Genomic DNA, 57,671 nt, shown 5'->3' with positions numbered 1-57,671 from the left:
CTGTATGTAAAAAACGAGCAATCGTTCGATAGCTTCCACGCCTCTAACGACAGGTTGTTCCGGCTGGAGCAAACCAATGTGTTTAGTGCTTTTGATAAGGAAAAGCCTAAGAAAAGTTTCTTCTCTTTATTAATGAAGAATGAAGAACAAAAAAACATGATAATTACACCGGTGGCTTTTGCCCCGGATATCAAGTCGAATTTTCCAGAGGTTGAAAATGCCATTCGCATAGCAGAGTTACAGGATCCTGTGATCCGGATAGATAACCAAAGTTTTAAAGAGAAAAATGAAAATGTTGTTTATGCCGATGCCGATTTTTTCAGTGCATTCAGTTTTCCACTGATTTCAGGAGAGCCCGCAAATGTACTGAGGGGACAAAAACAGGTTGTAATAAGCGAAAAGCTGGCTAAGAAATATTTTGGCAGCACAAATGTGGTTGGTAAAACTTTAAATATTACCAGCGACAAACTATTGCTGACCATTAGCGGGGTGGCAAAGGATTTTCCAGCAAATTCCAGCTTTAAATTTGACATTGTTATCCCCCGCATGGCCGACCCATATTATAATGATGAGTTAAAACGCGGCACCAACAGCTTTAACGACCTGCTGATGATCAGGCTGGCAAAGGGGACTAACGTTAACACGTTTCAAAAAAAACTGGATGCATTTTCGACGCGGTATTTTAAAACACTTACTGAATCGATGGCTCAACAAGACCCTAAAAACAAGCCTGAAAATTTTCATGTGTATCTAAGGCCCTTTGCCGAAGCCCACTATAACCAAAGCCAGAACTGGTACCATTACACCGACTTAAAAAACATTTACCAGTTGGTTTGCCTGGCCATAATTATTTTATTTATAGCCTGTTTAAACTATATACTGCTTACACTAACCAATGCTATTTCCCGGTCGCAGGATGTAGGGGTTCGCAAAACGATCGGAGCGGGGAGAAGGCAGATCATCCTTCAATATTATACCGAAACACAATTGCTGGCTTTTATAGCAATTATAGTGGGTTTGCTGGTTTCATTTATATGCCTGCCTTTCTTTAGCAGCCTCACCGGCTCAGCATTTAACCTGTCAAACTTTTCTGTTATAGATATAGCAGTATTATTGTTTACGCTTGCAATCATACTTGGTTTACTTGCAGGTGTTTACCCTGCGTTGGCTATGTCAGGCCTTCGTCCGTTAAATATTATGAGGGGATTTTCAGCGTATAAGATCAACCCTGTTTTATCAAAAAGCCTTATCGTTGTTCAATTTTCTATTTGTGTTATTCTTGTTATTTCGACATTGGCCATCAACAAGCAAATGCATTTTATCAGCAACGCTGATATGGGTTTTGATAAAGACCAGGTGGTAGTGTTGGCGAATCCATACGGATGGGATGAAGGCCAGAAAGCTGCGGCTTTCAAAAATCAAATGTATCATTTTGTAGCTACCGAACCCAATTTGCAGGATGTTACCTCAACGACGTTTGGATTTGAGCAGTACGGTCAAAACGGGCACCTAATCAATGGTAAACCAGTGCCAATTCAGTCGATAGGAGCTGATTATAACTATTTTGCATTTAATAAGATCCCGATTATAAAAGGCAGGGCATTTTCACATGACATTGTTAGCGATACGGCACGTCTTCAGCTTACTGCAGAACAAAAGACACCACACAGTTCATCGGTTGGACGGAGCGTTGTGGTGAACGAAACCTTGTATAATATGTTGGGTAAACCCGAAATGGGGCAGGTGAACCCGTCATTAGGCGCACTTATTATCGGGGTATGTAAAGACTTCCACAACGATGATCTGACAAAAGCAATAGCGCCGGTATACATCAAAGCATATCCTAATGTTTATAAGTACTTCAGGGTGAAAATAAAGGCTGGGCACAGCATCCCTAATGCTATGGCTAATATTAAAAGCAACTGGAATAAATTAACGGGAAACCTGCCTTTCAGCTACACTTTTTTGGACGAGGATGTAGCCAAAAGCTATGATGCCTATATGCGCTGGATGACCACTATTACCGTATCATGTATCCTGGCAATAATTATAGCCTGCCTGGGCTTGTTTGGTTTATCGGGGCTTACTACGCTTAACCGTACAAAGGAGATTGGTATCCGCAAGGTATTAGGAGCATCAGTGTCAAATTTATTCCTGTTGCTAAACCGTGGGACGATCCTGCTGGCATGCGGATCATTCGTTATTGCGGCGCCTTTAGCATATTATCTTGTGCACCAATGGCTTGATAATTTTACCTATCACATAACGCCCGACTGGACATTGTTTGTTGTGGCTGGTATAATTGCTATGCTAACGGCTATTATAGCGGTGAGTTATCATACCATAAAGGCTGCTATTGGTAACCCGGTGAAAAGTTTGCGATCAGAATAATAATGAACAAACCAGAGATTAGTTCCATTTCAACTAATCTCTGGTCTCTACTCTCTAATCTCTAATCTCCGGCCTCTAACCTCTAATCAACTAAACTTCACTGTATCAAAACCGTACACCCGTTGTTACACTTACGAACACATTCGTACATTGATGTTATTTATAAGTATCTGATTATTAATGTATTGTTTGTTTGGTATGAGTTTTAACTATAATATGCCAACAACTTATCAATATGCTGAAAAACTATTTCAAAATCGCCTGGCGTAATATTGTACACCATAAAGGCTATACAGCCATTAATGTTTCGGGATTAACCGTTGGTATAGCAGCCTGCCTGCTGTTATTCGTAGTGATCCAGTATGAATTGAGCTTTGACACCTTCAGGCCCAATTTTAAAAATATCTACCATGTGGTAACTGCTGAAAAGCACGAGGGCGGAATTGCTTACAATCCGGGAGTTCCAATCCCTACAACCGAAGCATTGCGGCTTGATTTTCCGCAAGCAAAAGTAGCCGCAATAAATGCCAGCTATGGCAGCCAGATCACCGTGACTCAAAATGGTTCATCGCAGGGTGTTGCTGACAAAAAGTTTACGGAAGACATTGGTGTAATGTTTATGGAACCACAGTTCTTCGACATATTTAGCGCAACCTGGCTGGCGGGTGATAAAAAGGCATTAGCTGCTCCGAACATGGTAATCATAGACAAAAGCAGCGCCACAAAATATTTCGGCGATTGGAAGAATGCAATGGGCAAATCGCTAAAAATGGACAATTTAATTAATTTGACGGTAGCAGGCGTTATAGAAGATGCCCAGCCAAATAGCGACCTGCCATTGAAGATCCTGGTATCTTATCCCACTTATAAACAACATCCCAATGAGTATGGCTATTCAACCGAATGGCATTCGGTAGGCAGCAATTACCAGGTATTTATGCAGTTACCTGCTAATGAATCGGTAGACCGGATAAATAACCAACTTAGAACTTTCAACTTTAAACACTCCGGCGATAAGGGCAGGGTGAGCAGGTCGAATTTTTTACAACCATTAGGCGAGCTTCATTTTGATACCCGCTTTGGAAATACCCTCGGCGATCACATGACCACCAAATCGACTTTACGTATCCTGACATTTATTGCCTTGTTGATGATAGTAATGGCATCAATCAATTTCATCAACTTATCAACTGCACAGTCGGTAGGCAGGTCAAAAGAAGTTGGCATCCGCAAGGTGCTGGGCAGCAGCCGTGGGCAGTTGATTGGCCAGGTAATGGGCGAGACCACTATCATTGTGGTAAGTTCCGTAATATTGGCCATAGCAATAGCAAAGATCGCCTTGCCTTATCTGAAAAACATAGCCAGCGTTCCCGATAGTATCAGTTTGTTAAGCGTAGGTAGTGCGTTATTTTTGCTTTTAGTTACCCTTGTAGTGATCTCGCTATCAGGCATATATCCGGCGTTGGTTGTATCTGGATTTAAGCCTGTTTTAGCACTAAAGAACAAGATCACCGCAGCTTCAATTGGCGGCATCCCGCTTCGTCGCGGGCTGGTGGTATTGCAATTTGCCATTTCGCAATTACTCATCATTGGTACCATTATCGCCATAAAACAAATGAATTATGTTAACGAGGCTGATTTGGGTTTCAACAAAAGCGCGGTACTTATAATTCCTGGGTATACCGATAGCTTAAGTTTACGTAAAATAGATGCATTTAAACAGCAACTATTGCAAAACCCGGAAGTAAAGGCTGTAAGCTTTTCATCTGATGCACCGTCGTCAGAAAACAATTGGGGCACAAACTTTTATTTTGATCATAACGGTAAGGAAAACGGGATCACTACATTTTTAAAGTATGGCGATGCTGACTATTTTAAAACCTTCGGGATGCATTTTGTGGCCGGCAGAGGTTACGACCAAAGCGATACAGCAAAACAGGTAGTAGTTAACGAAACGTTTCTGGCTAAACTGGGGATAACAAAGCCTGAATTGGCCATAGGCAAAACAGTTAGACTAGGTGGTGGCCCGAAAGCCATATGGGCGCCTATTACCGGTGTAGTTAAGGATTTCAAAACCAATTCGTTACGAGATGCTGTTAAACCAATAGTTATTTCTCCCGTAAAAAAATTCCTATCGCAGATCGCTATCAAGATAGAAACGAAAAACTTAAGCAGGACCGTTTCAAAACTGCAAACGCAATGGGAACACATGTACCCGGAATACGCCTACAGTGGCTATTTCCTGGATGACAATATAGCTAAGTTTTACAAACAGGAAAATCAGCTGGCGCTTGTTTACAAGCTCTTTGCTGGCATAGCCATCTTTATTTCATGTCTTGGTTTGTACGGACTGGTGTCCTTCATGGTGGTGCAGCGTACTAAAGAGGTTGGTGTGCGCAAGGTGCTTGGCGCTTCGTTGGGAAATATTTTGTTCCTGTTTTCTAAAGAGTTCATGATGCTGATCGGGATCTCATTTTTAATAGCGGTGCCGGTATCGTGGTACATGATGTCAGGTTATCTGCAAACATTTGCATACCGGATAAATATAACTCTGGACGTGTTTTTACTGGCGATCGTATCGTCGATCATACTTGCCTGGATGACCGTTGGCTATAAAGCATTGAAAGCGGCGCTGGCAAACCCGGTAAAGAGTATGCGTTCCGAGTGATCAGTGACTGGAGATTAGAGATTAGTAAAAACGCTTTGGAAATGTTGTTTACAAAAATAACGACTGACTGCGTAGCGAATGACACAATGACTAATGACCAAATAAAATGATAAAGAACTATTTAAAGATCGCATGGCGCAATATTGTAAACAATAAGGTTTACAGCGCGATTAACATTCTAGGTCTTGCTGCCGGTATGGCTGTCGCATTGCTTATTGCGTTATGGGTAGTTAATGAATACTCGTACGATAAGTTTCTGCCTAACTACAAGCAGCTATACCAGGTTGAGTTGAATTTTACAAGTCAGCATGATGGTGAGCACACACAAACGGCGCTGGCAATCCCGTTAGCGGATGTGCTGCGCAAGGAAGTTCCCGGCATCGCTCATGTAGCCGAAACTGATTGGGTCGGCATGCAATGGCATGACCTGCTGGTGGGAGACAAAAAGTTGTACATAAACGGCGGAGCCGTTCATCCTGATTTTTTAAAAATCTTTCAATATCCATTTTTAAAGGGCAACGGCAAACTTGCTTTAAATGAAACTTACTCCATCGTACTAACGGAGTCGACCGCCAAAGCGTTGTTTGGTAGTATTGATCCGGTGAATAAATATGTACGTTTTGATAATAAGCAGAATTTAAAGGTTACAGGCGTCGTGAAAGATCTCCCTCAAAACGCTTCCTTACAATTTGGCTTTATCACTCCGTTCAGCTTCAAAGAGCAGACAGAAGGATGGATGAAGAGTGCACGCACTACTTGGACAAATAACTCATTCAATGCTTACGTTGAATTGCAGCCCGGTGTAACAGCAGAACAAATTGCGCCGAAGATCAGGAACCTGGTTTATCAAAAAAGTGTACAGATGCGGCCCGCTAAACCTAAAGTGGTTCTGCATGCCGTAAAATACTGGCACCTATATTCTGATTTTAAGAACGGAAAGGAAGTTGGTGGTTTTATTGATTATGTGCGGATGTTCAGCATTATCGGCATCCTGGTGTTGGTGATTGCCTGTATTAACTTTATGAATCTTTCAACTGCCCGCTCGGAAAAGCGCGCGAGGGAGGTGGGCGTAAGAAAAGCTATAGGCTCACAACGCAAAGACCTGATATACCAGTTTTTAACGGAATCAATATTGATCACCTTTGTCGCATTCTTATTCTCACTGTTATTCACGCAATTGGCATTACCTGCCTTTAATACCCTTATTGGTAGTTCCATCAGCATCCCGTATGCCAATCCGCTATTCTGGGTCATAATGATCCTATATGTATTGATTACTGGTTTGTTGGCTGGTAGCAGGCCGGCATTTTACCTTTCATCGTTCAACCCGGTAAAGGTTTTAAAGGGGGCCATCCAGGTTGGAAAAGCCGCTGCGCTGCCGAGAAAGATCTTAGTAGTGGTTCAATTCAGCTGCTCTATCGCACTAATAATCAGCACAGTTATAGTCTATCAGCAAATTCAGTATGCTAAAAGCAGGCCCACGGGTTATAATGCTGACAGGTTGATGATGACAGACATGAGCGGCGATCTTAACACGCATTATGATGCGCTAAAAAATGATTTACTGGCTTCAGGAGTTGTAGAAAGCGTGGCAGCCGCATCAAGTCCGGTTACCAATATCTACAGTCACATGTCGCTTAACAATTGGCCCGGTAAAGCCGCCGGGGAGGAATCGGTAAATATCGGCGCCATCTTCGTATCTGACGGTTATTTTAAAACATTAGGGATGGCCCTGAAAGAGGGTCACGACTTTTCAAACACCGTAAGTGTCGATACAACAAATGTTATCCTGAACGAATCCGCTATTAAGCGGATCGGCCTTAAAAACCCAATAAACCAGTTAATATCCTGGAACGGGACCGCGACACCATGCAAAATCATCGGCGTGGTAAAGGACGCTTTAATGGAATCGCCCTTTACACCTGTAGCCCCGGCGATTTTTTACCATAATCCAGGTGGTAATACCATTATGTACCGTGTATCAAAAAATGTGGATACACATACTGCTGTGGAAAAACTCACTAAGATATTCGATACCTATAACCCTGCATATCCGTATATCTACCAGTTTATAGATGATGAATATAATCACAAATTTCACCTTGAACTACTCGTAGGCAAATTGGCCGGTGTGTTCGCAGGCCTGGCCATATTTATCTCTTGCCTTGGCTTGTTCGGGCTTGCCGCTTACGTTGCAGAACAGCGTACCAAAGAGATTGGCATTCGCAAGGTGCTTGGCGCGTCTATCTCGCAAGTGTGGCTTTTATTATCGCGCGATTTTATATTGTTGGTAATGATAAGCTGTGTAATTGCCTCGCCTATAGCGCTTTATTTTTTACGTAACTGGCTGCAAAAATATGATTACCGGATAACAATAGGCCCAGGCGTATTCGTGCTGTCGGCGGTAATGGCGCTGTTGATCACTTTAATAACAATAAGTTTCCAGGCCATAAAGGCGGCGTTAACAAATCCGGTGAAAAGCTTGCGTTCCGAGTGATTACCGACTGGAGATAGAAATTAGTTATAAAACTTAACAAGTACCAATGAACTAATGAGCAATTAAACCAATGAACCAACCATGATAAAAAGCTATTTTAAAATTGCCTGGCGCAGTATGATGAAGAATAAGTTTTTCTCCATCGTAAATATTTTTGGTTTATCGGTAGGGCTTACCTGTTGTATGCTGATTGCGTTGTACCTGCATTATGAAACCAGCTATGACAGCTATCAAAAGAATATAGCAAACCTGTACCAGGTAGGAACGGTCAATATTAAAAAGGGTGAAAAGAATGATAAGTCTCCGTTCACTGCACCGCCGGTTGCAGGGGCATTAAAGCAGGAGTTCCCGGAGATAGCGGAATGCACCAGGTTGCTTAATTTGTTTACTGATGATGTAAACCTGGTGCAATATGCGCCGGCGAATGGTGATAAAAAATCATTTCTTGAGGGACATGGTTTCCTTGCTGATTCCTCCTTCTTTAAAATGTTTACTTACAATTTCATCGAGGGAAATGCCAGTATCGCGTTAGCAAATCCTAACTCCGCTGTAATATCCGAAGCGATGGCCAGGAAAATTTTTGGTAATCAGACGGCTATTAATAAAATGCTGCACATCAGCAGTAATATGAATGGAGATAACGATTACAGGATAACAGGGGTTTTCAGACCGGTTGATAATCCCACACATATCGACGCTAATTTCTTTTTGTCATTTGCAGGCGGTGGAATGGATAAGTACCTGCAGAAACAGGGAAATGATTTTGCCCGTAACAATATGTTTTATACTTATATCTTGTTAAAACCAGGTGCTAATGCAGCCCGGCTTGAAAGCAAATTCTCATATTTTGTCAAGAAATACGAAGCTGTTGATTTGAACCGTATGGGGCGCGATAAAAAACAATTTCTGACCCCGGTTAGAGCCATTCATTTAAGCAAGGATTTTACTTCAAACGTTACCGCACCGGCAAGTCGCACCTATTTATTTGTATTAACATCAATTGCAATATTCACTTTACTTATCGCGTGTATAAATTTTATGAATTTGTCCACTGCGCGTTCATCAAAACGATCATCAGAGGTTGGGGTAAGGAAAGTTTTAGGAGCGGAAAAAGGCTCACTCATCCGCCAGTTTTTGGGTGAATCTGTTTTGATAACCTTTATCGCCTTTCTTATTGCGGTAGTGTTTACCATATTGCTGCTGCCTGTATTTAACCAACTGGCGGCAAAACATATTGTATTGTCATTTGCGGCAGATAAAACTATGTTGCTATACTTTTTATTGATGGCATTGCTTACCGGCTTGATAGCTGGAAGTTACCCGGCATTCTACCTGTCATCGTTTAACCCTGTTAAAGTTTTAAAGGGGAAGTTGACTAATTCGCTTGCCGTGGTGTCAATTCGTAAGGGGTTAGTTGTTTTCCAGTTCATCATCTCGGTGGTTCTTATTATTGCGTCTGTTGTTATCGCCAGGCAAATGAACTATATGCGTAATGCTGACCTGGGTTTTGCGAAGGATCAGCAGATAGTTATTCCACTTCGTACAAATAACTCTAAGGCTGTTTATAGCGCGCTCAGGAATGAAACAAAAACAAACCCGCGAATCATTTCGGTAGGCGCTTCGGCCTATTACCCCGGAATTGCCAACCCCAGCGACGGCGTTTTTTATAAAGATGGTCAATCAATGAACGATGCCAGGCGTACCCGAATGAATTATGTGGATGCGGATTTCCTGCAAACACTGGATATCAGGGCAGTTTCCGGCAGGTTATTCTCGGCTGAATTTAAATCAGATACAGGTCTTATCGTTAATGAAACAGCCATAAAAGAACTCGGTTTTGCAAGTCCGCAAAAAGCTGTCGGTCAAAACATTCACTACGATGTTCGCGGGAAACAATACAATGTGCAGATAGTAGGAGTAGTTAAGGATTTTCATTATGAGGACTTGCATTCGCCTGTTACCCCATACGCATTTCAACTGGAGAATGATAAGAGTCAATATAATTACATGATAGTTCATACGAAGGCCGGCAACATGACACCTGTTTTAAAGATGATTGAAAATGCATGGCATAAATATGATCAGAGCGATCCGTTTGAATATAATTTCCTGGATGAACAATTTCAAAAGAATTATGAGACGGATAACAGGCTAGCCGCTATCGTTGGCTATTTTACCGTAATAGCCATATTGATATCATGCCTTGGCCTTTTTGGTCTTGCTGCATTCAGTGCCGAACAGCGGACCCGGGAAATTGGTGTTCGCAAGGTATTGGGCGCTAGTGTGAGTACCATCGTTTCATTGTTGTCTGTCGACTTTTTAAAGCTGATCATCATATCGGTTATCATCGCATCGCCAATTGCCTGGTGGGCCATGAACAAATGGCTGCAGGGATTTGCCTATCGTCAACCAATCGACTGGACAATTTTTGCTTATACAACAATAATAGCCGTAATGATAGGAATTTTCACCATCGGATCGCAAGCCCTAAAAGCGGCGTTAATGAACCCGGTGAAGAGCTTGCGTTCCGAGTGATTTAAGACTAGAGCTTAGTTGAAAAATTCAGACCAACACCAATGAATAATTGAACCAACGAACATTTAATCATGATAAAAAATTATCTCAAAATCGCATGGCGAAATATCTGGAAAAACAAGGTTTTTTCGGCCATTAACATTATTGGCTTGTCTGTGGGGATGGCCGCATGTATTGTTATCATGCTGTTTGTTTCGTATGAGAAGAGCTTCGATAACTTCCATGCAAAGAACATTTACAAACTGGACGAGGTGCAAAAGTTTCCGGGCATGGTATCATCACAAAAGGTAGGCTTATCCATGTTTCCAATGGGTCCGTCGCTGCAGGCTGATTTTCCGGAAGTTAAAAACTTTACCCGCATCCGCTGGCAAGAGAAATTTCAGCTTACTTATGGTGAGAAAAAGGTTTTTATACCATGGGCATTCTTAGTTGATACTACGTTTTTAAATATTTTCGACTTTAAGTTGGTAAGAGGCGACAGGAACACTGCCCTGCTAAAACAGCATAGCGTTGTAATTACCGAGGAAACCGCTCAAAAAATGTTTGGCAATGCCGACCCAATGGGTAAAACCATAACCCACTACGGCGGTGATACTACAGCATATTCGGTTACAGGGATAGCCGCAAATCCACCCAAAAACTCTCATTTACAATTTGATGCTTTGTTTTCATTTAATACCACCTTTAAGCCGTGGATGATTAATAACTGGGGTGGCAACTGGCTGGATACTTACCTAGTATTAGCCCCAAACACCAACATTAAGGCTTTTGAAGCCAAGATGCCTGCCTATCTTAAAAAACACATGAAAGGAGATGGCTATAAATATTACGAACTGTTTTATCTACCGCTCAAAGACATTCACGCCAACTCTGCCGATATCGGGCTCGATTACCTCAACTTCCAAAAGTTTGATAAAAACTTAACCAATTTATTCCTGGCAATTGCATTGATTGTTTTGGTGATTGCCTGTATCAATTTTATTAACCTGTCAACCGCCCGTTCGGCAGAAAGAGCCAAGGAGGTCGGTATTCGCAAATCAATCGGGGCCTATCGTTTTCAACTGGCTATCCAGTTTTTGGGCGAAACGGTAATCCTTGCCTTAATGGCGCTCGTATTTGCAATTGTGCTTGTACAGTTAGCGTTGCCTTATATTAACAACATTAGTCAACGCCAGTTAACCTTACCGGTTTTTAGTAACCCCGGTACTGTGCTCATCATACTTGCCTGCACCGTAGTGGTAGGCCTGATTTCAGGAATTTACCCGGCTGTTTATCTATCTGGTTTTCAACCGGTGAAAGTACTAAAAGGCTCGATCGAAACAGGAAAAAACAAAGGTTTACTAAGAAATATATTAGTAATAGGACAATTTACAAGTGCTATATTCCTGATGATAGCCACGGTATTGGTAGTAAAGCAATTGAACTTTATGCAGCATAAAGATCCGGGGTTTAACCGTGAACAAATTGTTACCGTACCGCTAAATGGTATTACACCAGCCAAATACGACCTGTTAAAACAGCAGATCTCAGCGCTTTCAGCAGTTAGCGGAGTAACTGCCTCCCAGGATAATTTAGGAAGTCACCTCGATCAGTCGGGCGTTGAATTCAGACCTTCAGACGGCCCTAAGCGCAGCCTGGCAGTTACCCAGTTGGTTGTTGATGCCAACTACTTAAGCCTTTATAAAATTAAATTAGCAGCGGGTAAGAATTTCTCTGGCGAAAAAACCCAGGAGGGAAGAGAGTACATAGTTAACGAAAGTCTCGCGAGGGAGCTATTGAAAGATCATCCTAAACGCCCGTTGTCGTCACTCATCGGCCAAACTTTTGGTTATGACTCGTTGGGCACGATCAAGGCAATTGTGAAAGATTTTAACTTCAATTCGCTACATTATAAAATTGAAACGCTGTTTATTGTAAGCGATAAACGAGGCGGTTTCAATACCATGTCGATAAAAATCAATCCCGGTAAAGCAAGCAATGCCGTTGCACAAATACAAGCGGTTTGGAAAAGCATAGAACCCGATCTGCCTTTTGAATACCAATTTTTAGATGACCACTTCAATGAGGTTTACCATGTGGATGATCAGGTAAGCAAAACCGTAGGCATACTTGCTGGGCTTATAATCATTATATCATGCCTGGGTTTATTTGGCCTTGCCTCTTACTCTGCAGAAAAACGGGTTAAGGAAATAGGCGTACGCAAGGTGTTAGGGGCATCTGTACAAAATATCACTTTATTACTTTCGAAAAACTTCTTAAAGCTGGTAATTATTGCAAACCTACTGGCGTGGCCAATTGCCTGGCTTACCATGAACTGGTGGCTGGGTGATTTCGCCTATCGCATTAGTATTCAATGGTGGATCTTTGTTTTGGCGGGGATAATATCCATTTTGATCGCTTTTTTTACTGTCAGTTTCCAGTCAATCAAAGCGGCATTGACAAACCCTGTAAAAAGTTTACGATCAGAATAAAAAACTAAGTCTGCATTTTGAAACAGGCCGGAAATTAGTGCAGAAGCTAATCTTCGGCCTGTTTTACTATTCGCTTTCCCAGCTAATCTCTAGCCTCTAGTCACTAATCAACTAACCCCACCTGTATCATAACCGTACGCCCCATGTTACATAAGCGTACAGTCTTTATATAAAGTTTAATATATAAGGTGCTGATATTTAATAATTTAAAAGTTTGGTATGTTATTGATACCTATGTGCCAGAATGTGGGAAAGCTGTGATTAATTCAAATACTTATTTAATAAATTAGCAGCTAAATCACTAATTCAAAAATTTACTAATTCACTAATTAAAACACATGTTATCACTTCAGCATATTTCGAAATACTACCAGGTAGGCGGCAACAAGAATTTTGTACTTAACGATATTAACCTTGAGGTAGACGAAGGCGAATTTATCTCTATCATGGGCCCGTCTGGCTCCGGTAAATCAACTTTGCTGAACGTGATCGGCATGCTCGATGAACCATCAGAAGGTTACCATTATTTCGTTGGCAATGCTGTTCACCAATTAAAGGACAAACAACGTTCGGCATTATATAAGCAATACATTGGTTTTGTTTTCCAGGCTTACCACCTTATTGATGAGCTTACCGTTTACGAAAACATTGAAACACCATTAATTTACCAGGACTTTAAAGGAACAGAGCGCAGGGCCATGGTTGCCGATATGCTGGATCGTTTTCAAATAGTTGGCAAAAAAGACCTGTTTCCGGCGCAGTTATCCGGTGGCCAACAGCAATTGGTAGGCATTGCCCGTGCACTTATTGCCAAACCAAAACTATTACTCGCTGATGAGCCAACAGGAAACTTAAACTCCAAACAAGGTGAGGAGATAATGGAGTTGTTCCGGAAATTGAATAAAGAGGATGGTGTTACTATTATACAGGTAACGCACTCCGAAAAAAATGCCGAGTATGGCTCACGAATAATTAACCTTTTAGACGGCAGGGTAGAATCATCAAGAAAATTCTAAACCTGCAATAAATATTACAGATCATGTTTTTTAAAAAAATTCCATTACTCCTTTTATTTTTATCGATAACTGTTTTTGCAAAGGCCCAGCAGCAATTGGATAGCGTTTTAACTTTACAACAATGTGTTGATTTAGCCATAAAGAATAACCTCTTAGTAAAAAACAGTGGAACAACAATGGAGAGAGATCGCATAAACTTGCAACAAGCCCGCGAAAATCTCTTGCCTACTTTAAATGGTAATGCGTCGCAATCATTAAGCTTTGGCCGCAGCCAGGACCCTACAACTTATAACTATGTGAACCAGAAAATTAATTACGGCCAATATGGATTAAGCACCAATCTTTTATTGTCAAATGGTTTTAGTTATATAAATGCTATAAAGCAAAATGCGCTTGCCTACCAGGCTGGTAAGATGGATTTTCAACAGGTAAAGGATGTTACTACCTTAAATATAATACAATTGTATTTGCAGGTGTTAAATAGTGAAGATCAGCTTACACAAGCAAATTCTCAGTTCGATGCATCCAAAGTAACACTTGATCGTGAAACGATTTTAAATACTGCGGGCAGTGTAGCCCCTGCTGACTTCTATAATATAAAAGGTGCGCACGCTAACGACGCTGCAAATGTTGTGAATGCTAAAAATAACCTGGTTGCTGCAAAGCTCAATTTGTTGGAAGCAATGAGCGTGCCTTATACCAAGGATATAAAACTGGTAAGGCTTCCCGCAGACAAATCACCTACGAGTTATGGCCAAACCCCCGATCAGATCTACTCAACTGCATTAGGGAGCCTGGCACAGGTTAAAGCGGCCGATTTTCGTGTTCAAGCAGCAGAAAAAGAAGTTCAGTCTTATAAAGGAAAGCTATACCCGACATTGTCTTTTGGCGCTTCGATCAATACGAATTATTCAAGTACCGGAACAACAAGTTTCTTTGATCAGTTCAGAAATAACTATAGCTACGGGCCGGGATTGAGTTTACAGATCCCTATTTTAAACTATTTCCAAAACAGGAATAATGTAAAGCGGGCAAAACTTGATTTAATAGATGCGCAAAACGTAAATACAGATACCAGGGTGCAGCTTAAACAGCAAATTGAACTATCATATGCAAATATGACAGCGGCAAATGATCGTTTTAATGCAGTAACAGACCAGGTTGCAGCGTACCAGGAAGCCTTTAATGCAACCCAAACTAAATTTAATGCAGGTGTTATTACAGCAGACATTTTTGTAATCGCAAAAAATAACCTTGATGTTGCCAATACCAATTTAATTAACGCGCGTTATGACTATCTGATCCGTATAAAGATCCTGGATTACTATAGGGGACAGCTCACTTTCTAAATTTTTATAATTCTTTTTGGATTAGTAAAATTTATCCTACTTTTATTTCAGATTCTATCAAATATCCGGCTTACATTAATCGTTTTTAATGTAAGCCGGATATTGCTAATTATAGGGCATCCCCTTTAATTATTTCCCTGGAACACAATAAATGATTTTAATTTTCATCTCCTTATTAAATTACTTATGAAAAAACTTATCCTCACATTAACAATTATTACATCTGCGTTTACATTTACTTCGGCGCAGATTCTTCCCTCATTCCAGTTGGGTATTAAAGGTGGCGTAAACCTGTCTTCTCTTGATCACTCGTCGTCAGCTTTCAGCACAGGTAACAGGGCAGGTTATTTAGGCGGCCTTTGGGCAAGAGTTGGCGCATTAGGCTTCAATTTTCAACCGGAGCTTTATGTTACGGCTAAAAATGTAACCGTAACCGATGGCGGCACAGAGGTGAAGGCGAAATTTACAAGCATTGATGTCCCGCTTTTGGTTGGCGGAAAAATTGGCGCATTCGGTTTAGGTGCCCGTTTTTACACAGGGCCACTGGTTTCATTCGCTATAAACAAGGATCAAAATTTTGGCAGCGCCGCGGGCAAGGTAACCTCACTTGATTATAAAGACCAGAACTTTGCCTGGGTGCTTGGGGCAGGAGTAGATATCAGGAGTATCTCGGTCGATCTGCGTTACGAAGCAGGTATAACAAAACAAACCTTTGGTTATTCGCACACAAGGGTTAGTCTTTTTAACCTTAGTTTGGCTGTACCCTTGTTGAAATTATAGTAAGCCCACTCTGATTTTAAGTTAGATATTTTATATGCTAAAGGTCTGCCCATTTTGAGGCAGGCCTTTTTTGTTTCCTGTATTAATCAGGTCCATTGCCGATTTAGTATTATATTTTGTAGGGGTTGCTGTCAATTTAGTATTATACTTATTGTACATGTTACACATACCTTTATAAACCAGTTAAACCGGGTAATTATAATACGTAGCATTAATGAACACTGAATATTTATGCAAACGCCTCTTATGCCGCATTTGCATATTGATGGCCATAGTTGCCATAACTTCTCAAAACAGTTATTCGCAACCGGCAACCGGGAGCGCTGGCTCAAATATTCGGTTAAACCAACTCGGCTTTTATCCGCAAGGTCCCAAAATCGCAATTGTGTTAAACAGCAAAAGCGAGGAGTTTTATCTCCAGACCTTAGATAAGAAAAATGTGCTTGTTGGAAAATTAAAAAAATCGGTTAGGCCGGGTTTAAACAGATCATTTACGGATATAGCTGATTTTGGGATATATAATACACCCGGGAAATATCAGCTTTATGTGCCAGGTTCAGGATATTCATATCCATTCGAAATAAAAAAGTCAGTTCACCATAATGTGGCTGCGGGAGCAATAAAGGCTTATTATTTTATGCGGGCATCTATCCCCTTAAAGGGAAAATATGCAGGCAAATGGAGCAGGGCAGAGGGACACCCGGACACAAATGTGCTCATCCATCCATCAGCCGTAAGCGACAAACGCCCGGCAGGTACTTCAATTTCAGCGCCACGCGGCTGGTACGATGCCGGCGATTATAACAAATACATAGTTAACAGTGGGATCAGTACCAGTACGTTGCTTTCGTTATATGAGGATTTTCCGGCTTACATGAAAACTGTAAACTTAAACATCCCCGAAAGTGGTAATAAAATTCCGGATGTGCTGAATGAGGTTTTATGGAATTTACGCTGGATGCTTGCTATGCAGGACCCTGAAGACGGCGGTGTTTATAACAAGCTCACCAATGCCGAATTTGATAAAATGGAAATGCCGGATAAGGGTACCCAGCCGCGTTATGTGGTTCAAAAGGGAACTGCCGCAACGTTAGATTTTGCCGCAGTTATGGCGCAGGCCAGCCGCATTTTAAAAAAATTTCCGAAGCAGTTACCAGGCTTGGCAGATTCATGCCTGGCACAAGCAAACAAAGCGTGGGCCTGGGCAATGAAAAACCCGGGTGTTGTTTACAACCAGGATGCAATGAATCAAAAATTCAATCCTAAAGTAATAACCGGAGGTTATGGCGACTGGAATTTTAAGGATGAATTTATATGGGCGGCATCTGAACTTTTTGTAACCACATTAAACCCAGGGTTTTTAAAGCAGGTTAACCTATTGCCCGACACCAATATGCCGCTGCCGACATGGAGCCAGGTAAGATTATTGGGGTATTATACCCTTGTAAAAAACAGTAGCGCTTTCGGCGCAAAGGCTCCGGCGGAATTACCTGAGATAAAAAGGCGGCTGCTGGCTTTTGCAGATAAACTTGTTAACGGCGCTGATGAGACAGCATATCAAACAGTAATGACAAAATCGGCCCGAAATTTTGGGTGGGGAAGTAACTCTGTTGCCGCAAACCAGGGGGTAGCATTAATTCAGGCGTATAAATTATCCCCAGATAAAAAATACTTGAATTACGCGCTTGCCAACCTTGACTATATTTTGGGCAGAAATGCCGCTGGCTATTCTTATGTAACTGGCTTTGGTAGTAAAACCCCAATGCATCCCCATCACAGGCCGTCCGTTGCCGACGGCGTTGTTGACCCAATCCCCGGCTTACTGGCCGGCGGCCCGAACCCGGGCATGCAGGATAAGATCCGCGTCCCGTCAACAGTCCCTGATGAGGCCTATATTGATGATGACCGGGCTTACGCAGCAAACGAGATCGCGATCAACTGGAACGCTCCATTTGCTTATTTAGCTAATGCTATTGAAGCGCTCCAAAATCAATTAAATACGTCAAAATAAACATCAAATATATAATCAATATTAAATGAAAAGGATCTTTATAGTTGCAGGCATAGTGTGCTTGAATGCGATGCTGCTATCTGCTCAATCGAAAAAAAGCCAGTTGCTGGTAAGCGAGCTAGATAAAAAAGTTGATGCGCTGATCGCTAAAATGACGCTGGAGGAAAAGGTGGGGCAGATGACAGAAGTTACTTCCGACGTAGTTTCGACAACAACCAACGGAGTACACCAAATCGATGACGCAAAAATAAAGGAAGCTATTTTAAAATATCATGTCGGATCGATCCTGAATGTAAGTGGTCATGCTTATGATCGTAAGCATTGGTTCGATGTTATTTCAACTATCCAAAAGGAAGCAGCCCAAGACCGACTGAAGATCCCGGTAATCTATGGAATCGATGCCATTCACGGCGTTACCTACACAACAGGCAGCACTTTGTTCCCGCATGAAATTGCTATGGCCGCTACCTTTAATAAAGAACTAGCCTACAAAGCAGGCGAGATAACTGCTTACGAAACCCGTGCCAGCTATATCCCATGGAATTATTCGCCTGTGCTTGATTTGGGCAAATCGCCGTTATGGCCCAGGATCTATGAAACCTTTGGAGAGGATCCATTCCTTATAAAAACCATGGGAGCCTCCATAATAAAAGGTTACCAGGGCAATGATGTAGGCGATAAATATCATGTTGCCGCTTGTATGAAACACTACCTTGGTTACGGTGATCCGATCGACGGAAAAGACCGCACCCCGGCCTGGATCCCTGATCGCTACATGCGCGAATACTTTTTACCGCCATTTGCAGAAGCGGTAAAGGCCGGAGCGAAAACGTTGATGATAAATTCGGGTGAGATCAATGGCGTACCTATCCACGCCAGTAAATATATGCTGACTGATGTGCTTCGTGGTGAGTTACATTTTGACGGTATTGCTGTTACAGATTGGAGAGACATCGAATATTTGCACGACCGCCATCACATTGCTGCCACCCAAAAAGATGCGGTAATGATAGCAGTAAATGCAGGTGTTGACATGAGTATGGTGCCTTATGAATATAGTTTTTATAATTATTTGGTAGAGTTGGTACATGAGGGCAAGGTATCGATGGCGAGGATAAATGAAGCGGTTCATCGGATCCTTAAGGTTAAATATCAGTTGGGTTTATTCGAGCGCCCGGTTGGTAACCCGGACGACTACCCGAAATTTGGCTCGGATGAATTCAAACAGATTAGTGTACAGGCAGCTACTGAAGCGATCACTCTTTTAAAGAACAATAATAATATCCTGCCGCTTAAAAAGGACGTCAAAGTATTTGTAACCGGCCCGACTGCAAACACCATGCGCTCGTTAGATGGCGGCTGGAGTTATACATGGCAAGGTGATCAGTCTGATTCATTTGCAGCTAATAAAAATACCATACTGGAAGCTATTCAACAGAAAATAGGAAAAGATAACGTAAGCTATGAGCCGGGCGCATCATTCGATAGCCTGCAAAATGTAAATGATGCGGTTAAGGCAGCTAAAAAAGCCGATGTAATAGTTCTATGTTTAGGAGAGTTATCTTATACTGAAAACGTAGGTAATATTGACGATTTAAACTTACCGGCGGCCCAAATCGAACTGGCAACAGAATTGACAAAAACCGGAAAGCCGGTAATTTTGGTACTGGCTGAAGGCCGCCCAAGAGTGGTAACCCAGGCCGAAAACCAATCAGCCGCTACTGTTATGACTTATCTTTCGGGCAATGAAGGAGGCGATGCGCTGGCAAGTATCTTGTTTGGCGATGCAAATCCGTCAGGCAAATTGCCTTTTACTTATCCCAAATACCCCAACGCACTGGTAAATTACTACCGTAAAAACCTGGAAAATGGAAATTCAGACGATAGCCACGGCTACAACCCGTTGTACGAATTTGGTTTTGGGTTGAGCTACACTACTTTCAGTTATAATAACCTGCATTTAAGTAAGCCCGATTTGAAAGATGGTGAAACATTGTTGGTTACTGTTGATGTGAAAAATACAGGGCAGCGGGAGGGGAAGGAATCGGTGCTGCTTTATACCAGCCAGCTTTATGCAAGTATTGCGCCTGATACCAAACGCCTGAGAGCTTATGATAAAATAAACCTTAAACCCGGCGAAAAAAAAACGGTAACGTTTAAAATAAAAGCAAGCGATTTAGCCTTTGTAAACGACATCAGTAAAACGGTAACAGAGCCAGGTGAATTTAAGATCCAGATTGGTGATCAAACACAAAGCTTTAATTTTATTTCAAATACCGTTCCATCAAGAACCGGAAAGTTGTAATAATTAAGATAAGCACTTTATTTTACTGCAAGACTATATATTTGTTATATCAATTTATAATCGAATAAATTCATGATGAGAAAAGTGTTGTGGTTTTACTGCTGCCCGGTGTTGTTAATGCTTTCCTGTTCAAATAAGGGAAGCACACAAGTTAAACCAACCGATCCCATAGTTTACAAAGCACCGGCTGTTTCCTCAACTTTTGCCAAGGGGGCCGACATTAGCTGGGTTACACAAATGGAATCATCCGGGTATAAATTTTATGATAAAACCGGCAAGCAACAGGATCTTTTTGCTTTGATAAAGAGCCTTGGTTTTAATTCAATTAGGTTAAGGGCATGGGTTAATCCTGCCGACGGCTGGTGTAATACAAATGATGTTGTGGCAAAAGCCTTACGCGCAAAAGCAGCCGGCATGAAAATAATGATCGATTTTCATTATGCAGACAGCTGGGCCGATCCCGGCAAGCAACCGAAGCCGGCAGCATGGACGTCGCTGGCTTTTGCCACACTGACAACAACACTACACGATTATACCGTAAACGTTATGACCACCCTGAAAAACAACGGGATTACGCCTGATTGGGTACAGGTAGGCAACGAAACCAACGACGGGATGCTGTGGGAGGATGGACGGGCCTCAAAAAGCATGGCTAATTTTGCGGCGCTGATAAAAAGCGGTTATTCTGCTGTAAAATCGATTAGCAGTACAACAAAGGTAATTGTTCACATTTCTAACGGGTTTGATAATAGTCTATTCCGGTGGATGTTTGACGGGTTAAAGGCAAATGGCGCCCAATGGGATATTATCGGGATGTCACTGTATCCATCTACCGATAACTGGACAACCCTTGACAGTCAATGCCTGGCAAACATAAAGGACATGGTATCGCGGTATTCAACGCCGTGCATGGTGGTTGAGGTTGGAATGGACGCAGCATCGGCAAACACCTCCCGTGATTTTCTTTCCGATATCGTCACCAAAGTAAATTCTGTTTCGGGCAGTAACGGCCTTGGCGTATTTTATTGGGAGCCAGAAGCATATAATTGGCAGAGTTATGGTCTTGGCGCTTTTGACGGTACAGGCAAACCAACAGTAGCACTCGATGCCTTCGGTAATTAATGTCAGGCCGCAAGCAACGCAGTAATACAGAGCACCACCACGACGGAAAAAGTAAAAACAAACCAGTACATGATAAACATCCCTATCATTTTAGTGATGGTACGAAAGACACTGCGGTTATAAACTACCCTTAGTGAACGAAATATATACCAGGTAATATACGCTGTAGAAACCAGGTTTATCCAATCTATAATAGACCAATCTGTCGGAATAATTAGTTCCAGCAGCATAATAAATGTCAGGAATATGAAAAGGAAACAGTGCAAATGGAACGTGTAGATCAAATGCTCCACGTAAAATTTACGGTTTTTAAAAAAAGTTATCTTAAGGATCAAGGCAAATAAAGGCAGCATCAGGAACATCATCTTAGGGATGTTGTGCTTAACCTCCTCAAAGAATACCTCTTTAGCTCTCGAGCCATATTTATGGTTATAAACAATAACTCTTTTGTGGATCTGCATTTTTAAAAATCCATCACGCTTATTTGCCGGCAGCTTCTGCTGTTCGGCCAGGTATTGTTCATAGCTGGTGTCTTTGGTTGCAAATAAGCCGTGCCGTAACTCAGCTGTATCCGTGTCGTCCGTATGGGTTACTTTAACAATTCCTCCGGCATAGCTTGTTACCTGTTGCTGGATCTGTTTTTTTTGAGCAGCGCTTAGATTGGGATTTTTAGCGATTTGTTGATTTACCGAATCTGCTTTCAATCTCGTTGCAACCGGTTTTGCTGGATTTAAGGGTTTAACCGTTACCTTTTCATGCGCATTTTGAAACAACAGAACAAAATACACTAAACTTATAAAAATATACATTTTAACCGGGTGCAGGTATTGAGCACGCCTGCCGGCCATATATTCATTGGTAAGATAACCTGGTTTAATAAGCAGTGGCTTTAATGTATGGAAAAACTGCTGGTCGAAGTGGAAGTAATCGCTTATGGCATGGTTCATCATATGGCCAAAGCTTTCCTTTATCTGCAGGTTTTCCTGGCCGCAGTTGTGGCAAAATTTCCCTTCTAATACAGTTCCGCAATTCAGGCAGTCGTTTTCTTTGCGGTAATGTTTTTTCATAGTTAGTCTGAAAAATTATTTTCTATAATTATGCTGTCTCTATAGCTCTCTTAAGCTCCGGAGTATGCTTGTACCTGAATGCAAATGGGAAAACTATCGCAATCACCAGTGCATACGCTGCAAAAGTGAACCAGATGCCATTCCAGTTTTTGCTTTGATCGGCATGTGTGAAAAATTTATCGATGATCATCCCGCTTGTAAAGCTACCAAATAACGCGCCGAACCCGTTCACCATCATCATAAATAAACCCTGGGCGCTGCCCCTGATCTCAGGAGGGATCTGTGTTTCCACAAATAGGGATCCTGAAATGTTAAAGAAGTCGAATGCCATACCATATACAATGCACGACAAAACGATCATCCACAGCCCGCCGGCGGGATCGCCAATGGCAAAAAGGCCAAATCTTAAAACCCACGCCAGCATGCTGAACAGCATAACATATTTAATCCCGAATTTTCGTAAGAAAAATGGGATCGCTAAGATGAAAATGGTTTCCGAAAATTGGGAAATAGACATGATGATCGCCGGGTATTTTACGGCAACCAATCCTTTGTACGCTGCTACTTTAGCAAAATCATGAATATAAGTATCGCCATAGGCATTGGTTAGCTGCAATGCAGCGCCGAGTAACATGGAGAAAACAAAGAAGATGGCGAACCGGGGTGTTTTAAATAATGAAAAAGCGTTCAGCCCTAACGAACTTGCAAATGATTTGTGTACCGTTTTACTTCCCAGTGGCGGACATTTCGGAAGCGTAAAGGAATAAATTCCAAGCGCAAGCGCCACCGCAGACGCAATATAAAATTGGTTGGCTGAAGTTTCGTTATGAGTAAGGCTGACCGTCCATAATGCGGCTATAAAACCGATCGTTCCCCAAATCCTGATAGGAGGGTATTCCTTAACAATATCAATGTCGTTCTTTTTTAAGGCTGAGTAGGCAACTGTTATTGATAATGACAACGTAGGCATATAGAATACCATGTTAAGCAATAGCACCCAGAAAAAAGTTGTCGGATCTTTTACCAGTGGTAAACAGAATAAGACCGCAGCACCTAAGATATGCATAGTGCCGTATAGTTTTTCAGCATTTATAAATCTGTCGGCTATTATCCCGGTAAGTGCCGGCATAAAAATGGCCGAAATTCCCATTGTAGAAAATATGGCTCCAAATTGCGCCCCCGACCAATGTTTGTTTTGAAACCAATACGCTCCAATGGTAATGAGCCATGCCCCCCATATGAAGTATTGCATAATGTTCATTAGTATTAAGCGAAACTTAATATTCATAAAGTGCCGAGTTAAGATCAGTTGTTGCCTGCGTTAAACCAAAAGGGGAAAATAGGGAAATAAAAGGAAAATCAAGAACCTTCAACCGCAGAAATGAAGATGAGTCAAAATAATATTACAATTAGAAGAAAACATTAGCAATTTTGTACTTAGGAAGCCTTTCTGCGGTTTAGTTCGTCCCGGATCTTAGCAGCTTTTTCATATGATTCCTCTGCCAATGCTTCCTGTAATTTCGACTTTAACTCGTCAACACTTAATGAGCCAAATCCACCGGTTGAAGTAGCCGCCGCAGTTGTTTTTTCCTCCTTGGTTTCGTTAATGTTTTCGAGGTAAACAAAATCGTTACCCTCAATTACAATGCCTGCAGTTGAAAGAATGAACTCGTAGGTGTAGATAGGGCAGTCGAACCTTACTGCAACCGCTATGGCATCGCTGGTGCGGGCGTCTATCTCTACTACCTTTTTACCATCTGAACAGATCAGTTTGGAGTAAAAGATCCCGTCGACGAGATTATAAATAATTATTTCCTGGATCTTAATATTGTAGGCCTCGCCAAGACTTTTAAAAAGATCGTGCGTGAGCGGACGACTTGGAGTCATCTTCTCTATCTCAATGGCGATTGCCTGCGCCTCAAAGCTACCGATGATGATCGGTAATCGCCGCCGGCCGCTTACCTCGCCCAAAACTAAAGCATAGGCACCAGACTGCGTTTGGCTGTAGGATAAGCCAACAATGTCCAGTTTTATTTTTTTCATATCATTACCCATCACAACTGATCTTTTTATGCCGAAGCTTTGTATTCTTTAACTGCTGCAATCAATTTTGGTACTACCTCAAATGCATCGCCAACAATGCCGTAATCTGCTACCTTGAAAAACGGTGCCTCGGGATCCTTGTTGATCACAACAATAACCTTTGAGGAGCTAACCCCGGCCAAATGCTGAATAGCGCCCGAAATTCCTATTGCAATATACAAATTTGGACTGACAGCTATACCAGTTTGTCCAACATGTTCGCTATGCGGTCGCCATCCACTGTCTGAAACAGGTTTTGAACAGGCCAAAGCAGCGCCTAACAAACCCGCAAGTTCTTCAACCATACCCCAATTTTCAGGTCCCTTCAAGCCGCGGCCGCCCGAAACCACAATGTCTGCGTCAGGCAGAGAAACTTTATCTGTTGAGCGAACGATCTCCTTGATCATGGCTTTAAAATCAGAAGCATTGCCTTCTGAAGAAAAATCTTCAATAGCCGGAGTTACAGCCTTTTCAACTAACTTATATGAGTTTGGTGTTAACGAGATCACTTTATTTGCGGTGGTTAATTCAACCACTGCAAATGCCTTTCCTGAGAATGCAGTTTTTTTAACAGTAAACTTACCCCCATTTTGCTCGGGCAGAGATACTGCCCCATCGGCTAAACCAGCTTCGATTTTTACGGCAATGCGTGGCGCTAAACCACGGCCGGAAAAAGAATTGGATAATACAATTATGTCCGCTCCTTCTTTTTTTGCTGCGTCGGCAATAACAGATGCGTAAGCCTGGTTTATAAAGTTCTTAAGCTTCGTGTTCGAAACGTTTAAAACCTTATCAGCTCCGTATTTGGCAAGGCCGGCAAGTTCATCATTGCTGACGTCGCCAATAGATATGGCTACCAGGTTGGTGTTATTTTGATCGGCGATGGCACGGGCATAAGAAACAGCTTCAAAAGTTGATTTCTTGAATTTGCCTTCTGCGTTCTCCGTATATATTAAAACTGACATATTAAAATTATAAGATCAATTAATGTGTGATGTTATATAACCCGTGCTTCTTCGTGCAGCAGATCAACCAGTTTAGCTGTATCATCAACTGATACTAGTTTTACTTGTCCGCGTGGTGCAGGCGTTTCATAACTGATGACCTCTGAAAAGTTCTTTACCTCAATTGGTTCAACAATTGTTAACGGTTTGGTGCGTGCCGACATGATGCCCCGCATATTTGGGATCTTAGGTTCGGCAACCCCTTCTGCACAACCAGCGACTATTGGCAATGGAATGGTCAATATTTCCTTGCCGCCTTCAATTTCGCGTTCAACGGTTACATTTCCTCCTTCGATATCCAGTTTTTTAATGATTGATACTGATGGCAGATCTAAAAGTTCGCCCAGCATCCCTGCCACCTTCGATCCATTGTAATCTATAGATTCGCGCCCCGTTAAAATAAGGTCGAATGAATTTGCCTTTACATATTCGGCAACCTGGTACGCTACATACCAGGCATCATGCGCCTTTGCGTTTATCCGTACTGCATCCGTTGCGCCAATAGCAAGCGCTTTGCGGATGGTAGGCTCTGTAGCAGCCTCGCCAACATTTATTACGGTTACAGATCCGTTACCACCGTCTGTTAGCTCAATGGCTCGTGCCAAAGCAATCTCATCGTAAGGGTTTAATATAAATTGAACACCTGCCGTATTAAATTGCGTGTTGTTATCAGTAAAAGTTATTTTTGTCGTGGTATCAGGAACGTTGCTGATGCAAACAAGGATTTTCATCTTGGTGTATTTTTAAGGATGAATACCTATAAGTAATAGAGAAACAAATTGTTTTTCAGTCATAATAGGTTTGTGCAAATTTAGTTAAAAAAGAGAGAGTTTAAAATGCAGATAAGCAGATTAGAGAAGCTATTGGAATTTATTAAGAATGAACCGGATGATCCGTTCCTGAAGTATGCGCTGGCAACCGAGTATCTGCGTATCAATGAAACAGATAAAGCGCTGGCCTATTACGAGGACCTTGTAAATAATCATCGCAGTTATGTTGGTACTTATTATCATTTAGGCAAATTGTACGAAGCGCTGGACCGGAAGCAGGATGCGATAAACACCTACGAAACGGGTATGCTTGTAAGCCGGGAACAACGTGACAACCACGCATTCTCCGAATTACAGGGCGTATACAATGCGCTGACAGGCTTTGGGGATGATGACGATGATGATTATTAAGGAGTTCGTAGTTGATGGTTCATAGTTCATGGTAGCTTCACATGCGATTAGGATATTGCAAAATTCAATTCAACGTTTTTATTACTTAATGATAACCTATAAACTACACTCTTTCTCGGCTATGAACTATGAACCATCAACCGTGAACTAACTCATGACAAAGAAGGAGCTAATCTTCCTGCGCGACGTAACGCTATACACTTTTACCGCCTTCGGTGGGCCGCAGGCGCATATTGCTGTTTTACTGCGTGAGTTTGTTGAGAAGCGGCGTTATATTACGGAGGAGGAGTTAATGGAGCTTAATGCTTTGGCTCAACTGTTACCAGGCCCCTCATCAACCCAAACATTAGTCGGTATTGCGTGGAAGGTAGGCGGTTTACGGCTTGCAATTATTACCTTTTTGATATGGGTACTGCCATCTGCAACAATTATGTGCCTCGCTGCAATCAGCTATGGCATGTTCGCAAATAAGGCTCAATTTACAGAGATCCTGCGTTTTGTGCAGCCAATAGCTGTTGGAATAGTAGCATACGCCACCTATATATTTGCCGATAGATTTTTAAAAACAAGGGTGAGCACCATGCTGGCAATTGGTTCATTGATAGCCACGTTGATCCTTCAAAATGCCTATGCCTTTCCGTTGCTTATATTATTGGGTGGGATTATTTCATCTGCGATGGAGACACAACCACAGGAAAATGAATTGCGTGTTAAGCTGTTTTCAAATGTAAACCCTAACAAAGTAACCTACTTTATCGGTATCCTGTTGCTATTTGCGGCATTGGGTGCAGTGGTAAACCAGACATCGGTTTTTAGTTTGCCGATCCGCTTATTTGAAAATTTCTATCGTAACGGCATTCTCATTTTTGGCGGGGGGCAAGTGCTGGTGCCATTGATGTATACCGAATTTGTCGGCGTTAAGCACTACCTTACAAGTTCAGAATTTCTTTCAGGATACGCCTTACAACAAATCCTGCCGGGGCCGACTTTTTCATTTACCTCATTTTTGGGAGGGATTACTATGGGCAACAAAGGGGGAGGGGTAATTGGCCAGGTTTTTGGCAGTGTGGTAGCGGTTATCGGCATAAACTCGCCGGGGCTTATACTTATTTTATTTATAGTTCCCTTTTGGAACGACCTGAAAAAAATAACCCGGATAAAAAACTCTCTTAGCGGGATAAATGCGGTAGCTGTGGGCTTTATGGCAACCGCATTAATATTATTGGTACGCCCATTCGGTCTCAACTGGATGGCCTACTTGATAATGGGCGCTACTTTTGTACTGTTGAATTTTACTAAAATAAAGGCGCCGTTTATTATAATAATTGGGATTGCTTTGGGGTTGGTATTTTAAAGCGCAGCCCCTAAACCCCCTAAAGGGGGCTTTTTAATTGCAAACTTGTTTTTTTCTTCCCCTTTAGGGGGCCGGGGGGGCTGGCCTAAAACGGCGGAATACCATCGTCATCATCCATCTGATCCATTTTTGATGGTCGGATGATAAAATTGCTTGGTTTGTCAAAGTCCTGTGATGGCGCTAATCCTGCAAATGCATTACCGGGTGAGAAGCCTCCATCCATGCCCATTCCCTGGTCAAGGTCGGTAAACTTAACAAATTTGCCCACAAATTTTAGCCTTACCCTGCCTGTTTCACCGTTACGGTGCTTGGCTATAATTACCTCACCCACGCCGGCTGTCGGCATATTATCTTCGTCAACTTCTAATCCGTAATATTCAGGACGGTAAAGGAATAACACCATATCCGCATCCTGCTCGATTGAACCGGACTCACGCAAATCCGAAAGCATCGGTCTTTTTGAACCACCGGGACGACTTTCAACCGCACGACTTAACTGCGATAACGCAATTACTGGTACGTTTAATTCCTTGGCAACAGATTTTAATGCCCTTGAGATACTACCAATTTCCTGTTCGCGGTTACCACCGCCTTTGGCGTCAGCAGCCTTACCGTGCATCAACTGCAGGTAATCGACAATGATCAATTGAATATCATGTTGCGATTTTAAACGGCGGCATTTTGCCCTGAATTCAAAGATATTAAGGGCAGGGGTATCATCAATTATCAGGGGAGCTGCCTCTAGTCTGCCAATTTTAGAGTGAATTTGTTGCCATTCCCATTCCTCCATATTTCCCTTACGGATCTTTTCCTGCTCAATTTCAGTTTCCCCGGATATTAAACGGTTAACTAACTGAACAGACGACATTTCGAGCGAGAATACAACGACAGGCTTGTTAAAATCAACGGCTGCATTACGAGCACAGGTTAACACGAACGCCGTTTTACCCATTGCAGGACGGGCAGCTATAATCACAAGGTCGGATTTTTGCCAGCCTGACGTCATACGGTCAAGATCTGTAAATCCTGATGCAACACCGGTCAATCCATCCTTTTTATCTTTAAGTGCTTCAATTTCCTTCAACGCTTCGTGCATCAGATCGTCCATCTTTCGTGAATCGCGGCGAAGGTTGTTTTGGGCAATCTCAAAAAGATTCTTTTCCGCGCGGTCTAACAGGTCGAGTACATCTGAAGTGTCTTCATAGGCGCTTTGGATCACATCTGTAGAGATCCTGATTAGCTCGCGCTGGATAAACTTTTGGATGATGATCCGGGAGTGATATTCAATGTTTGCTGCAGATGCTACACGATTGGTAAGTTCTGTAATATAATAAGCGCCGCCAATCATTTCCAGTTCGCCCTGCTGGCGAAGCTGAGCGGTAACGGTAAGGATATCGACAGGAGATGATTTCTCAAACAACATCCGGATAGCAGCAAATATTTTTTGGTGGCTGTCCTTATAAAAAACATCTGCCTTTAAGATGTCAATTACAGAAGACAATGCATCTTTTTCGAGCATTAATGCACCTAAAACTGCCTCTTCCAGGTCAATTGCCTGGGGTGGAAGCTTGCCAAGCCCGCTATAAGGGGTTGGGGTTGTTATCCTGTTTCTCCGGTCGGTAGTATTCGGCTTATTGTATTGATTATCGTTCTCCAAAATCATAAGGCGTCAAAAATATACAAAAAATAACTGGTATCGAATAATGATTTCAAACTGGTTTTTCCAGGCCTTTTTAAAAGGTTGATAACTTTATTTTTTTAACTGTTATGAAATCAACAAAAGATGTTGGGAAAAATACTTTATTAACACCAACTGTTAGTAAAATGTTAAGATACGAAATTTGCGCTTATAAATCAACAAACTAACCATGTGTTAATAAAGTTTTGAAATGTTAATAACATATTTTCCTAAATCAAATCTTTAAGAAAAAAACCAAATTGGTGCAATAGTTCAATAAAGGCTAAATCAATTAATATGGCTACTTTTACAGCCTTAATTTAATATTTTACAATGTCGTACAACAACAGGGAGCCCCGCGAAAGCAACCAGGTGGTTTTTGGTACCCGTGCAGTTATTGAGGCTATCCGTTCGGGTAAAGAAATTGAATCGTTATACATCCAGCGCGGTATCGGCGGCGAATTGTTAAACGAGTTACGGGCTTTACTGCATGAATACAATATAACAGCCCAGCAGGTACCGGTTGAAAAGTTGAACCGTATCACCATGAAAAATCACCAGGGTGTGATTGCCTTTATTTCGCCAATTATTTATCAAAAAATTGAGGATATCATTCCGACGATATATGAAAAGGGAGAGGTGCCGTTGATCCTGGTGCTTGATTCCATTACCGATGTGCGTAATATGGGGGCCATTGCCCGCACCGCCGAATGCAGCGGGGTTCACGCCATAGTGGTTCCGGCAAAAGGATCGGCACAAGTTAACCCGGATGCTATTAAAACTTCTGCGGGTGCATTGTATAAGATCCCGGTTTGCCGGCACGATAATTTCATGCAAACAGTGAAGTTTCTGCAGGAATCGGGCCTGCAACTGGTTTGCTGTACCGAAAAAACACAAGAATACATTTACAAACCAGATTATACCGTCCCAACTGCAATTGTGATGGGTTCGGAAGAAGATGGCGTACGCAACGATATTATTCGCATTGCAGATCACCTGGCAAAAATTCCGATGTATGGTGAAATCGAATCGTTGAATGTGTCAGTTGCTACGGGCGTAATACTATACGAGGCCATCCGCCAAAGATTAGGCCCCCAAACCCCCTAAAGGGGGCTTTTGATTAGCAAATCTATAAAAAAACAAAAGCCCTATTTAAAAAAACAGGGCTTTGAGTTTTTTCTCCCCCTTTAGGGGGCGGGGGGCATTCTATATATATTTCGCGCCAAACTGCTGCTTCACGTCGGCGACAACTTTCTTGACATTTTGCTCCTGGTCGCGCGGGCAGATCAGTAAGGTATTATTTGCTTCAACTACTATGTAATCATGAAGCCCCTGTAATATCACCAGTTTTTCGCCGGGTACATTTACCATACAGTTTGATGAATCGTACATGATCACCTTATCAGCCGGAATGACTGCGTTGCCTACATAATCCTTGTCTGCAAGGTCATAGATAGAGGCCCATGTACCTAAATCGCTCCAGCCAAATTCGGAAGGTAATACATACACGTTATCTGCCTTTTCCATAATTCCATAATCAATCGAAATATTGGTACATTGTAAGTATGTTTTGTGGATATGTGCCTTTTCGTCATTGGTATTATATACCGGCCTTGCTTCAGCAAAAATTTCATGCATGTCGGGCAGGTAGCTGCTAAATGCATTCACAATTGCCTTTGCCGACCATACGAAGATGCCTGCGTTCCATAAAAAGTCGCCACTTTGCAGGAATGTCTTCGCTATTTCCAGCGTCGGTTTCTCTGTAAAGGTTTTAACCTTGTAGAAATCATTTTTAAGGCTTTGCTCGGTATACTGAATGTAGCCATATCCGGTGTCGGGCCTTGACGGCTTTATACCAAGCGTGATCAGGCAATTATTTGTCGACGCGACTTCCAGTGATTTCTCAATGGCGCTGATGAAGGCAACCTCATCAAGTATCAGGTGATCTGATGGTGCAACCACAATTGCAGCATCAGGATTAAGGCTTTCAATTTTAAATGATCCGTAAGCCACACAAGGCGCGGTGTTACGCATCACAGGTTCGGTAAGGATCTGCCCTTCGGGCATATCCGGCAGCTGCAGTTTTACCAGGTCGGTATAAATCTCATTGGTTACAACGAAAATATTCTCTTTGGGGCAAATTTTCAGGAAACGTTCGTAGGTGTTTTGGATCAGTGTTTTTCCGGTACCCAGTATATCAATAAATTGTTTGGGATGGGATGTGCGGCTGATTGGCCAAAAACGACTTCCTATACCGCCTGCCATGATAATGGCGTAGTAGTTTTTATTCATGTGTGTTTAAACAATTTAATTTGGTATACGCGCCGCAAATTTGGGTAATAATTTGTAATTATTGAACTAATTAAAACTAAATAAAGGCACGCCGCAGATATCGCATGTTAAACGGGCTAAAGAAACAAATTGTTTTTAAAAGAATAATCATTTTTATATAAAATTTTAAAGTAAATCCATCGTTTATTCAGAAAAATTTGTTACTTTAAACTTTTAAATACAATCAAGAATACGTTTATAATGATAGAAACTAAGAAGTCGCTTTTTGATAACCTCCAGAACTTTTTCGGGTTCGATAATTTTAAGGGGGAGCAGGAAGCGATTATAACTAATATTCTGGCGGGTAACGACACATTTGTGATTATGCCAACCGGTGGTGGCAAGTCAATGTGCTACCAATTGCCGGCTTTAATGAGCGAGGGAACGGCGATCGTGATCTCTCCGCTAATTGCTTTAATGAAGAACCAGGTTGACCAGCTTAGGGCCTTTGGAGGTTCGGACAGCATCGCCCACTTTTTAAATTCCTCACTAACAAAATCAGATATTTCACGGGTAAAGGAAGATGTATTAGCTGGTAAAACCAAACTGCTTTATGTAGCTCCGGAATCTCTGACCAAACAGGAAAATATTGATTTTTTACGCCTTAACCAGGTTTCCTTCGTTGCAGTTGATGAGGCACATTGTATTTCGGAATGGGGTCATGACTTTCGCCCGGAATATCGTAAGATCAGGCAGGTGATCAGCAATATTGGTGATAATATTCCAATTATAGCCTTAACTGCAACAGCTACCCCTAAGGTTCAGCAGGATATCCAGAAGAACCTGCAGATGAATAACGCCACTATCTACAAATCATCGTTTAACCGCTCCAACCTATTTTATGAAGTGCGGGCTAAACGTAATGTTATAAAGGAGATTGTTAAGTTTGTTAAGCAAAACCAGGGAAAATCAGGAATTATATATTGCCTCAGCCGTAAAAAGGTAGAGGAAGTTGCCGAAGCGCTTAACCTTAACGGTGTAAAGGCATTACCATATCATGCAGGCTTAGATCCCAAGGTGCGCGCCGATACCCAGGATAAATTCCTGATGGAGGATGTAGATGTTATTGTAGCTACCATTGCCTTTGGTATGGGCATTGATAAGCCCGATGTTCGTTATGTGATACACCACGACGTGCCTAAGAGCATGGAGGGGTATTACCAGGAAACCGGCCGCGCTGGTCGCGACGGGGGTGAGGGTGTTTGCGTAGCATTCTATTCTGAAAAGGATATTGACAAGCTGCAGAAATTCATGAAGGATAAGCCCGTTTCCGAACGGGAGATAGGCACACAGATCTTGAAGGAGGTAATAGACTATGCTGAATCATCTGTTTGCCGCCGTAAACAATTACTTCATTACTTCGGTGAAAACTTTAACGAGGCCGGTTGTAATAACATGTGCGATAATTGCTGCGGGCCTAAGGAACATTTTGATGGCGAATTGCACCTGCATAAAGCACTCAGCCTGATAAAACAAATAGGTGAGAAATTTGACGATCACCACATCATCAATATCCTGATGGGTGAGGATAATGCACAGATAAAAAATTATGAGCATGATCAGCTCGATTATTTTGGATCGGGCAAGGAAGATGGCCTGAACCTATGGAACTCATTGCTAAGGCAGGCGCTACTGAATAATTTTCTGGCAAAGGATATTGACCAATACGGTTTGTTGCATTTAACCAAACTGGGAAATTCCTTTATTGATAATCCTTACAGTATCCGGTTTGTATTAAACAAGGCAATGGGTGCTACGGATGACGACGAAGACGCAGACGGCCCTAAACAGGGCGGCGGGGCTTTAGATACCGAGTTGCTGCAGATGCTTAAGGACCTGCGCAAAAAGCTTGCTAAACAAAAGGGATTGCCTCCGTTCGTTATATTCCAGGATCCGTCGCTTGAGGAAATGTGTACACATTATCCGATCACTACGGATGAGCTTAAACAGATCTCTGGTGTAGGAGCTGGCAAGGCGCTTAAATTCGGCAAGCCCTTTACCGATCTGATCCAGAAATACGTTGAGGATAATGATATCGATCGTCCTATTGATATGGTGATCAAAAGCGCCGCTAATAAATCAGCGCTAAAGGTATTTATCATCCAAAATATCGACCGGCATTTGAACCTGGATGATATAGCCGCTTCCAAAGGTTTATCCTACGAGGAGATCCTTAAGGAAGTTGAAACTATTGTAAACTCAGGTACCAAGCTTAACCTGAATTATTATATCGACGAAATTATTGACGAGGATAAGCAGGAAGAGATCTTTGACTATTTCCGTACCGCTGAAGCCGACTCGATAGATGATGCGCTTGCAGAACTTGGAAGCGATGATTATACAATAGAGGAGATCCAGTTGATGAGGATAAAGTTCTTGTCTGAAATGGGGAATTAATTTTCGTACAGATATCTCATGGGGATGTGATGTATGACGTTATAAATATTGAGCCTCTGGTTAATTCCGGAGGCTTTTATTTTTTAAATTCCAGGTAGTCGAAATTCATATTCCCATTAGCCACAATGTGGAGGGTGAGCATATGGATTCCCTTATTAATTCTTACAGTGGTTAATGAATCTGCTTTATTCCAATGATGCCATTGTCGCCACTTAACCGTGTCCTGGTCGTTATGAGTTGATGTTATCTTTAGATTTTTAGCTATCGCTTTGCCATCCAAATCAAGGGCGATAATTCCGTCACCATTGGCGGTGTACATTAAACCCACTCTGTAAGCTGCCGTCCGGTCTGCCTTTATCGTGTAGTTTATCCATTCGCCGGGCATTGTCCATCCAACGTACAGCTGATCCATTTTTGGGAATACTTTGCTATAAGGATTATTATCAATATCGTGCGATTTGGTATAGGAAATATCAACGCCCTCCTTCATTCTGAATTCGTTCAGATAACTGCCATTGGCCGGGTTAAGCTTACCGCTGCCATTGTTAACGCTGTCTGAATCATGATAAGCAACGCCCTCTCCGCCGAGATCATAAAACTCGCATTCAATTTTCCCGGGGATATGTTGCGGTTTACCTTGCCATGGTTTGCCGGAATAAGAAATTTGATAAATGAACGAACTTGAAATTGCTGCGACGATAAGGAGGAGAGGTAGGCGAATTTTCATTTTATATAATAAGTTGATCCTAAACGTAAACTATCCGCAATTCAACTAATCTCTGATCTCCAATCTCTAATAACTACTTCGCAATTATCTTAAACTCTGTCCGCCGGTTCTTTTTACGATCATCCTCGGTTGTATTTGGTGCAATAGGTTGGGTTTTGCCGTATCCTTTAAAAACGAGCCTGGAAGCCACAACCTTATTGTTTATCAAATAAAGATAAACTGATTTGGCGCGATTCTCAGAAAGCGTTTGATTAAGCTGATCGTTACCTACGTTATCTGTATGTCCTGAAATTTCGATGTGCAGGGTAGGGTTTACTGTTAAAAATGAAACCAATTGATCCAGTTCGGCAACCGACTCTGGTTTAAGATCAAATTTGTTGGTGTCGAAAAATATGTTGTTTAGAATAACCTTGTTGCCAATTTCTATCGGCTCCAATAAAACCGAGATGTTAAATGGATTTTTCGGTTCGTGCCCGATCAATGAAAAGTTAGCAGAGTAGAACAGGTACCCGCTTTTTGAAATATTGAGACCATAGTTTTTACCCGCTGTGAGTGTTGCTAAAAAGTCCCCCTGCTTTGCATCGCTATAGTCCTGGAACACTGCCTGGTTTTTCAGCAGGTCGATTATTTCAACGGCAGCCTCCAATGGCGCCTTAGTTTTTGCATCGTTAACAGTACCTTTCACATAAGTAACCTGGTGCGGGCGTAAATTAGGCGGCAGTTCAAACGTGTATATGTCGAATCCACCGTATCCATTTAAATTGTTCGATGAGAAAAATGCATAGGTACCGTTAGCAGTAAGGCTTAGCCCGTTTTCGTCGCCACTTGAGTTGATGGGGTAACCAAGGTTTTCCGGTTTTTGCCATTTGCCCTCCTTACTTAAGCGACTAACAAACAGATCTTTTCCACCTAATCCCGGCCATCCATTTGAGCAAAAGTACAAAGTACTGTCGTCGGGGTGAATGAAAGGCGATTGTTCATCATAAATGGTATTAATATTTGGCCCGAGATTTTCAGGATCTCCCCAACCTTTTTCAGAAAGAGTGGACTTCCAGATATCATAACCTCCATATCCGCCTTTGCGGTTACTCACAAAATACAGTGTTTTACCATCTGCACTTATCGATGGTTGTGACTCCCAACCCGTTGTATTAACCGGCGGACTTAAATCAAATGGCTTGCCCCAGTCATCGCCTTTTTTTTGCGCAATGTATATATCACAGCGCCCAAGGCCGTCAGGGCGGTTGCACCCGGTAAAAAATAAATATTTGCCATCCTGGGAAATGGATTCGGCACCTTCATTGTATTGCGGCGTATTTATCTGGTTGCTTAAATAGGTAGCGGTCTGCCATTTATTGTCGACTTTCATGCTTTTATAAAAGTCCTCGTTATTATTTATTTTGCGGGTAAATATCAGCATGCCCTCATCGGCAGTGGCCACCGGGAGATATTCATCATCAGCAGTATTAATTTCAGCCCCCATGTTAATTGGTTTAAACGGAACGGGGTGTGCAATTGCCTGTATGCTGAAGATACAATCGTTTATCAGTTTTTTTGCTTTGTAAATATCCTTGTCCTCAATATTAGGGTAGGTTAAATATTTTTGTAAATGCTCCTGCGCCCTGACATATTGGGCGTTGTTTATTTCCAGCTCGCCGGTTTTAAGGTATATTCCGCGACTAAATTCCGGGTTCAATGCAATAACCCTGGTATACTGATCAATAGATTCTTTGTACCTGCGCATCTGGCGCAACAAATCGCCTAAAACAGCGTGTGCTTCAACAAATTTATCGTCTTCCTGTATGGCTTTTTGCAAGTTTTCAACGGCCTCATCATAAAGATGGTCGTCTAAACTCGTGTTTGCCAGGGCGAAATATTTTATAGCGGCTCTATCGGTGGTAGAGTATTGCCTCTGTTGGGCGATTGTAAAAACGGATATTAATGATAACAGAACCGAGAAGACTAATACTCTCATTGGTTTTGATACGTGATTTCGTATCCTAAGTTACATTTTTTAATTAAGATATGAGATTTGAGACGAGAGATTTGAGATTATTTGCACTATAAATTAGAGCTTTAGAACTTTATTTGGTTGGTATTTAGTTTTTTGTCTCAAATATCAAATCTAACCTCTTAAATCTAATTTATGGGATATTAAGATACTTATGAGTTTGCAGGGAGATCTCCCATTGCGGGTTATTCATTACATATTCTACAATCAGGGGAATCATTTCCTTCGATTTGGACCATTCTGGTTGCAGGAATAATTTGCAGGTTGGCGAAACGAGTTTTGCATTCTCCTCGGCAAAAGCAAAGTCCGACTTGTTAAAAATAATCACCTTGAGTTCATCGGCATTTGCGGCTACCAAATGCATGGGAGATTTAAATTTTTTAGGGGACAGACAAATCCAATCCCAATTACCGGATAGGGGGTAAGCGCCTGAAGTTTCTATAAAAGTTTTGATGCCCGCTTTTTGTAATCCTGCCGTCAGGTAGTCAAGATTGTAGATCAAAGGCTCACCACCAGTTACCACTACAGCCTTCGACGGATGTTTAGATGCGTTTTTAATTATCTGATCAGCAGATGTTAGCGCATGAAGTTCAGCATCCCAGCTTTCCTTAACATCGCACCAATGGCAGCCCACGTCGCAGCCACCGAGCCGGATAAAATAAGCAGCTTTACCTGTATTGTACCCCTCGCCCTGTATCGTGTAAAATTCTTCCATTAATGGAAGCAACGTGCCATCTTCCGGTATCTGGTGTGCCATAATAGGCCGCAAAAGTACGGTTTTGAGCTCAAATCAGAAAGCGTTAAAGGCCGAAAGTAGAAAGCAGAAAGCAAAAAGCTAAGCCGCATTGCGTAAATTTACATTTCAGCTATAAAAAAGCTTTATTCTTTTGGCTTTCTGCTTTTTTCCTTATTATTACGTAAATTTTGCATTATGAAAAAACCTTACTTATTGGTTCTATTTTTCGTTTTGCTCTGCTTCTCATCGTGTGTCGACATTGAGGAGCAGTATAATTTCAAACAGGACGGTTCTTGCAACGTAGTTTATGGCTTTGATATGGGCAGCGCTGTCTCGGTGCTGATGAACCTTATGTCCGACTCGGTTAAAGCCACCCCGCAATTCTCGCTGGTTAAGGATACTACTTTAAACTTTTACACGGCCCTGCCAGACAGTACGCAACAGAAAATGAGTGTTGCAGAAGCCAATATGGCGAGGAGCAGCGACCTGTCCATAAAAATGAATCTCCGCAAAAACATAATGAAGGTAAGCGTAAATCACCTGGCGAAAAACTCGGCAGATCTTGAATATTACCTCAAACACATTTCAAAGATCCCGGTAAACAGCCAGCTTAAGGCTGTTGCGAAGGGGCAGAAGCCGCCATTGGGTATCGATGCGCAGCAATTGGTAGCAGGTGAAGATTACTATACCTATGAAATTACCCCCCACAAATTTTACCGCATTATAGACAAAGTTAAATTTAACGCATTTTTAAAGAAAACTTCGTCTGCATTTTCAATGGCTAAAGCCATGCTGATAGATATGCCATACAAGGTGGTATTGAATTTTGCAAGGCCGGTAAAAAGAGTAAATAATGCCAAGGCAATTGTGTCTGCCGACAGACGGCGCGTTACGCTGATCACTAACATGGATGATGTAATGAAAAACCCGTCATTAATGAACCTGAAGATCGATTTTTGACACTTATGAAGTGGTATTCATTTCCAGAAATTACGGACACCGATAAACCTTTCATCCAAAAAGTAAAAATAGCCGACAAAAGTATTTGCGTTGTTGGCTACGAGGGGAAGTTGTTTGCCGTATCGGCCATTTGCCCGCACCAGGGTTTTGATCTGAGCCTTGGATCGTGCGAAAACAATAAAATTATTTGCCCGGTTCATGGTTATTCATTTGATTTGCAAACCGGGAAGGGGGCGCAGGATTACATTAAAACGTACCCTGTTAAAATAGAAAATGGCGTAGTTTGCGTTGGCACAACGTCTGTTTGGGATGATATAAAACAATTATTTAATAAATGAACGCACGCGCAGTAGATTATATAACTGAAGACTTTTACGAATCGCTTAGCTTCCAGGACGCTGAGCAACCTGACCTGGAAACTGTTAGGGGATTGTTTTATGCCGATGGTTTGCTGGTAAATAATAGCTCCGGCAAGCCTGTAACCTTTACCACGGAAACGTTTTTACAAACCCTGGAGGCACAAATTGCAGATGGCACGCTTAAGCAGTTTATGCAGCGCGAACTATTTTCAAAAACAGATATCTTCGGAAAAGTAGCGCAGCGCCTGAGTGTATACGAATACAGCTTTGCCGATCACGAAATAGAAAACCTGCCGCGCGGAATCAACTATATCCAATACGTTTGGGTTGATGACAGCTGGAAAATCACGTCAATGGCCTGGAGTGATGAGAACGAGAACTATCAAATTCCTGCGGAATTTTTAAGCTGATTAGTGCCGGGATGATCAACAGCGGCCGTCATCAATTAATATCCTGTTTTTATTTATGATATAGATGAAGAAGCTCGTTGTTACTCTATTACTCCTGGTTATAACCGTAAGTTTATCGGCCCAAACTACCGTAACCAACCTAACTTGTGAGTATAAAGACGCCCCAATATTAGTAGACACTCAAAATCCCGCTCTGAGTTGGCAAATTAAGGGCGATCAGCGTAATTTAAAGCAAACAGCTTATAGAATTCTGGTAGCCAGCGATGCTTCGCTTTTGCAAAAAAACGTTGGTGATATTTGGGACTCAAAAAAAACATTGTCGCCGCAATCCCTTCAAATTCCTTTTGCGGGAAAGAAACTTGAATCCACAAAAGCTTACTATTGGAAAGTAATGGTTTGGGGCAATCTGCATCATTCGTCTGCCTGGAGCAAGGTTGGAAGGTGGCAAATGGGGCTGCTATCAAAATCAGAATGGAAGGGCGCCAAATGGATTGCGTATGAGAAATTGCCGGATTCGTTACTTTTAATTACAGGGCTTGAAGACACCAATGACAAACGGTTTAATGAGGGGAAAGATGTCTTGCCAATTATACGAAAGGAATTTACACTAAATAAAAAAATAAGCAAGGCAACAGTTTTTATAACCGGGCTGGGCCAATTCGATTTAAGTGTTAATGGCGAAAAGGTGGGAGATCATTTCTTAGATCCCGGATGGACAAAATATGATAAACATGCCCTGTATGTTGCATTTGATATCACTGATAAATTAAAGCAGGGTAAAAATGCGATTGGTGTAATGCTGGGAAATGGGTTTTATTATATTCCCGGCGAACGGTACCACAAGCTAAAGGGCGCGTTTGGCTATCCTAAAATGATCTGCCGGGTTGCCTTGCAATACGAGGATGGAAGCGAGGAAGATATCATCAGCGACCAATCATGGAAAACCGCGCCGGGGCCGGTAGTTTTTTCAAGTATTTATGGCGGGGAAGATTATGACGCAAATCTTGAGCAAAAAGGCTGGAGCCAACCTGGCTTCAACGACTCAAAATGGAAAAATGCAATTGTGGTTGACGGCCCTGAAAAGCTGGATATTCAAGCTGAAGAGCCGCTGAAAATATTTGAGCAGTTTTCGCCTATAAAAGTCTCTCAACCAAAGCCGGGGGTGTGGGTTTATGATATGGGGCAAAACGCTTCTGCCATTCCATTTATAACCGTGAACGGTAATAAAGGAGCGGTTGTTAAGCTAACGCCTGCCGAGCTATTGGATAATAAAGGCATGGTTACACAGGAAGCCGTCGGTACTCCTGTGTATTTTAATTATACCCTTAAGGGAAATGGAACAGAATCCTGGCACCCACAGTTTATGTATTATGGTTTTAGGTATATCCAGGTTGAGGGTGCGACGCCCCTGGGACAACTAAATACGAAACAGCTGCCTGTAATCCTGGCTTTAAAAAGTTTGCATACCCGCAATTCCGCTGCAGGCATTGGGACCTTTAAATGCTCAAATAATTTGTTCAATAAAACGTACAAGCTTATTGACTGGGCCATAAGAAGTAACACTGCAAGTGTTTTTACGGATTGCCCTCATCGCGAGAAGCTCGGCTGGCTGGAAGAGGCCCACCTGGTAGGGCCATCCATCAGGTATAATTACGACATAGCCACCTTGTGCCGTAAAGTGGTAAGAGATATGATCAACTCGCAAACCCCCAAAGGATTGATCCCCGATATTGCACCCGAATACGTTAAATTCGGTGGCGGGTTTCGTGATTCTCCGGAATGGGGGAGTAACGGGATCATAATGCCATATTACATATATCAATGGTACGGCGATAAACAAATATTGTCAGAAAGTTATGATATGATGGGGCGTTATGCAGCTTATCTGCAAAAAAGGTCAAAAGATAACGTACTCTATTTCGGCCTGGGCGACTGGTATGACCTGGGGCCGGAAGACCCGGGGGTATCACAATTAACACCACAGGGCATAACCGGAACTGCTATTTATCATTATGACCTTACCATTCTATCAAAAGTAGCCCGCTTATTGGGAAAGAATGATGATGCGATCAGATACTCCGTATTAGCCAACGAAGTTAAAACAGCTTTTAATAATACTTTTTTCAACAAATCAACCAAGCAGTACGGGGCCGGCAGCCAAACAGCAAATGCCATGGCTGTTTATACAGGTATTGTAGATCCGGCCTTTAAGGAGGCTGTTATTGAAAATATCGTGAAGGATATTCGCCAGCATAATAATGGACTAACAGCCGGAGACATAGGGTATAGATACCTTTTGAGAGTGCTGGATGATGCAGGCCGGTCGGATGTGATATTTGATATGAATAGCAGATCGGATGTTCCGGGCTATGGCTATCAATTGGCAAGGGGCGCTACTTCTCTCACTGAATCATGGCAAGGAGCCCCAAGTTCGTCAAACAACCATTTTATGCTTGGTCATTTAATGGAATGGTTTTACAGCGGACTAAGCGGCATCCGCCCGGATTCAAACGCTGTAGCTTTTGACAAGATAGTCATCAGGCCTGAACCCGTAGGAAATGTTTCATGGGCTACTGCAAGTTACTTATCTCCTTATGGCGTAATATCCAATAAGTGGAATAAGAACAGCAATTTATTCACCATGCAAACCACCATCCCAGTTAATACAACTGCTGTAATTTATTTGCCCGCCGGCAAAAATAGTTTGATGACCGAGGGCGGCAGGCCGGTGCATAACCGCAGCGATATAAAGTTGTTAAGATATGAAAACGGCAGAGCTGTTTTAGCTGTTGGTTCCGGCAACTATTCTTTTTCTGTGAAAAACAATAGATAAATCAAACAGCCGGTTATTTATAAACCTCCTTATTAGCCGAAGCCAATGTATTCTTCAACAAGCCGATGATGGTCATTAAACCAACGCCGCCCGGTACCGGAGTGATCCATGACGCTTTTTTAGATACATTCTCAAAGTCAACGTCCCCGTAAAGTTTAAAGCCCGATTTGGTAACGGTGCTGGTTTCGCGGTTCATGCCAACGTCAATTACTACAACACCATCTTTCACCATGTCAGCAGTAATGAAGTTCTTCTTGCCAATGGCTACTATAAGGATGTCAGCATCAAGCGTGAATTTTTTGATATCAGGTGTGCGGCTATGGCAAATGGTTACCGTACAGTTGCCCGGAGTGGTGTTGCGCGCCATCAGTATGCTCATGGGTGAGCCAACAATATTACTGCGGCCAACTACCACGCAATGCTTGCCGGCTGTTTCAATACCATATTCCTTCAACATCAAAGTAATACCATACGGAGTAGCAGGAATGAATGATGGCAGGTTACGCTGCATCCGACCCAGGTTAACAGGGTGGAACCCATCAACGTCCTTGCGATAATCGATCTTCTCGGTTACTTTCTCTGGATCAATGTGTTTTGGCAGAGGAAGTTGAACAATGATCCCGTCGATATCTGCATCGGCGTTAAGCTCTGCTACCTTCGCCAATAATTCTTCCTCGGTTACATCACCTTCATAACGTACTAAAGTTGATTTAAAACCTACAGCCTCGCAGTTTTTTATTTTACTGGCAACATAAGTTTCGCTGCCGCCATCATGACCAACAAGCACCGCAACCAAATGCGGCTTACGCCCGGTTTCGGCCAATATTTTAGCTGCTGATTCGGCTATTTCGCCTTTGAGTTTTTCTGATACGTATTTTCCGTCGAGTAAATTCATTTGCCCCTAACCCCCTAAAGGGGTAATAAATAGTTTAGCCCCCCAACCCCCTGAAGGGGGAGCAATAATTAAGATCGCGTTTTCAGCTCCCCCTTTAGGGGGCCGGGGGGCGATTAATCCAGTTTCAGCACTGCCATAAACGCTGATTGCGGGATTTCCACATTCCCAACCTGTCTCATGCGTTTTTTACCTTTTTTCTGTTTTTCCAATAGCTTACGCTTACGGGAAATGTCACCACCGTAACATTTGGCAGTAACGTCCTTGCGGAGAGCCTTTACGGTTTCGCGGGCTATGATCTTGGCGCCAATAGACGCCTGGATAATAATTTCAAATTGCTGGCGCGGGATCAACTCTCTTAATTTTTCGCAGATCTTTTTACCAAATTCGTAGGAGTTGCCCCTAAAGATCAATGATGATAAAGCATCAACCGGCTCCGCATTTAAGCGAATATCCAAACGAACTAAATCAGACCGGCGGTAACCTATCTGGTGGTAATCGAATGAAGCGTACCCTTTTGAAATGGTTTTTAACTTATCGTAAAAATCAAATACAATCTCACCCATCGGCATCTCGAAGATCAACTCAACGCGATCCGAAGTTAAATAGGATTGGTTTTTTATAAACCCGCGTTTCTGGATACATAGTGACATTACCGGCCCAACAAACTCCGACTTGGTAATGATGGTGGCCTTGATATAAGGCTCTTCCACATAATCTATCTTACTTGGATCAGGAAGATCAGACGGGTTGTTTACTACGATAGGTTCGCCTCGTGTTGTATAAGCGATATAGGATACGTTGGGGACCGTAGTGATCACCGTCATGTCAAACTCGCGTTCCAACCGCTCCTGGATGATCTCCATGTGCAGCATTCCAAGGAACCCGCAACGGAAGCCGAAGCCTAATGCCGCTGATGATTCGGGTTCAAAAACCAGTGATGCATCATTTAGTTGCAACTTAGCCATCGATTCGCGCAGCTCTTCATATTCATCCGTATCAACCGGGTAAATCCCGGCAAATACCATTGGTTTTACTTCCTCAAAACCCTGGATCCCAGACTCGCACGGACGGGCGATGGTAGTGATGGTATCACCAACCTTTACTTCTCTTGATTCCTTAATACCTGATATGATGTAACCCACGTCACCGGTTTTGATCACATCCTTGGGGAGCTGTTTTAATTTTAGCGTACCAACTTCTTCAGCTATATACTGTTTTTCAGTAGCGAAAAATTTCACTTTGTCACCCTTGCGAATCTCGCCGTTAACTACTTTAAAGTAAGCCACGATACCGCGGAACGAGTTATAAACTGAATCAAAGATCAATGCCTGTAAAGGCGCCTCCGGATCGCCGACAGGAGCAGGGACACGAGCGACAATGGCGCGTAAAATATCATGAACACCCATTCCTGTTTTACCGGATGCGGCCAAAATATCTTCACGTTTACAGCCGATGAGCTCAACTATCTGGTCTTTAACCTCCTCTGGCATAGCGCCGGGAAGATCCATTTTATTTAAAACCGGGATGATCTCCAGGTCGTTTTCTAAAGCAAGGTATAAGTTAGATATTGTTTGCGCCTGGATGCCCTGCGCTGCGTCAACTATTAGCAAAGCACCTTCGCAAGCTGCGATGGAACGGGAAACCTCGTACGAAAAATCTACGTGCCCCGGGGTATCAATCAGGTTTAGCACATATTTCTGACCGTCAAGCTCATAGTCCATCTGGATGGCATGACTTTTTATGGTGATGCCGCGCTCACGTTCCAGGTCCATATCATCAAGCAATTGTGCCTGCGATTCGCGCTGGGTGATGGTGTTGGTATATTCTAATAACCTGTCGGCAAGTGTGCTTTTACCGTGGTCGATATGTGCTATTATACAAAAATTACGAATGTGTTCCATTGAAGCGCAAAAATAGCTTTTTAGGGCGACATTTTGTTATTTAAAATCAGCTTCCGTTAGCGCTGATTGACGTAGGATGGAACGAAAGGTGCCGACAGGAATTTCCTTTCTATTTGCCGGAACGATTACCGTCAGGGTGATAGTGTCGACTTTCCTGAGCTTAATATGGCTCCCTTTTTGAGAAATAAAGATAAATCCATGATCACTCAACACTTTGAGTATATAAGACGATGAATAAAGTTTAGGCATATTTTAAAGTAGATCCGACGATTTCAGGCTTGTCGACAACTGTAAATTCCGGATGCTCATTATCTTCAAGGTATAATTCAAGTGCTTCCTGTAAATTAGCTAATGCTTCATCCCTGGTATCTCCAAAACTTGATATTTCAATATTTAAACACTGAGCAACAAAGTAATCGCCTTCCTTCCAAACTGCACTATTTATTTGAATCGTTTTCATGTTGTTCCTTTTTCAAATTTAATCATTTAACGCGCAAAAGCAAAATATTGTATTCTACTTCACCGCTTCCACAAAAACGGGAGTTTCACCCACCTCAACAGTAATTTTTCCACTTGAAGTATTAACCTGTTTTTTATCCATCACATCAGCACCAATCCTTAGATTGAAGACGTTTGCCTTAGCTGCATTTCCCAAATCAAGCGTGTATTTTCCCTTTCTGCCGGTTTCATCGGGAATGGTTAATACATACATGATTTTATCGCTCAATTTATATATATCCACCAGTGGATCGGTTTTGATGGTTTTTATATAATCATAATCGCCCATCAGTTTGGTGGTTTGCAAAATATAATCAGCAGCGGGTCGTCTTTTTATGCCCTCGGCGAGGCCGGAAGTGGCGTACTGGGATGAGCCACCGGCGTGGTCGTCGAACAATTGGTAAAAGAATACCCGCTTTATTCCATAGCGGATGTAAAGGAGGGAGGTACGCAGGATCCAGTCAGCCTGGCTGGCCAGCACCGTTTTTGAACCGATGGATTCGGCCCGTTGGTAGCTCCCTGAATTAATATCATAGCCGGTTTCCGTTACCCAAACTTCCGGGTGCTGCGGCATGCTGTTTGCGAGATTTACGAACTGGTTAGCCACCCCACCGGTTACCGATAGCTCGGGTGCTATACCTGTAGTCGGTTTCTTATGAACCCTCACATCGCCATCATTTGAATACAAGTGGTAATTGATCACATCAAAACATAAGTTAACGCTGCCGTCCTTTTTAATGCCGCGATTGGCCCTGCACCAATCTATCATCTTTTGTACAAATTTTATATCGGCAGTGGCCAGCCCGCCCATTACCACCTGCATATTTGGATCGGCGGCCTTCACCCCAACTCCCGGACCGAGCTTGCCCATGTTGCCGTCGTAAAAGGCCGACATATTGGCCGCATATTGTTCGGCGGTTTGGTGGGTTTCATCGCCGCCCCACCAGCGGTCGCGTTCGTTGCCGCATTCAATGTATTTTATCAGGCCTAATCCAACCAGTGGCTCGTTGGGAATGTCACCGGTCCAGCGTTTGCGGGTATCAACTTTAATTAATGATTTGTCTAAGCTCTTGTTGTAGCCATATCTCGCCGCCAATTGGAATGCTGCACGTGCCTGGTCGGCGTATGAAGCAGGATCATTTAAACTTTGGCCGTAGGGAACAGGGGTATTATCATCATCCTTTGAGCTGGCAGGATAAGTGTTCTGCAGCCATTCGGGGATGTTTTTCAGATCAGCCAAAACCAAAATGCCGTCCTGTTTACAGCGTTCATAAATTATATCCTCGTCCCAGCCGCCGTTGTTAGTGGGGTTAAAAGTATAGTTGCCTTTTGTAGTTTCCAAACGGTTCCAGTTGAGATAATGCCTTACAGCCGAAAAGGTCTTCACCAGCACCATATTGTCCTCGTAAATATGTTTTCGATCGCTGGGGCTACCCGGATTTTCCAGGAAATTCCATTCATAGGCATTGATGCCGAACATGTTTTTCAGCGGTACCGTGTTATTACTATGATCGACATTTATTTGAGGCTGATTTATTGCGTCTATCTTATTGGTATCAACAATTAACGCCGCCTTATTCAGATATTCCACGCTTTCAGCCGGGTGTGAGACTAAACTGCAATTGCAATCAATTAAGATGATTGAAGTAATTAATAAAATGGGCTTGTGGTAAATTCTCCAGTTCATGTAAATGTTTTAATTGCACTGTAAACATACTAACTCAGTGCGCGTGAAACAATTTAGGGGCGGAGATTTATACGCTTTATAGGAGCGGAGGTTCTGTAACTTTGGCGTTACCAACCTCAAACTGCAGCCCACTTAAATACCGGTAAAGCCCTTGCTCATTATCCATCAATTCCTGGTGACCGCCCGTTTCAATGATTTGTCCCTTTTCTAAAACAATAATTTTATCCGCTTCACGGATGGTTGAAAGGCGGTGGGCGATGATAATAGAGGTTCGGTTTTTCATTAACTCTTCCAAAGCTTCCTGCACCAAACGCTCCGATTCAGAGTCTAATGATGATGTAGCTTCGTCAAGAATTAAGATCGCCGGGTTCTTTAATAGGGCCCTGGCAATAGCAATTCTTTGCCGCTGGCCACCCGAAAGTTTTACGCCACGTTCACCAACTATGGTGTCATAGCCCTCTGGGAAAGAGGTAATAAACTGGTGTGCGTTTGCCCTTTGCGCCGCCTGGATAATTTCATCTTCGGTTGCACTCAGTTTGCCGTAAGCAATATTCTCCCTTATTGTTCCGCCAAAGAGCATTACATCCTGCGGCACAATAGCTACCTGGTTGCGGATGTCAGTTAAGGAATACTCAGCAGATGGTTTACCATCAAAGGATATTGCTCCGCTTTGCGGGTGATAAAATTGTAAAATCAAAGTTGCCATGGTTGATTTACCAGAACCACTTGGCCCCACAATGGCGACCTTTTGCCCGGCTGCAGCATCAAATGAAATTTCCTTTAATACTGTAAGTTCCGGTCGGGATGGGTAAGCAAAAATTACATCATTAAATGAAAGATTGCCTTCAATTTTTTGTTGAATGACGTTATCTATTTCATTGATGGAAACATCTTCGCCTTGCTCATCTAAAATCTCTAAAACACGTTCGCTTGCGCCAACTGCCTTTTGCATATTTGCATATAACTCGGGGAAGCTGCCCATTGATGCAGCCACAAATACACCATAAATAACAAATTCGGTTAACTGCCCGATAGTAAGTTCGTGGTGGCTAACCATGATTGATCCATACCAAATGATGGCTACAATAGCCCCAAAAAGGCAAAAAACAATAAACGAGGCAAATAACCCCCTGAACTTTGCGCCTTTCACGGCGAGCTTAACTACATCACGTAAATTTCCGTCGTATCGAGCTGCTTCATATGCCTCGTTCACAAATGCCTTAACGTTGGCAATTCCCTGCAGTGTTTCTTCAACAACTGTGTTCGATTCTGCCAGCTTATCTTGTGCCTGTCGTGAAAGCTTGCGGATAAATCGACCAAATAATACCGCAACCACTACTAAAACAGGTACTAACGCCAATAAGGTTAAGGTTAACCTGGGCGATACGATCACTAAAAAAGTAATTCCCCCTGTTAACAATATCAGCTGTCTGATCATTTCGGCAAGAGTGGTGGTTATTGCATCCTGGATTTGTGAAAGGTCGGCCGAAATACGACTGTTTAATTCACCAACCCTGCGGTTTGAAAAGAAATTCATGGGCAGCGTGATCAGCTTAAAATAGGTATCGCGTCGAATGTCAGCCAGGGATCGCTCCGCCACCTGTACAAACCAGATCACCCTGAAATAAGAAACAAAGGCCTGGAAAAACAAGATAACTAAAGCCAATAGTCCAATGCCATTTAGTGTGGCCGGTAAAAAGCCATATTTCTGTTTTCCTTGTGCCGCATCAATTAATGCCCCTAAAAACTGGGGGAATGTTAAGCCTGTCAAACTTGACAAAAACAGGAAGATCATAGCGGCAATAAACTTACCGCGATAGGGTTTTACGTACGAGAGTAGCTTTACTACCTGTTTTAAACTTTTACCATCTATTTTTGCTTTAGGCAATTCTGCCTCTGCTGCGTTACCACTGTTAAATCGTCCTCTTGCCATTTAAATATTATTCTCTGCCTTTTAAGACGATTGATCCTCCGAAACATTTTAATGAATTATAAAAACGAGGATAAAACTTAAGCCTTGCGACTGCTTTTGCGCGCTGCGGGCTTCCGTTTAACAGGAGTGCGTTTCTTTCTACGGATGAAAAGCAGCAATAGTATTATGGCGGATAATCCTATTATAGTTATAATTAAAGTGCTCCGGGTTTTTCCCTCTTGTTGTTCCTGTGCAGCGGCGTCGGCTTTCAGTAAGTCAATTTGTGTTCGCAGTTTATTTATGGTGGTCATATAACCAAGCACATTGGATTGGGTTTCCCTCGTATAGCTTATAACTTGCTTTTGCTGAAATGTGCGGTATTCCAGCAGTATTTTTAGCTCTTTATAGATCTCATTGTCGGTTTTAACAATATCCATCAAAATGTCATTGGAGCGGCGAATGTCCTTCTTGGTTTGAAAGCCAAAGATACCGGTATGTTTACTGAGGCTTGAATCATATTGCCCAAACTTTTGTGCACGTTGCGCCAGCATGGTATTTATTTTCTTGCGCTGAAGCTGGTAGGCAAGAGAATCGGCATTGTGTTGGGCTTGTACTGCCGAAAGTGTAAACGTTAATATTATAAGGAGAATAATACCTCTCATTATTCCATAAAATCAATAATCACACTATCACCCAAACCTAATCCAAGCAATCCGCTTGCGTTACCTTTATTGATCGCTATTTCCAGGTGGTCGCTAATGCCGAAGAGGCAGAGTTTCTCACCCTCGGGGACCTCGTTGTAGTGCCAGCTGAGGTGATTAATGGTTTCATTGCGTTTAAATGAAAGCATAAACTTGCGCCCCTGCTGTACGGTGTTAAAAAACTCCTTGGTAATATTGGTAATTACATTTTGGAACGAATCTATATAAATCACTACCCCTTTTATAAGGTTCTTTTCGATAACCGGCTGCAGGTTCATCTTTTTCTCGATGTCGCTTACAGGTAAACCTATTTGAGCAAGTGTTCCGCCTTTGGCAAGGTGACATGCGGCTTTTACGAAAATATCCGCCAGTGGAAAATGCAGGAATTTAAGGTCCTGCATGATGTTTATTTCCACAATTTCATCAGGATCGGTGTCGAACATCAGCGAAAAAATACCATTGTCGGCCCCTACAAAGTAGTGGTTTTTATATTTCATCGCCAGGTAGCGGGTTTCGGTATTAAATACCGTATCAATACCGATTAAATGTACCGTAGCCTCCGGAAAATAATAAAAACTATTTTTTAAAATGAACGCTGCCTGCTGTATATTGTAGGCGGCAACGCTATTGGTAATGTCAACAATATTTACTGTGGGCAATAATTTCAGGATGCTACCTTTAAGGGCAGCCTGATAAATATCCTTATCGCCCAAATCAGTAGTTAAAGTTATTATTGCCATTAATTTTTTAAATATTTATCGCTAATCTTGTGCAAGCAATTAGAGCTACAAATATTCAATTTTAATTCATAAAATTCTGCAACTAAAAATCAATTTGTATTGAACGAACTTAAATTGTCAATAGAACAAATCAACCCGGCAGTTTTGTGGGGACCTAATAATGATCACTTTGAGATCATTAAAAAACAGTACCCAAAGCTAAAAATAGTGGCCAGGGGTAATGAGGTGAAAATACTGGGTGATGACCATGAACTAACTATATTCCAGGAGAAATTTGAGCACCTGCTACAGCACGTGGAGAAGTATGAAAACCTGAATATAACCGACTTAGAGCGAATTCTCGGATCAAAAATAGATGCGCCAAAGGCCGCCGATCCGTCAGGCGATAAATTTGCCAGTGGTGAAGTTATCGTGTTTGGACCTAACGGAGTTATGGTAAAGGCGCGTACAGCCAACCAACGTAAAATGGTTGATTGTATCAATAAAAGCGACATCCTTTTTGCCATTGGCCCTGCGGGTACAGGTAAAACCTATACGGCAGTTGCCCTGGCAGTACGGGCACTTAAGAATAAGGATATTAAGCGTATTATATTAACCCGTCCGGCGGTTGAAGCAGGGGAGAACCTTGGGTTTTTACCGGGCGATTTAAAGGAAAAAATAGATCCGTACCTGCGCCCTTTATATGATGCGCTGGATGATATGATCCCGGCTGAAAAATTAAAATTTTACCTCGAGAATCGTACCATCGAGATTGCGCCACTGGCATTTATGCGCGGCCGTACTTTGGATAATTGCTTTGTGATTTTGGATGAGGCACAAAATGCCACAGATATGCAGTTAAAAATGTTTTTAACGCGTATGGGACCTTCTGCTAAGTTTATTGTAACCGGCGACGTTACGCAAATAGATTTACCTAAAAAGCAACAATCGGGCTTACATACAGCTTTGCGCATACTTACTGATATCAGTGGAATTGAAATTGTTTATCTTAGCGGCGAAGATGTTGTAAGGCACAAGCTGGTGCGGAAGATACTGGCTGCTTACGGGGATATACAGTAGTTCATAGTTGATAGTTCATAGTTCATAGCAGGAAGCAAAAGAGCAAAATGGCTTTTAGATTTGAAGATTTACAAGTGTGGCAAAAAGCTATGGACTTAGGTGAAGAAATCAACCAGTTAACAAAAACATTCCCAAAAGAAGAAACATATATTTTAACATCTCAAATAAAACGCGCAGCCGATTCGGTTATATTAAACATCGCCGAAGGCTCAACAGGACAAACTAAATCTATTTTTAAACTATTTTTAAGTTACTCACTACGGTCTGCAATTGAAGTGGTAAGTTGCTTGTTTATAGCAAGAAAAAGAAAATATATACAAGATGAACAGTTTACTGTTCTTTATAATGATTATGAAACTTTAGTTAAAATGATAACGTCGCTACGAAACTCTTTTTAACTCTATGAACCATGAACCATGAACCATGAACTAAAAGCAATAAAAGAAACACATTTTAACTTTCCGGGCCAGACCAGTTTTTACAAAGGCAAGGTGAGGGACGTATATACGATTAATAATAAATACCTGGTGATGGTTGTTAGCGACCGCATCTCCGCCTTTGACGTGGTGCTGCCGGAGCCAATTCCTTATAAAGGGCAGGTGCTTAACCAGATTGCTGCTAAGTTTTTATCCGCTACTGCCGACATCGTTCCAAACTGGGTGGTGAGCGTGCCTGATCCAAGCGTTACCATTGGCCGCATCTGCGAGCCATTCAAGGTGGAGATGGTGATCAGGGGCTATTTAGCTGGTCATGCCTGGCGTGAGTACAGTGCGGGCAGAAGACAAGTTTGTGGTGTGAGCTTACCAGAAGGACTTAAAGAAAACGATAAACTTCCCGAGCCGATCATTACACCAACTACCAAGGCATCGGTAGGGCATGACGAGGATATATCGAAGGAACAAATTCTTGCAAAAGGCATTGTGTCAGCTGAAGATTATGAGCAACTGGAAAAATATACGCGTGCACTGTTTCAACGGGGTACTGAAATTGCCGGCAAGCAGGGTTTGATTTTGGTTGATACCAAGTATGAATTTGGTAAAGCCGATGGTACCATCTATTTAATTGACGAGATCCACACGCCTGATTCATCACGGTATTTTTATAGTGATGGTTACAGCGAACGCCAGGAGAAGAACGAGCCACAAAAGCAGTTGTCAAAGGAGTTTGTGAGAAAATGGCTGATTGAAAACGGCTTCCAGGGAAAGGATGGGCAGGTTGTTCCATTAATGACTGAGGAAATAGTTCAGTCAATTTCTGAGAGATACATCGAGCTTTTTGAACAAATAACGGGGGAGAACTTTGTGAAACCCGGTGATGAAAACGTATTGGATCGGGTTGAAAAAGCAATAAATAATGAACTTACTGCCTTGTAATTTTTTATTTCTACACAAAATAATTATATCTTAGCTTTTTAATTAGAACAAAAAATGAAATTTACGGTTGACAAGCACGAAAAATATATTCTGTTAAAGCTGAATGAATCAAAATTAAATTCATTGATCACTCCTCAGCTTAAATCTGAATTAATTTTGATCAATACAGAAGGTCAACGAAATATTATTTTTGACCTTTCACAAGTGAAATTTGCTGATTCATCAGGCTTAAGCAGCTTGCTTGTTGGTCACCGTTTGTGTAAAAATGCTTCAGGTACCTTTATCCTAACTGGTTTAAACGAACCTGTCGCCCGTTTGATCACTATTTCACAGCTTGACAGCGTTTTATCTATCGTTCCTACCTGCGAGGAAGCCATTGATTTGGTATTTATGGAAGAGATAGAAAAAGAATTAAAGAAGGAAGCAAAATAAACAATCCGTTTGTTTACCAAGTATGAAATTCGAGATAACAATACTTGGCAGTAGTTCCGCGACCCCCATATTTAACAGAAATCCCACTTCACAGGCGATCAATATTAATGATCGCCTATATTTAATTGACTGTGGTGAAGGCACACAGCAGCAAATGCTGCGCTTTGATGTAAAGGCCAGTAGGATCGATCACATTTTCATCAGTCATTTGCATGGGGATCATTATCTGGGGCTTGTTGGCCTGATCTCATCCATGCATCTAAATGGCCGCATAAAACCGTTGCATATTTATTGCCCCTCGCATCTAAAGGAAATTATCGATATCCAGTTAAAGTACTCTGAAACTACTTTACAGTATCCTGTCGAATACAAATTTACTGACGCTACAAAAATTGAACTGCTTTTAGATAACCAGGACATAACAGTAGAAACTATTCCATTAAACCATCGCATTGCCTGTACAGGCTTTTTGTTCAAGGAGAAAAAGCGATTAAGGAAGCTCATTAAGGAACGAATTGAGGCCCTTGCTATTCCTGTTCCATATTTCTCTGCTTTGAAGAAGGGTGTGGACTATGTTTTGCCTAACGGAGAAGTGATTAAAAATAATACGCTCACCATTGATTCGAGCGATCCTAAATCATATGCCTATTGCTCTGATACGATGTACGATGAGCGCTATTTTGAGCAGATCAGCAACGTTACGTTATTATACCATGAGTCTACATTTTTGAATAATATGCTGGATAGGGCGCTGGAAACCCATCATACCACCGCTTTGCAGGCCGGCGAAATCGCATTGAAAACAAACGCAAAAAGGCTTATTATCGGCCATTTTTCAGCCCGTTACAAAACTTTGAACGATCTGATCGATGAAGCAAGAACCGTTTTTCCGGAAGCAGAATTGGCAACAGAAGGAAAGGTTTTTTCCATCGGCGATTGAGCGAGGAAAGTCGAAAAGCCCGGAAGTCCGAAAGAAGAAAATCTTAAAAGAACGGTTTGATTAATCGTGAAATCCGTCTTGTTAACATCACCGACTTTCTTGACCTCCCGACAAAAAAAAATTAAATTTGGTATTTCAACAAATAACCCCTTATCTTTGGAACAAAATTTGGTAGCAATACCATGATCATAACCTCCGCAAAGGGTTTTGATTTATAAAGAAGCGGCGAGAGATCAGGCTCAATGACCCGCTGGCAACCCTCCGATGTGGAGAAGGTGCCAATTCCTGGCCCGGTAAATACCCCGGGGAATATAAATTAACAACCATGAAAAGTTTGATTTACAGCATTTTCCAAAACATCTTTAAGGCTCCAAAAAGCACCGCTTTAGTATACGTTTATAGTTCATCAAAAGGCTATATGTGTATGTGTTGCTGTTGCTAAGCCCTAACACGTTTTACTTTTCCATTTCCCGAAAATGTACGTGTCTTCGCAAAAGGTGTTATATCCCGATGCGATCCGTTAATCAACAATTCATTTAAAACTTAAAGCTTAAAATTATGTCATCTGCCAATTTAAAATTCGAAACACTGCAATTACATGCCGGCCAGGAAGTTGATCCAACCACAGGTTCGCGCGCTGTACCACTTTACCAAACTACTTCATACGTATTTAAAAATGCCGAACACGGTGCAAACCTGTTCGCACTGAAAGAGTTTGGCAATATATATACCCGGATAATGAATCCCACTACCGATGTTTTTGAAAAGCGCATTGCAGCCCTTGAAGGCGGTGTTGCAGCTTTGGCAACAGCATCAGGGCAGGCTGCGCAGTTTATTGCCTTAAACAATATTCTGCAGGTTGGCGATAACTTCGTAACCTCGCCTTTTCTTTATGGCGGGACATATAACCAGTTTAAGGTAGCATTTAAACGATTAGGGATAGATGTCCGTTTTGCTAAGGATGATACAGCTGAAGACCTTGAGTTATTGATAGACGGCAAAACAAAGGCTATCTACCTTGAAACTATTGGCAACCCGGGATTCAATATAGCTGACTTTGATAAGGTTTCCGCACTTGCCCGCAAGTATGACCTGCCTCTAATAGTCGATAACACTTTTGGAGCAGGCGGTTATTTGTTCCGGCCGATCGAACACGGCGCTAATGTTGTAGTTGAATCGACCACTAAATGGATTGGCGGGCATGGCACCAGTATTGGCGGTGTAATTGTGGACGGAGGGAATTACAACTGGGGCAATGGTAAGTTCCCTCAGTTTACGGAACCTTCGGAAGGGTATCATGGGCTAGTATTTGCAGATGTGTTTGGCATTGGCGGTCCGTTTGGAAATATTCAGTTTATCATCCGCGCAAGGGTAGAAGGCTTAAGAGATTTCGGTCCGTCGCAGTCTCCTTTTAATTCATGGCTAACTATCCAGGGGATAGAAACACTTTCCTTAAGGGTTCAGCGCCATGTTGACAATACGCTTGAGCTGGCTAAATGGTTAGAACAACATCCTTTGGTTGAAAAGGTAAATTATCCAGGCCTGGTATCGTCGCCACATCACGAACTGGCAAAAAAATATTTGAAAAATGGTTTTGGCGCTGTATTAACTTTTGATGTTAAAGGCGGAAAAGAAAATGCAAGCAAGGTGATTGACAGTTTACAATTGGTGAGCCACTTAGCTAACGTAGGCGACGCCAAAACGCTAATCATCCAACCATCGGCTACAACACATCAGCAGTTAAGCGACGAAGAGCAATTATCGGCTGGAGTATTGCCAAACTCGTTACGAGTAGCGGTTGGATTAGAACATATTGATGATTTGAAGGCAGATTTTGAGCAAGCCCTGTCGAAAATAAACACACGGGTTGAAGAATTGGTATAAAAAAAAGTCGTAAGTCTAAAGTCTTGAGTCAAAAGTAAAACGACTCGGGACTTCAGACTCAAGACTCGGGACTAAAATAATAATGGACGCAGAGATATATAAATACAACAAGCCCTTTGAACTTGAATCGGGCAAACAACTAAAGGAGCTTGAAATAGGATTTCATACCTATGGAACGCTCAATAAAAACGCGGACAATGTAGTGTGGGTATGCCATGCCCTCACTGCAAACTCCGATGTTTTCGACTGGTGGAAAGGCTTATTTGGCGATAATGATTATTTTAATCCAGACGAATACTTTATCGTATGTGCTAATATTCTTGGTTCGCCATATGGGACGACTAGTCCGCTAAGCACAAACCCGGCAACGGATCAGCCTTATTACCTGGCCTTTCCGCAGTTTACCGTGCGTGATATTACTAATGCGCATAAGCTATTAGCCAGCCATCTTGGCATTAAGGAAATAAAGATCCTGATAGGTGGATCACTTGGCGGCCAGCAGGCAGTTGAATGGGCCATAAGCGAACCGGCACAAATCAAGAACCTGATCGTCATCGCATCCAACGCGAAACATTCTCCATGGGGAATCGCGTTTAACGAATCGCAGCGACTGGCAATCAGCGCCGACCGTACCTTTTATTCAAACCAGCCGGATGGCGGCAGCAAAGGGTTAAAGGCAGCACGGACAATTGCACTGCTTTCATACCGCAATTATAAGACATATTCGGTTACCCAACAGGAAGAAGCAGATCATTTAACAGACGACTTTAAAGCCGCATCATATCAAAATTACCAGGGCGAGAAATTGGTAAACCGGTATAATGCCTACAGTTACTGGTATTTGTCGAAATGTATGGATTCCCACAATGTAGGCCGTGGAAGGCATGGGGTTGAGAATGCATTAAGCCTGATAAAGGCACGCACGTTGGTTATCGGCATAAAAGCAGATGTTTTGTTCCCGATAGAAGAGCAACAATACCTTTTTCAACACATCCCAAAAGCTGCCTTTGCTGAATTGGATTCGTTTTATGGACACGATGGATTTTTAATAGAAACAGAAGCATTAACAAACATAATCACGTCGTTTTTTAAAACTGACGTAAAAGGAAAAATTATAGAATTACAACGCACAGCGTAATGAGTAAAAAATTAAACATCGGTCTATTTGGCTTTGGCGTGGTTGGCCAGGGTTTGTATGATATTATCAAAACCAAAAATTTAAACCTCGAAATTGTAAAGATTGCTATAAAGGACGCGCATAAGAAACGCACGTTACCGGCGCATTTATTTACTACCGAAAAGGACGAACTGCTTAACAATCCGGAGATCAATACCATAGTGGAGTTGATCAACGATACAGAAGCGGCTTTTGAG

The 57,671-nt window shown here is 42.2% G+C and carries 45 protein-coding genes and 1 riboswitch (2 of these 46 running past the window's edge); of the genes, 27 read left to right on the top strand and 18 right to left on the bottom strand.

Going from position 1 to position 57,671, the window contains the following annotated elements; translation table 11 throughout:
* The 11 genes from KXD93_RS04375 to KXD93_RS04325 form a co-directional block, all read left to right on the top strand.
* Positions 1 to 2,391, top strand: the 3' portion of a protein-coding gene (locus tag KXD93_RS04375; RefSeq protein ID WP_258135643.1) for an ABC transporter permease. 114 nt of this gene lie to the left of the window's left edge; only the last 2,391 of its 2,505 coding nucleotides appear in the window; its start codon lies off the left edge, out of view; it ends in the stop codon at positions 2,389 to 2,391.
* 235 nt (positions 2,392 to 2,626) lie between these two features.
* Entirely contained in the window at positions 2,627 to 5,059 is a 2,433-nt protein-coding gene (locus tag KXD93_RS04370; RefSeq protein ID WP_258135642.1) for an ABC transporter permease, read from the top strand.
* Between the two features lie 106 nt (positions 5,060 to 5,165).
* Positions 5,166 to 7,556 carry an ABC transporter permease gene (locus KXD93_RS04365; protein WP_258135641.1) on the top strand — a complete coding sequence of 797 codons (2,391 nt, stop codon included), beginning with the start codon at positions 5,166 to 5,168 and terminating at the stop codon, positions 7,554 to 7,556.
* Between the two features lie 81 nt (positions 7,557 to 7,637).
* Complete coding sequence (locus KXD93_RS04360) at positions 7,638 to 10,091, top strand: ABC transporter permease (RefSeq protein ID WP_258135640.1); 2,454 nt, start codon at positions 7,638 to 7,640, stop codon at positions 10,089 to 10,091.
* A 71-nt stretch (positions 10,092 to 10,162) separates the two neighbouring features.
* Positions 10,163 to 12,562: an ABC transporter permease gene (locus KXD93_RS04355; protein WP_258135639.1), complete on the top strand. Its 2,400-nt coding sequence runs from the start codon at positions 10,163 to 10,165 to the stop codon at positions 12,560 to 12,562.
* 338 nt (positions 12,563 to 12,900) lie between these two features.
* Entirely contained in the window at positions 12,901 to 13,578 is a 678-nt protein-coding gene (locus KXD93_RS04350) for an ABC transporter ATP-binding protein (protein ID WP_258135638.1), read from the top strand.
* A 23-nt stretch (positions 13,579 to 13,601) separates the two neighbouring features.
* A complete protein-coding gene (locus KXD93_RS04345; RefSeq protein ID WP_258135637.1) occupies positions 13,602 to 14,927 on the top strand; it encodes a TolC family protein in 1,326 nt (441 codons plus the stop codon).
* A gap of 186 nt (positions 14,928 to 15,113) precedes the next feature.
* Entirely contained in the window at positions 15,114 to 15,707 is a 594-nt protein-coding gene (locus tag KXD93_RS04340) for a porin family protein (protein WP_258135636.1), read from the top strand.
* A gap of 214 nt (positions 15,708 to 15,921) precedes the next feature.
* Positions 15,922 to 17,718, top strand: coding sequence for a glycoside hydrolase family 9 protein (locus KXD93_RS04335; RefSeq protein ID WP_258135635.1), 1,797 nt, complete (start codon positions 15,922 to 15,924; stop codon positions 17,716 to 17,718).
* A gap of 25 nt (positions 17,719 to 17,743) precedes the next feature.
* Positions 17,744 to 20,023 (top strand): glycoside hydrolase family 3 N-terminal domain-containing protein, encoded by a 2,280-nt coding sequence (locus KXD93_RS04330; RefSeq protein WP_258135634.1) that lies wholly within the window; start codon positions 17,744 to 17,746, stop codon positions 20,021 to 20,023.
* Between the two features lie 72 nt (positions 20,024 to 20,095).
* The gene (locus KXD93_RS04325; protein ID WP_258135633.1) at positions 20,096 to 21,145 is read left to right on the top strand and encodes a glycoside hydrolase family 53 protein; all 1,050 of its coding nucleotides are present in this window, start codon (positions 20,096 to 20,098) and stop codon (positions 21,143 to 21,145) included.
* 2 nt (positions 21,146 to 21,147) lie between these two features.
* Here the strand turns inward: KXD93_RS04325 and KXD93_RS04320 are convergent, their stop codons facing one another.
* From KXD93_RS04320 to KXD93_RS04300, 5 genes are all read right to left on the bottom strand, one after another.
* On the bottom strand, positions 21,148 to 22,212 hold the full coding sequence (locus tag KXD93_RS04320; RefSeq protein ID WP_258135632.1) for a DUF3667 domain-containing protein: 1,065 nt from the start codon (positions 22,210 to 22,212) through the stop codon (positions 21,148 to 21,150).
* A 28-nt stretch (positions 22,213 to 22,240) separates the two neighbouring features.
* Positions 22,241 to 23,500: a nucleoside permease gene (locus tag KXD93_RS04315; protein ID WP_258135631.1), complete on the bottom strand. Its 1,260-nt coding sequence runs from the start codon at positions 23,498 to 23,500 to the stop codon at positions 22,241 to 22,243.
* A gap of 149 nt (positions 23,501 to 23,649) precedes the next feature.
* Positions 23,650 to 24,255 carry a bifunctional nuclease family protein gene (locus tag KXD93_RS04310; RefSeq protein ID WP_258135630.1) on the bottom strand — a complete coding sequence of 202 codons (606 nt, stop codon included), beginning with the start codon at positions 24,253 to 24,255 and terminating at the stop codon, positions 23,650 to 23,652.
* Between the two features lie 26 nt (positions 24,256 to 24,281).
* Positions 24,282 to 25,259: an electron transfer flavoprotein subunit alpha/FixB family protein gene (locus tag KXD93_RS04305; RefSeq protein WP_258135629.1), complete on the bottom strand. Its 978-nt coding sequence runs from the start codon at positions 25,257 to 25,259 to the stop codon at positions 24,282 to 24,284.
* Between the two features lie 32 nt (positions 25,260 to 25,291).
* On the bottom strand, positions 25,292 to 26,029 hold the full coding sequence (locus tag KXD93_RS04300) for an electron transfer flavoprotein subunit beta/FixA family protein (RefSeq protein WP_258135628.1): 738 nt from the start codon (positions 26,027 to 26,029) through the stop codon (positions 25,292 to 25,294).
* Positions 26,030 to 26,134: 105 nt separating this feature from the next.
* Here KXD93_RS04300 and KXD93_RS04295 point away from each other — a divergent pair, with 105 nt between their 5' ends.
* Both KXD93_RS04295 and chrA read left to right on the top strand, forming a co-directional pair.
* Positions 26,135 to 26,479: a tetratricopeptide repeat protein gene (locus KXD93_RS04295; RefSeq protein WP_258135627.1), complete on the top strand. Its 345-nt coding sequence runs from the start codon at positions 26,135 to 26,137 to the stop codon at positions 26,477 to 26,479.
* A gap of 154 nt (positions 26,480 to 26,633) precedes the next feature.
* Positions 26,634 to 27,833, top strand: a complete 1,200-nt coding sequence (gene chrA, locus KXD93_RS04290) for a chromate efflux transporter (protein ID WP_258135626.1) — start codon at positions 26,634 to 26,636, stop codon at positions 27,831 to 27,833.
* Between the two features lie 85 nt (positions 27,834 to 27,918).
* On the opposite strand, the gene dnaB is transcribed toward chrA, so the two are convergent.
* Positions 27,919 to 29,496 (bottom strand): replicative DNA helicase, encoded by a 1,578-nt coding sequence (dnaB, locus tag KXD93_RS04285; protein WP_258135625.1) that lies wholly within the window; start codon positions 29,494 to 29,496, stop codon positions 27,919 to 27,921.
* A gap of 348 nt (positions 29,497 to 29,844) precedes the next feature.
* On the opposite strand from dnaB, the gene rlmB reads away from it, so the two are divergent.
* The gene (gene rlmB, locus KXD93_RS04280; RefSeq protein WP_258135624.1) at positions 29,845 to 30,618 is read left to right on the top strand and encodes a 23S rRNA (guanosine(2251)-2'-O)-methyltransferase RlmB; all 774 of its coding nucleotides are present in this window, start codon (positions 29,845 to 29,847) and stop codon (positions 30,616 to 30,618) included.
* Between the two features lie 99 nt (positions 30,619 to 30,717).
* Here rlmB and KXD93_RS04275 read toward each other — a convergent pair whose 3' ends face one another.
* Positions 30,718 to 31,803, bottom strand: a complete 1,086-nt coding sequence (locus tag KXD93_RS04275) for a mannose-1-phosphate guanylyltransferase (protein WP_258135623.1) — start codon at positions 31,801 to 31,803, stop codon at positions 30,718 to 30,720.
* Positions 31,804 to 32,046: 243 nt separating this feature from the next.
* On the opposite strand from KXD93_RS04275, the gene recQ reads away from it, so the two are divergent.
* Positions 32,047 to 34,239 (top strand): DNA helicase RecQ, encoded by a 2,193-nt coding sequence (recQ, locus tag KXD93_RS04270; RefSeq protein ID WP_258135698.1) that lies wholly within the window; start codon positions 32,047 to 32,049, stop codon positions 34,237 to 34,239.
* Between the two features lie 76 nt (positions 34,240 to 34,315).
* Here recQ and KXD93_RS04265 read toward each other — a convergent pair whose 3' ends face one another.
* The 3 genes from KXD93_RS04265 to KXD93_RS04255 all read right to left on the bottom strand — a co-directional run bounded on the left by KXD93_RS04265 (position 34,316) and on the right by KXD93_RS04255 (position 37,734).
* A complete protein-coding gene (locus KXD93_RS04265) occupies positions 34,316 to 34,966 on the bottom strand; it encodes a carbohydrate-binding protein (protein ID WP_258135622.1) in 651 nt (216 codons plus the stop codon).
* Between the two features lie 73 nt (positions 34,967 to 35,039).
* Positions 35,040 to 36,941: an OmpA family protein gene (locus KXD93_RS04260; RefSeq protein ID WP_258135621.1), complete on the bottom strand. Its 1,902-nt coding sequence runs from the start codon at positions 36,939 to 36,941 to the stop codon at positions 35,040 to 35,042.
* Positions 36,942 to 37,110: 169 nt separating this feature from the next.
* Complete coding sequence (locus tag KXD93_RS04255; RefSeq protein ID WP_258135620.1) at positions 37,111 to 37,734, bottom strand: 7-carboxy-7-deazaguanine synthase QueE; 624 nt, start codon at positions 37,732 to 37,734, stop codon at positions 37,111 to 37,113.
* Between the two features lie 174 nt (positions 37,735 to 37,908).
* Between KXD93_RS04255 and KXD93_RS04250 the strand changes: the two genes are divergently transcribed.
* The 4 genes from KXD93_RS04250 to KXD93_RS04235 all read left to right on the top strand — a co-directional run bounded on the left by KXD93_RS04250 (position 37,909) and on the right by KXD93_RS04235 (position 42,275).
* Positions 37,909 to 38,673: a hypothetical protein gene (locus KXD93_RS04250; RefSeq protein WP_258135619.1), complete on the top strand. Its 765-nt coding sequence runs from the start codon at positions 37,909 to 37,911 to the stop codon at positions 38,671 to 38,673.
* Between the two features lie 5 nt (positions 38,674 to 38,678).
* Positions 38,679 to 39,011, top strand: coding sequence for a Rieske (2Fe-2S) protein (locus tag KXD93_RS04245; protein WP_258135618.1), 333 nt, complete (start codon positions 38,679 to 38,681; stop codon positions 39,009 to 39,011).
* Positions 39,008 to 39,442 (top strand): hypothetical protein, encoded by a 435-nt coding sequence (locus KXD93_RS04240; RefSeq protein ID WP_258135617.1) that lies wholly within the window; start codon positions 39,008 to 39,010, stop codon positions 39,440 to 39,442. The genes KXD93_RS04245 and KXD93_RS04240 overlap by 4 nt, the downstream gene beginning before the upstream one ends.
* A 64-nt stretch (positions 39,443 to 39,506) precedes the next feature.
* The gene (locus KXD93_RS04235) at positions 39,507 to 42,275 is read left to right on the top strand and encodes a family 78 glycoside hydrolase catalytic domain (RefSeq protein ID WP_258135616.1); all 2,769 of its coding nucleotides are present in this window, start codon (positions 39,507 to 39,509) and stop codon (positions 42,273 to 42,275) included.
* A 13-nt stretch (positions 42,276 to 42,288) separates the two neighbouring features.
* Here the strand turns inward: KXD93_RS04235 and KXD93_RS04230 are convergent, their stop codons facing one another.
* The 8 genes from KXD93_RS04230 to KXD93_RS04200 all read right to left on the bottom strand — a co-directional run bounded on the left by KXD93_RS04230 (position 42,289) and on the right by KXD93_RS04200 (position 50,609).
* On the bottom strand, positions 42,289 to 43,170 hold the full coding sequence (locus KXD93_RS04230) for a bifunctional 5,10-methylenetetrahydrofolate dehydrogenase/5,10-methenyltetrahydrofolate cyclohydrolase (protein ID WP_258135615.1): 882 nt from the start codon (positions 43,168 to 43,170) through the stop codon (positions 42,289 to 42,291).
* A 113-nt stretch (positions 43,171 to 43,283) separates the two neighbouring features.
* The gene (lepA, locus tag KXD93_RS04225) at positions 43,284 to 45,071 is read right to left on the bottom strand and encodes a translation elongation factor 4 (protein ID WP_258135614.1); all 1,788 of its coding nucleotides are present in this window, start codon (positions 45,069 to 45,071) and stop codon (positions 43,284 to 43,286) included.
* Positions 45,072 to 45,107: 36 nt separating this feature from the next.
* Positions 45,108 to 45,320: a type II toxin-antitoxin system HicA family toxin gene (locus tag KXD93_RS30600; protein ID WP_373417343.1), complete on the bottom strand. Its 213-nt coding sequence runs from the start codon at positions 45,318 to 45,320 to the stop codon at positions 45,108 to 45,110.
* Positions 45,313 to 45,531 carry a type II toxin-antitoxin system HicB family antitoxin gene (locus tag KXD93_RS04220; protein ID WP_258135613.1) on the bottom strand — a complete coding sequence of 73 codons (219 nt, stop codon included), beginning with the start codon at positions 45,529 to 45,531 and terminating at the stop codon, positions 45,313 to 45,315. Before KXD93_RS04220 ends, KXD93_RS30600 begins: the two co-directional genes overlap by 8 nt.
* Positions 45,532 to 45,585: 54 nt before the next feature.
* On the bottom strand, positions 45,586 to 47,256 hold the full coding sequence (locus tag KXD93_RS04215) for a hypothetical protein (RefSeq protein WP_258135612.1): 1,671 nt from the start codon (positions 47,254 to 47,256) through the stop codon (positions 45,586 to 45,588).
* A gap of 76 nt (positions 47,257 to 47,332) precedes the next feature.
* Positions 47,333 to 49,189 (bottom strand): ABC transporter ATP-binding protein, encoded by a 1,857-nt coding sequence (locus KXD93_RS04210; protein WP_258135611.1) that lies wholly within the window; start codon positions 49,187 to 49,189, stop codon positions 47,333 to 47,335.
* A 77-nt stretch (positions 49,190 to 49,266) separates the two neighbouring features.
* Complete coding sequence (locus KXD93_RS04205; RefSeq protein WP_258135610.1) at positions 49,267 to 49,830, bottom strand: hypothetical protein; 564 nt, start codon at positions 49,828 to 49,830, stop codon at positions 49,267 to 49,269.
* Positions 49,830 to 50,609: an SAM hydrolase/SAM-dependent halogenase family protein gene (locus tag KXD93_RS04200; RefSeq protein ID WP_258135609.1), complete on the bottom strand. Its 780-nt coding sequence runs from the start codon at positions 50,607 to 50,609 to the stop codon at positions 49,830 to 49,832. The genes KXD93_RS04205 and KXD93_RS04200 overlap by 1 nt, the downstream gene beginning before the upstream one ends.
* Before the next feature lie 99 nt (positions 50,610 to 50,708).
* On the opposite strand from KXD93_RS04200, the gene KXD93_RS04195 reads away from it, so the two are divergent.
* The 8 genes from KXD93_RS04195 to KXD93_RS04160 all read left to right on the top strand — a co-directional run.
* Positions 50,709 to 51,668, top strand: coding sequence for a PhoH family protein (locus KXD93_RS04195; RefSeq protein WP_258135608.1), 960 nt, complete (start codon positions 50,709 to 50,711; stop codon positions 51,666 to 51,668).
* 47 nt (positions 51,669 to 51,715) lie between these two features.
* Positions 51,716 to 52,066: a four helix bundle protein gene (locus tag KXD93_RS04190; protein WP_258135607.1), complete on the top strand. Its 351-nt coding sequence runs from the start codon at positions 51,716 to 51,718 to the stop codon at positions 52,064 to 52,066.
* Between the two features lie 18 nt (positions 52,067 to 52,084).
* Complete coding sequence (locus KXD93_RS04185) at positions 52,085 to 53,041, top strand: phosphoribosylaminoimidazolesuccinocarboxamide synthase (protein ID WP_258135606.1); 957 nt, start codon at positions 52,085 to 52,087, stop codon at positions 53,039 to 53,041.
* A 54-nt stretch (positions 53,042 to 53,095) separates the two neighbouring features.
* A complete protein-coding gene (locus tag KXD93_RS04180; protein WP_073400249.1) occupies positions 53,096 to 53,473 on the top strand; it encodes an STAS domain-containing protein in 378 nt (125 codons plus the stop codon).
* A 22-nt stretch (positions 53,474 to 53,495) separates the two neighbouring features.
* The gene (locus KXD93_RS04175; protein WP_258135605.1) at positions 53,496 to 54,413 is read left to right on the top strand and encodes a ribonuclease Z; all 918 of its coding nucleotides are present in this window, start codon (positions 53,496 to 53,498) and stop codon (positions 54,411 to 54,413) included.
* Positions 54,414 to 54,622: 209 nt separating this feature from the next.
* Positions 54,623 to 54,731, top strand: a riboswitch (SAM riboswitch).
* 240 nt (positions 54,732 to 54,971) lie between these two features.
* A complete protein-coding gene (locus KXD93_RS04170; RefSeq protein WP_258135604.1) occupies positions 54,972 to 56,297 on the top strand; it encodes an O-acetylhomoserine aminocarboxypropyltransferase/cysteine synthase family protein in 1,326 nt (441 codons plus the stop codon).
* 82 nt (positions 56,298 to 56,379) lie between these two features.
* Positions 56,380 to 57,435, top strand: coding sequence for a homoserine O-acetyltransferase family protein (locus KXD93_RS04165; protein ID WP_258135603.1), 1,056 nt, complete (start codon positions 56,380 to 56,382; stop codon positions 57,433 to 57,435).
* On the top strand, positions 57,435 to 57,671 hold the beginning of the coding sequence (locus KXD93_RS04160) for a homoserine dehydrogenase (protein WP_258135602.1). The gene runs 996 nt beyond the window's last position; only the first 237 of its 1,233 coding nucleotides appear in the window; the start codon lies at positions 57,435 to 57,437; its stop codon lies beyond the right edge, outside the window. Before KXD93_RS04165 ends, KXD93_RS04160 begins: the two co-directional genes overlap by 1 nt.

Origin of the sequence: Mucilaginibacter phenanthrenivorans (assembly GCF_024721155.1) — a bacterium.
GTDB lineage: Bacteria > Bacteroidota > Bacteroidia > Sphingobacteriales > Sphingobacteriaceae > Mucilaginibacter > Mucilaginibacter phenanthrenivorans.
This window is presented reverse-complemented; position numbering and strand designations above follow the sequence as displayed.

Excerpts from the sequence above, each read along its gene's own strand:
- KXD93_RS04370 (WP_258135642.1), top strand. The coding sequence starts at position 2,627 with ATGCTGAAAAACTATTTCAAAATCGCCTGGCGTAATATTGTACACCAT.
- KXD93_RS04365 (WP_258135641.1), top strand. The coding sequence starts at position 5,166 with ATGATAAAGAACTATTTAAAGATCGCATGGCGCAATATTGTAAACAAT.
- KXD93_RS04360 (WP_258135640.1), top strand. The coding sequence starts at position 7,638 with ATGATAAAAAGCTATTTTAAAATTGCCTGGCGCAGTATGATGAAGAAT.
- KXD93_RS04355 (WP_258135639.1), top strand. The coding sequence starts at position 10,163 with ATGATAAAAAATTATCTCAAAATCGCATGGCGAAATATCTGGAAAAAC.
- KXD93_RS04350 (WP_258135638.1), top strand. The coding sequence starts at position 12,901 with ATGTTATCACTTCAGCATATTTCGAAATACTACCAGGTAGGCGGCAAC.
- KXD93_RS04345 (WP_258135637.1), top strand. The coding sequence starts at position 13,602 with ATGTTTTTTAAAAAAATTCCATTACTCCTTTTATTTTTATCGATAACT.
- KXD93_RS04340 (WP_258135636.1), top strand. The coding sequence starts at position 15,114 with ATGAAAAAACTTATCCTCACATTAACAATTATTACATCTGCGTTTACA.
- KXD93_RS04335 (WP_258135635.1), top strand. The coding sequence starts at position 15,922 with ATGAACACTGAATATTTATGCAAACGCCTCTTATGCCGCATTTGCATA.
- KXD93_RS04330 (WP_258135634.1), top strand. The coding sequence starts at position 17,744 with ATGAAAAGGATCTTTATAGTTGCAGGCATAGTGTGCTTGAATGCGATG.
- KXD93_RS04325 (WP_258135633.1), top strand. The coding sequence starts at position 20,096 with ATGATGAGAAAAGTGTTGTGGTTTTACTGCTGCCCGGTGTTGTTAATG.
- KXD93_RS04320 (WP_258135632.1), bottom strand. The coding sequence starts at position 22,212 with ATGAAAAAACATTACCGCAAAGAAAACGACTGCCTGAATTGCGGAACT.
- KXD93_RS04315 (WP_258135631.1), bottom strand. The coding sequence starts at position 23,500 with ATGAATATTAAGTTTCGCTTAATACTAATGAACATTATGCAATACTTC.
- KXD93_RS04310 (WP_258135630.1), bottom strand. The coding sequence starts at position 24,255 with ATGAAAAAAATAAAACTGGACATTGTTGGCTTATCCTACAGCCAAACG.
- KXD93_RS04305 (WP_258135629.1), bottom strand. The coding sequence starts at position 25,259 with ATGTCAGTTTTAATATATACGGAGAACGCAGAAGGCAAATTCAAGAAA.
- KXD93_RS04300 (WP_258135628.1), bottom strand. The coding sequence starts at position 26,029 with ATGAAAATCCTTGTTTGCATCAGCAACGTTCCTGATACCACGACAAAA.
- KXD93_RS04295 (WP_258135627.1), top strand. The coding sequence starts at position 26,135 with ATGCAGATAAGCAGATTAGAGAAGCTATTGGAATTTATTAAGAATGAA.
- chrA (WP_258135626.1), top strand. The coding sequence starts at position 26,634 with ATGACAAAGAAGGAGCTAATCTTCCTGCGCGACGTAACGCTATACACT.
- dnaB (WP_258135625.1), bottom strand. The coding sequence starts at position 29,496 with ATGATTTTGGAGAACGATAATCAATACAATAAGCCGAATACTACCGAC.
- rlmB (WP_258135624.1), top strand. The coding sequence starts at position 29,845 with ATGTCGTACAACAACAGGGAGCCCCGCGAAAGCAACCAGGTGGTTTTT.
- KXD93_RS04275 (WP_258135623.1), bottom strand. The coding sequence starts at position 31,803 with ATGAATAAAAACTACTACGCCATTATCATGGCAGGCGGTATAGGAAGT.
- KXD93_RS04265 (WP_258135622.1), bottom strand. The coding sequence starts at position 34,966 with ATGAAAATTCGCCTACCTCTCCTCCTTATCGTCGCAGCAATTTCAAGT.
- KXD93_RS04260 (WP_258135621.1), bottom strand. The coding sequence starts at position 36,941 with ATGAGAGTATTAGTCTTCTCGGTTCTGTTATCATTAATATCCGTTTTT.
- KXD93_RS04255 (WP_258135620.1), bottom strand. The coding sequence starts at position 37,734 with ATGGCACACCAGATACCGGAAGATGGCACGTTGCTTCCATTAATGGAA.
- KXD93_RS04250 (WP_258135619.1), top strand. The coding sequence starts at position 37,909 with ATGAAAAAACCTTACTTATTGGTTCTATTTTTCGTTTTGCTCTGCTTC.
- KXD93_RS04245 (WP_258135618.1), top strand. The coding sequence starts at position 38,679 with ATGAAGTGGTATTCATTTCCAGAAATTACGGACACCGATAAACCTTTC.
- KXD93_RS04240 (WP_258135617.1), top strand. The coding sequence starts at position 39,008 with ATGAACGCACGCGCAGTAGATTATATAACTGAAGACTTTTACGAATCG.
- KXD93_RS04235 (WP_258135616.1), top strand. The coding sequence starts at position 39,507 with ATGAAGAAGCTCGTTGTTACTCTATTACTCCTGGTTATAACCGTAAGT.
- KXD93_RS04230 (WP_258135615.1), bottom strand. The coding sequence starts at position 43,170 with ATGAATTTACTCGACGGAAAATACGTATCAGAAAAACTCAAAGGCGAA.
- lepA (WP_258135614.1), bottom strand. The coding sequence starts at position 45,071 with ATGGAACACATTCGTAATTTTTGTATAATAGCACATATCGACCACGGT.
- KXD93_RS30600 (WP_373417343.1), bottom strand. The coding sequence starts at position 45,320 with ATGCCTAAACTTTATTCATCGTCTTATATACTCAAAGTGTTGAGTGAT.
- KXD93_RS04220 (WP_258135613.1), bottom strand. The coding sequence starts at position 45,531 with ATGAAAACGATTCAAATAAATAGTGCAGTTTGGAAGGAAGGCGATTAC.
- KXD93_RS04215 (WP_258135612.1), bottom strand. The coding sequence starts at position 47,256 with ATGAACTGGAGAATTTACCACAAGCCCATTTTATTAATTACTTCAATC.
- KXD93_RS04210 (WP_258135611.1), bottom strand. The coding sequence starts at position 49,189 with ATGGCAAGAGGACGATTTAACAGTGGTAACGCAGCAGAGGCAGAATTG.
- KXD93_RS04205 (WP_258135610.1), bottom strand. The coding sequence starts at position 49,830 with ATGAGAGGTATTATTCTCCTTATAATATTAACGTTTACACTTTCGGCA.
- KXD93_RS04200 (WP_258135609.1), bottom strand. The coding sequence starts at position 50,609 with ATGGCAATAATAACTTTAACTACTGATTTGGGCGATAAGGATATTTAT.
- KXD93_RS04190 (WP_258135607.1), top strand. The coding sequence starts at position 51,716 with ATGGCTTTTAGATTTGAAGATTTACAAGTGTGGCAAAAAGCTATGGAC.
- KXD93_RS04185 (WP_258135606.1), top strand. The coding sequence starts at position 52,085 with ATGAACCATGAACTAAAAGCAATAAAAGAAACACATTTTAACTTTCCG.
- KXD93_RS04180 (WP_073400249.1), top strand. The coding sequence starts at position 53,096 with ATGAAATTTACGGTTGACAAGCACGAAAAATATATTCTGTTAAAGCTG.
- KXD93_RS04175 (WP_258135605.1), top strand. The coding sequence starts at position 53,496 with ATGAAATTCGAGATAACAATACTTGGCAGTAGTTCCGCGACCCCCATA.
- KXD93_RS04170 (WP_258135604.1), top strand. The coding sequence starts at position 54,972 with ATGTCATCTGCCAATTTAAAATTCGAAACACTGCAATTACATGCCGGC.
- KXD93_RS04165 (WP_258135603.1), top strand. The coding sequence starts at position 56,380 with ATGGACGCAGAGATATATAAATACAACAAGCCCTTTGAACTTGAATCG.